At 39.1% G+C, this 57671-nt stretch carries 50 protein-coding genes (2 of these 50 cut by a window edge); 29 read left to right on the top strand and 21 right to left on the bottom strand.

From position 1 onward, the window contains the following. The 3 genes from coaBC to slmA all read left to right on the top strand — a co-directional run. Window positions 1-1112, top strand: the 3' portion of a protein-coding gene (gene coaBC / locus AACQ49_RS13780; RefSeq protein WP_049210431.1) for a bifunctional phosphopantothenoylcysteine decarboxylase/phosphopantothenate--cysteine ligase CoaBC. The gene continues 97 nt to the left of window position 1, outside the view; 1112 of the gene's 1209 nt are visible here — the last part of the coding sequence; its start codon lies beyond the left edge, outside the window; the stop codon is at window positions 1110-1112. Beyond that, on the top strand, window positions 1096-1554 hold the full coding sequence (gene dut / locus AACQ49_RS13775; protein WP_004246490.1) for a dUTP diphosphatase: 459 nt from the start codon (window positions 1096-1098) through the stop codon (window positions 1552-1554). Before coaBC ends, dut begins: the two co-directional genes overlap by 17 nt. A gap of 119 nt (window positions 1555-1673) precedes the next feature. Continuing rightward, entirely contained in the window at window positions 1674-2279 is a 606-nt protein-coding gene (gene slmA, locus AACQ49_RS13770; protein WP_004246491.1) for a nucleoid occlusion factor SlmA, read from the top strand. Window positions 2280-2597: 318 nt separating this feature from the next. On the opposite strand, the gene pyrE is transcribed toward slmA, so the two are convergent. Together pyrE and rph are read right to left on the bottom strand one after the other, a co-directional pair. Then, window positions 2598-3242, bottom strand: coding sequence for an orotate phosphoribosyltransferase (gene pyrE, locus AACQ49_RS13765; RefSeq protein ID WP_161779106.1), 645 nt, complete (start codon window positions 3240-3242; stop codon window positions 2598-2600). Window positions 3243-3323: 81 nt separating this feature from the next. Further along, the gene (gene rph / locus AACQ49_RS13760; protein ID WP_004249760.1) at window positions 3324-4040 is read right to left on the bottom strand and encodes a ribonuclease PH; all 717 of its coding nucleotides are present in this window, start codon (window positions 4038-4040) and stop codon (window positions 3324-3326) included. 126 nt (window positions 4041-4166) lie between these two features. Here rph and AACQ49_RS13755 point away from each other — a divergent pair, with 126 nt between their 5' ends. From AACQ49_RS13755 to AACQ49_RS13740, 4 genes are all read left to right on the top strand, one after another. Beyond that, window positions 4167-5030 (top strand): YicC/YloC family endoribonuclease, encoded by an 864-nt coding sequence (locus AACQ49_RS13755; protein ID WP_004249947.1) that lies wholly within the window; start codon window positions 4167-4169, stop codon window positions 5028-5030. Window positions 5031-5274: 244 nt separating this feature from the next. Then, on the top strand, window positions 5275-5496 hold the full coding sequence (locus AACQ49_RS13750; RefSeq protein WP_004246496.1) for a type II toxin-antitoxin system Phd/YefM family antitoxin: 222 nt from the start codon (window positions 5275-5277) through the stop codon (window positions 5494-5496). Next, entirely contained in the window at window positions 5493-5876 is a 384-nt protein-coding gene (locus tag AACQ49_RS13745) for a type II toxin-antitoxin system death-on-curing family toxin (RefSeq protein ID WP_004246497.1), read from the top strand. Before AACQ49_RS13750 ends, AACQ49_RS13745 begins: the two co-directional genes overlap by 4 nt. 407 nt (window positions 5877-6283) lie before the next feature. Next, window positions 6284-6598: a helix-turn-helix domain-containing protein gene (locus AACQ49_RS13740; protein WP_161779105.1), complete on the top strand. Its 315-nt coding sequence runs from the start codon at window positions 6284-6286 to the stop codon at window positions 6596-6598. A 299-nt stretch (window positions 6599-6897) separates the two neighbouring features. Here AACQ49_RS13740 and murQ read toward each other — a convergent pair whose 3' ends face one another. Then, entirely contained in the window at window positions 6898-7797 is a 900-nt protein-coding gene (murQ, locus tag AACQ49_RS13735) for an N-acetylmuramic acid 6-phosphate etherase (RefSeq protein ID WP_161779104.1), read from the bottom strand. A gap of 108 nt (window positions 7798-7905) precedes the next feature. Between murQ and AACQ49_RS13730 the strand changes: the two genes are divergently transcribed. Next, a complete protein-coding gene (locus tag AACQ49_RS13730; protein ID WP_004249950.1) occupies window positions 7906-8643 on the top strand; it encodes a tetratricopeptide repeat protein in 738 nt (245 codons plus the stop codon). A 95-nt stretch (window positions 8644-8738) separates the two neighbouring features. Here AACQ49_RS13730 and AACQ49_RS13725 read toward each other — a convergent pair whose 3' ends face one another. After that, on the bottom strand, window positions 8739-9197 hold the full coding sequence (locus AACQ49_RS13725) for a GNAT family N-acetyltransferase (RefSeq protein WP_124740807.1): 459 nt from the start codon (window positions 9195-9197) through the stop codon (window positions 8739-8741). A 128-nt stretch (window positions 9198-9325) separates the two neighbouring features. Between AACQ49_RS13725 and pdxR the strand changes: the two genes are divergently transcribed. Beyond that, entirely contained in the window at window positions 9326-10813 is a 1488-nt protein-coding gene (gene pdxR / locus AACQ49_RS13720) for a MocR-like pyridoxine biosynthesis transcription factor PdxR (RefSeq protein WP_161779103.1), read from the top strand. Between the two features lie 55 nt (window positions 10814-10868). Here pdxR and AACQ49_RS13715 read toward each other — a convergent pair whose 3' ends face one another. Next, window positions 10869-11438, bottom strand: coding sequence for a class I SAM-dependent methyltransferase (locus AACQ49_RS13715; RefSeq protein WP_004249768.1), 570 nt, complete (start codon window positions 11436-11438; stop codon window positions 10869-10871). A gap of 499 nt (window positions 11439-11937) precedes the next feature. Here AACQ49_RS13715 and asd point away from each other — a divergent pair, with 499 nt between their 5' ends. Further along, a complete protein-coding gene (gene asd, locus AACQ49_RS13710) occupies window positions 11938-13044 on the top strand; it encodes an aspartate-semialdehyde dehydrogenase (protein WP_060555875.1) in 1107 nt (368 codons plus the stop codon). 79 nt (window positions 13045-13123) lie between these two features. Here asd and gyrB read toward each other — a convergent pair whose 3' ends face one another. The 4 genes from gyrB to dnaA are packed head-to-tail and all read right to left on the bottom strand — an operon-like array spanning window position 13124 to window position 19167. Next, on the bottom strand, window positions 13124-15538 hold the full coding sequence (gene gyrB, locus AACQ49_RS13705) for a DNA topoisomerase (ATP-hydrolyzing) subunit B (protein ID WP_004246504.1): 2415 nt from the start codon (window positions 15536-15538) through the stop codon (window positions 13124-13126). Between the two features lie 20 nt (window positions 15539-15558). After that, window positions 15559-16647, bottom strand: a complete 1089-nt coding sequence (gene recF, locus AACQ49_RS13700) for a DNA replication/repair protein RecF (RefSeq protein ID WP_004246505.1) — start codon at window positions 16645-16647, stop codon at window positions 15559-15561. 11 nt (window positions 16648-16658) lie between these two features. Beyond that, window positions 16659-17762 (bottom strand): DNA polymerase III subunit beta, encoded by a 1104-nt coding sequence (gene dnaN, locus AACQ49_RS13695; protein WP_004246506.1) that lies wholly within the window; start codon window positions 17760-17762, stop codon window positions 16659-16661. Between the two features lie 4 nt (window positions 17763-17766). After that, the gene (gene dnaA / locus AACQ49_RS13690) at window positions 17767-19167 is read right to left on the bottom strand and encodes a chromosomal replication initiator protein DnaA (RefSeq protein ID WP_004246507.1); all 1401 of its coding nucleotides are present in this window, start codon (window positions 19165-19167) and stop codon (window positions 17767-17769) included. A gap of 722 nt (window positions 19168-19889) precedes the next feature. Here dnaA and rpmH point away from each other — a divergent pair. The 10 genes from rpmH to AACQ49_RS13640 all read left to right on the top strand — a co-directional run bounded on the left by rpmH (window position 19890) and on the right by AACQ49_RS13640 (window position 29473). Further along, window positions 19890-20033, top strand: a complete 144-nt coding sequence (gene rpmH / locus AACQ49_RS13685; RefSeq protein WP_004246509.1) for a 50S ribosomal protein L34 — start codon at window positions 19890-19892, stop codon at window positions 20031-20033. A 17-nt stretch (window positions 20034-20050) separates the two neighbouring features. Then, window positions 20051-20410 carry a ribonuclease P protein component gene (gene rnpA, locus AACQ49_RS13680; protein WP_004246510.1) on the top strand — a complete coding sequence of 120 codons (360 nt, stop codon included), beginning with the start codon at window positions 20051-20053 and terminating at the stop codon, window positions 20408-20410. After that, a complete protein-coding gene (gene yidD / locus AACQ49_RS13675) occupies window positions 20374-20634 on the top strand; it encodes a membrane protein insertion efficiency factor YidD (RefSeq protein WP_012368639.1) in 261 nt (86 codons plus the stop codon). Before rnpA ends, yidD begins: the two co-directional genes overlap by 37 nt. A 2-nt stretch (window positions 20635-20636) precedes the next feature. Beyond that, the gene (gene yidC / locus AACQ49_RS13670) at window positions 20637-22277 is read left to right on the top strand and encodes a membrane protein insertase YidC (protein ID WP_004246512.1); all 1641 of its coding nucleotides are present in this window, start codon (window positions 20637-20639) and stop codon (window positions 22275-22277) included. Between the two features lie 137 nt (window positions 22278-22414). Further along, window positions 22415-23779, top strand: coding sequence for a tRNA uridine-5-carboxymethylaminomethyl(34) synthesis GTPase MnmE (mnmE, locus tag AACQ49_RS13665; RefSeq protein WP_004246513.1), 1365 nt, complete (start codon window positions 22415-22417; stop codon window positions 23777-23779). A 148-nt stretch (window positions 23780-23927) separates the two neighbouring features. Continuing rightward, on the top strand, window positions 23928-24185 hold the full coding sequence (locus tag AACQ49_RS13660) for a helix-turn-helix domain-containing protein (RefSeq protein WP_004249771.1): 258 nt from the start codon (window positions 23928-23930) through the stop codon (window positions 24183-24185). After that, window positions 24186-25499 carry a type II toxin-antitoxin system HipA family toxin gene (locus tag AACQ49_RS13655; protein ID WP_012368637.1) on the top strand — a complete coding sequence of 438 codons (1314 nt, stop codon included), beginning with the start codon at window positions 24186-24188 and terminating at the stop codon, window positions 25497-25499. It abuts the gene before it with no gap. A 402-nt stretch (window positions 25500-25901) separates the two neighbouring features. Then, a complete protein-coding gene (locus AACQ49_RS13650; protein WP_004249773.1) occupies window positions 25902-26366 on the top strand; it encodes a DUF1097 domain-containing protein in 465 nt (154 codons plus the stop codon). A 184-nt stretch (window positions 26367-26550) separates the two neighbouring features. Further along, window positions 26551-27480, top strand: a complete 930-nt coding sequence (locus AACQ49_RS13645) for a metallophosphoesterase (protein WP_004246518.1) — start codon at window positions 26551-26553, stop codon at window positions 27478-27480. 31 nt (window positions 27481-27511) lie between these two features. Next, the gene (locus AACQ49_RS13640) at window positions 27512-29473 is read left to right on the top strand and encodes an insecticidal delta-endotoxin Cry8Ea1 family protein (protein ID WP_161779102.1); all 1962 of its coding nucleotides are present in this window, start codon (window positions 27512-27514) and stop codon (window positions 29471-29473) included. A 53-nt stretch (window positions 29474-29526) separates the two neighbouring features. Here AACQ49_RS13640 and AACQ49_RS13635 read toward each other — a convergent pair whose 3' ends face one another. The 6 genes from AACQ49_RS13635 to AACQ49_RS13610 all read right to left on the bottom strand — a co-directional run bounded on the left by AACQ49_RS13635 (window position 29527) and on the right by AACQ49_RS13610 (window position 38193). Further along, a complete protein-coding gene (locus AACQ49_RS13635) occupies window positions 29527-30330 on the bottom strand; it encodes an energy transducer TonB family protein (protein WP_161779101.1) in 804 nt (267 codons plus the stop codon). A 27-nt stretch (window positions 30331-30357) separates the two neighbouring features. After that, on the bottom strand, window positions 30358-33411 hold the full coding sequence (locus AACQ49_RS13630; protein ID WP_161779100.1) for a TonB-dependent receptor domain-containing protein: 3054 nt from the start codon (window positions 33409-33411) through the stop codon (window positions 30358-30360). A 44-nt stretch (window positions 33412-33455) separates the two neighbouring features. Then, a complete protein-coding gene (locus AACQ49_RS13625) occupies window positions 33456-34808 on the bottom strand; it encodes a surface lipoprotein assembly modifier (RefSeq protein WP_161779099.1) in 1353 nt (450 codons plus the stop codon). Window positions 34809-34982: 174 nt separating this feature from the next. Next, window positions 34983-35795: a Slam-dependent surface lipoprotein gene (locus AACQ49_RS13620; protein ID WP_049213394.1), complete on the bottom strand. Its 813-nt coding sequence runs from the start codon at window positions 35793-35795 to the stop codon at window positions 34983-34985. A 414-nt stretch (window positions 35796-36209) separates the two neighbouring features. Continuing rightward, complete coding sequence (locus tag AACQ49_RS13615) at window positions 36210-37097, bottom strand: LysR family transcriptional regulator (protein WP_004246524.1); 888 nt, start codon at window positions 37095-37097, stop codon at window positions 36210-36212. A 124-nt stretch (window positions 37098-37221) separates the two neighbouring features. Then, a complete protein-coding gene (locus AACQ49_RS13610) occupies window positions 37222-38193 on the bottom strand; it encodes a nitrilase family protein (protein ID WP_004246525.1) in 972 nt (323 codons plus the stop codon). A 214-nt stretch (window positions 38194-38407) separates the two neighbouring features. Here AACQ49_RS13610 and umoA point away from each other — a divergent pair, with 214 nt between their 5' ends. Both umoA and AACQ49_RS13600 read left to right on the top strand, forming a co-directional pair. Further along, window positions 38408-38950 (top strand): flagellar biogenesis regulator UmoA, encoded by a 543-nt coding sequence (umoA, locus tag AACQ49_RS13605; protein WP_004246526.1) that lies wholly within the window; start codon window positions 38408-38410, stop codon window positions 38948-38950. Between the two features lie 291 nt (window positions 38951-39241). Next, on the top strand, window positions 39242-40117 hold the full coding sequence (locus AACQ49_RS13600) for an ATP-grasp fold amidoligase family protein (protein WP_004246527.1): 876 nt from the start codon (window positions 39242-39244) through the stop codon (window positions 40115-40117). Between the two features lie 159 nt (window positions 40118-40276). On the opposite strand, the gene fdhD is transcribed toward AACQ49_RS13600, so the two are convergent. Further along, window positions 40277-41107, bottom strand: a complete 831-nt coding sequence (gene fdhD, locus AACQ49_RS13595) for a formate dehydrogenase accessory sulfurtransferase FdhD (protein ID WP_004246534.1) — start codon at window positions 41105-41107, stop codon at window positions 40277-40279. Between the two features lie 179 nt (window positions 41108-41286). On the opposite strand from fdhD, the gene fdnG reads away from it, so the two are divergent. From fdnG to AACQ49_RS13560, 7 genes are all read left to right on the top strand, one after another. Further along, a complete protein-coding gene (gene fdnG / locus AACQ49_RS13590; protein WP_080633831.1) occupies window positions 41287-44334 on the top strand; it encodes a formate dehydrogenase-N subunit alpha in 3048 nt (1015 codons plus the stop codon). A gap of 11 nt (window positions 44335-44345) precedes the next feature. After that, window positions 44346-45284 (top strand): formate dehydrogenase subunit beta, encoded by a 939-nt coding sequence (gene fdxH, locus AACQ49_RS13585; RefSeq protein ID WP_004246537.1) that lies wholly within the window; start codon window positions 44346-44348, stop codon window positions 45282-45284. After that, window positions 45281-45937, top strand: a complete 657-nt coding sequence (fdoI, locus tag AACQ49_RS13580) for a formate dehydrogenase cytochrome b556 subunit (RefSeq protein ID WP_161779098.1) — start codon at window positions 45281-45283, stop codon at window positions 45935-45937. Before fdxH ends, fdoI begins: the two co-directional genes overlap by 4 nt. Window positions 45938-46135: 198 nt before the next feature. Next, window positions 46136-47056 (top strand): formate dehydrogenase accessory protein FdhE, encoded by a 921-nt coding sequence (gene fdhE, locus AACQ49_RS13575; RefSeq protein WP_004246539.1) that lies wholly within the window; start codon window positions 46136-46138, stop codon window positions 47054-47056. 15 nt (window positions 47057-47071) lie between these two features. Beyond that, window positions 47072-48463, top strand: a complete 1392-nt coding sequence (gene selA / locus AACQ49_RS13570) for an L-seryl-tRNA(Sec) selenium transferase (protein WP_004249787.1) — start codon at window positions 47072-47074, stop codon at window positions 48461-48463. Next, complete coding sequence (gene selB / locus AACQ49_RS13565) at window positions 48460-50322, top strand: selenocysteine-specific translation elongation factor (RefSeq protein ID WP_161779097.1); 1863 nt, start codon at window positions 48460-48462, stop codon at window positions 50320-50322. The genes selA and selB overlap by 4 nt, the downstream gene beginning before the upstream one ends. A 108-nt stretch (window positions 50323-50430) precedes the next feature. Next, on the top strand, window positions 50431-52080 hold the full coding sequence (locus AACQ49_RS13560; protein WP_004249965.1) for an LTA synthase family protein: 1650 nt from the start codon (window positions 50431-50433) through the stop codon (window positions 52078-52080). A 138-nt stretch (window positions 52081-52218) separates the two neighbouring features. Here AACQ49_RS13560 and AACQ49_RS13555 read toward each other — a convergent pair whose 3' ends face one another. From AACQ49_RS13555 to AACQ49_RS13535, 5 genes are all read right to left on the bottom strand, one after another. Further along, the gene (locus AACQ49_RS13555; RefSeq protein ID WP_063215393.1) at window positions 52219-53256 is read right to left on the bottom strand and encodes a glycosyl hydrolase family 8; all 1038 of its coding nucleotides are present in this window, start codon (window positions 53254-53256) and stop codon (window positions 52219-52221) included. 73 nt (window positions 53257-53329) lie between these two features. Then, window positions 53330-54292, bottom strand: a complete 963-nt coding sequence (galU, locus tag AACQ49_RS13550) for a UTP--glucose-1-phosphate uridylyltransferase GalU (RefSeq protein ID WP_020946490.1) — start codon at window positions 54290-54292, stop codon at window positions 53330-53332. A gap of 173 nt (window positions 54293-54465) precedes the next feature. After that, the gene (locus tag AACQ49_RS13545; protein ID WP_161779096.1) at window positions 54466-55371 is read right to left on the bottom strand and encodes a sensor domain-containing diguanylate cyclase; all 906 of its coding nucleotides are present in this window, start codon (window positions 55369-55371) and stop codon (window positions 54466-54468) included. Window positions 55372-55409: 38 nt separating this feature from the next. After that, window positions 55410-55880: a cellulose biosynthesis protein BcsD gene (bcsD, locus tag AACQ49_RS13540; RefSeq protein WP_017628733.1), complete on the bottom strand. Its 471-nt coding sequence runs from the start codon at window positions 55878-55880 to the stop codon at window positions 55410-55412. Window positions 55881-55895: 15 nt separating this feature from the next. Next, window positions 55896-57671, bottom strand: the 3' end of a protein-coding gene (locus AACQ49_RS13535) for a cellulose biosynthesis protein BcsC (protein WP_161779095.1). Its footprint extends 1911 nt past the window's final position; only the last 1776 of its 3687 coding nucleotides appear in the window; the start codon falls outside the window, past its right edge; it ends in the stop codon at window positions 55896-55898.

The following is a 57671-nucleotide window of genomic DNA, read 5'->3' as shown; positions in this document are numbered from 1 at the left end:
GCGCTATTGTGCGCGTCGTTATGACGCCTGCAGCACATGCCTTTGTCACCCCGTTATCGCTACAAGCGGTATCAGGCTTCCCTGTTGCGGATGATTTGCTTGATCCTGCCGCAGAAGCCGCAATGGGACATATCGAACTAGGAAAATGGGCTGATCTGATTTTATTAGCCCCTGCTACCGCAGATTTAATTGCTCGTTTACGCATGGGGATGGCAAACGATCTGTTAGCCACACTCTGTTTAGCCAGTGCAGCACCTATTGCGATTGCCCCAGCGATGAATCAACAAATGTATCGTGCGGCGATTACACAAGAAAATTTAACGGCTTTGGCACAACGAGGTTGTCTTATCTGGGGGCCTGACTCTGGTAGCCAAGCCTGTGGTGATGTAGGACCCGGTAGAATGTTAGATCCTCTTGAATTGGTGGCATTAGCAGAGCAACAATTTGCGATTCAACACGATTTTAAAGGTAAAAAAATCACCATTACTGCTGGCCCAACACGTGAAGCCTTAGATCCAGTACGCTTTATCAGCAACCATAGCTCAGGAAAAATGGGCTTTGCTATTGCGCAAGCGGCCGCTCAACGGGGGGCAGAAGTGACACTCATTGCCGGCCCTGTCACATTGCCGACACCTGCTTGTGTTAAACGTATCGACGTCGAAAGTGCCCAAGAGATGTATCAACAAGTGATGAATATTGCGCCATCCCAAGATATTTTTATTGGTTGTGCTGCCGTTGCCGATTATCGAGCCAAACAGGTTGCCCCTGAAAAAATTAAAAAACAAGGTGATGAAGTAACGATAACTATGATAAAAAACCCCGATATTGTTGCCAGTGTCGGAAAAATGGTTGAGCATCGCCCATTTGTTGTCGGATTTGCAGCCGAAACCCAGAATGTGGAAGAATATGCCCGCCGTAAACGAGAACAAAAACAACTCGATTTAATCTGTGCTAATGATGTATCACTAAAAGATGCTGGTTTTAATAGTGATAACAACGCATTACACCTTATCTGGGCAAATGGAGAAACGCGTTTACCACATAGTAGTAAAACGCAACTGAGTCATCGCCTACTTGACGAGATAGCCAAACATTATGATGAAAAAAATTGACGTTAAAATCCTTGATCCACGAATTGGACAAGAGTATCCACTCCCTGCGTATGCAACAACAGGCTCTGCTGGTTTAGATTTACGTGCTTGCCTTGATGCTCCACTGGTATTAGCACCAGGACAAACTGAGCTGTTACCTACAGGTCTTGCTGTACATATTGCTGATGAAGGGTTAGCGGCAATGGTGCTTCCTCGCTCAGGCCTCGGTCATAAACATGGGGTGGTACTCGGTAACTTAGTGGGATTAATTGACTCTGATTATCAAGGTCAACTGATGGTATCGGTATGGAATCGTGGTCAACAAGCATTCACTATTGAACCCGGCGAACGTATTGCCCAGATGGTTATCGTACCTGTTGTTCAAGCAGAATTTAATATTGTAGAAGATTTTACGGCAACAGAGCGTGGTACAGGCGGTTTTGGACACTCTGGTCGCCAATAAGCACGACGTCTTGCATTTATTTTAATATCAATGACGATATCACTCCCTTTGCACTAACACTTTTATTTAGTGCAAAGGTTTACTGATTTGTTTTGCTTTTAGCAGGGGCCTTATCAGTCATGGCAGAAGAAAAAGAAACCAAAAAGAAACGCAGAAATAGACGGGATGAAATACTACAATCGCTCGCTCAAATGTTGGAGTCTAGTGATGGTAGTCAACGTATTACTACAGCCAAATTAGCGGCTACCGTTGGGGTATCTGAAGCAGCACTTTATCGACATTTCCCCAGTAAAACAAAGATGTTTGATAGCCTAATTGAGTTTATCGAAGATAGCTTAGTTTCGCGTATCAACCTGATTTTAAAAGATGAGAAAGAAACTATCGCACGCATTCGCCTTATTCTTATCTTGATCCTTGGCTTTGCAGAGAAAAACCCTGGGCTATCTCGCATTCTTACCGGACACGCATTAATGTTTGAGCAAGATAGATTACAAGGGCGCATTAACCAATTGTATGAGCGAATTGAAGTACAACTTCGCCAAGTGATTAAAGAGCGTAAAATTCGCGAAGGAAGTGCCTTTTTACATGATGAAGCACTACTCGCTTCACAACTGCTTGCGTTTTGTGAAGGTATGCTAGCACGTTTTGTACGTACGGAATTTCGTTATCATCCTACACAGGAATTTGAAGCACGTTGGCCATTAATTCAGGCACAATTACAGTGAGTAAGTAACAATGAAAGAGTGGACTCGTGACTTAACTCAATAATTTGAAAATGACATATATGCCGTTTTTTTCTTATTTGTGTTAACATGCGCTCTATTGATATCAGAGTATCTAAATAGATTTACTGGGAATGGCACTAAGCGATCCCCAATCTGTGGCAGTGGCAACGCGCCTTGTCCCTACTGTAAAAGTCCTTTTTATCTTTCAATATCTGTGATAATTATCGCAGAAAATTCATTGTACTACTCACCCCGCCCATTATTGGGCGAGGGCTTTTTTTTACAGCTATTGAGCGATTTTATTGTATTTTTGCTTTTTTAATTAATGCCATAACGTTCACGATAGGCTTTTACTGCTGGCAAATGTGCCGATAATGTCTCACTTTCAGTTAAGTAGCTAATTAAATCATCCAAAGTAATAATTGAATAAACTTGGCATTGATAATCGCGCTCTAATTCTTGTATTGCAGAAAGCGAACCACGCCCTTTTTCTTGTCTATCTAAACTAAGCAATACCCCTGACAGCGTCGCATCATGTTGTTTGATTATTTCCATCGATTCACGAATAGCCGTTCCAGCGGTAATAACATCATCAACAATCACCACATTCCCTGTTAATGGACTGCCGACTAATGTCCCTTCTTCACCATGATCTTTAGCTTCTTTACGATTAAAGCAGTAAGGAACATCCATATCATGATGTTCAACTAAGGCCACTGCGGTCGTTGTCGCGATGGGAATACCTTTATAAGCCGGTCCAAACAGCACATCACAAGGCACATGATTATCTATTAATGTTTGTGCATAAAACTGTCCCAATAAAGCCAAGTCACGCCCAGTATTAAATAAACCTGCATTAAAAAAGTAAGGACTAACACGACCTGATTTCAGCGTAAACTCACCAAATTTTAATACATTTTTTGCTAATGCAAGTTCGATAAAGTGGCGCTGGTAGGCTTTCATTTTTTTCTCCTATTAAGATTGCTTAATGACAGATTTTAGACATAAAAAAAGCGACTTTTCAGTCGCCTTAAAAAATAGAATTTATTGCTTCAGCGCCTCTTTTTGCGCTTCAAATATCTTTTCTAATCCCCCTTTCGCAAGGGCGAGTAAAGCAAGTAACTCTTCATGACTAAATGGTGCACCTTCTGCCGTACCCTGTACTTCAATCATACGGCCATCATCGATCATCACCACATTCATATCCGTTTCGGCTGCGGAATCTTCGACATATTCCAAATCGCATAATGGTTGACCATCAACAATACCCACAGAAACAGCGGCTACCATTGATTTAAGAGGGCTCTTTTTCAGCTTACCTTCTGTAACCATTTTATTTAAAGCATCCACTAACGCGACACAAGCACCAGAAATAGAGGCGGTGCGAGTACCACCATCGGCTTGAATAACATCACAATCAACCGTGATAGTAAATTCACCCAAGGCCTTTAAATCCACAGCGGCACGTAGTGAGCGAGCGATTAAACGTTGGATTTCCATTGTGCGACCAGTTTGTTTACCGCGAGCAGCTTCACGAGCATTACGGCTGTTTGTGGCGCGAGGAAGCATGCCATATTCTGCAGTCACCCAGCCTTGCCCTTGTCCTTTAAGAAAACGAGGTACACCCTCTTCTACAGTGGCATTACACAAGACTTTGGTATCACCAAATTCAACTAATACAGAACCTTCAGCATGTTTTGTATAGTGACGAGTAATGGTAATCGGACGTACTTGGTCTGCTTGTCTGTCTGCTGGACGCATGGTGTTATCTCCGCTTTCTCTGACATATTGGGGGCGCATTATACGACCTAAAACGGCTTATGCCTATCCTTGTGTTGATACCTAGGGTTATAATCGTTACATCATTTACAATATTGAGACCCTATTATGATCCGTAGTATGACCGCTTTCGCTCGTCGAGATATCAAAAAAGAGTGGGGTAGCGCCGCATGGGAACTGCGTTCCGTTAATCAACGTTACCTTGAAACATATATCCGTTTACCTGAGCAATTACGTAGTTTAGAGCCTGTTATTCGTGAACGTCTACGTAATCGCTTAACACGCGGTAAAATAGAATGTAACTTGCGTTTTGAACTCAATGCTCACTCACAAGGTGAACTGACTTTGGATGAAAATTTAGCAAGGCAACTGATTGTTTCTGCTAACTGGGTAAAAAGCCAAAGTCATGAAGGTACTATCAGCCCATTTGATATTTTACGTTGGCCTGGGGTTATCTCAGCCCAAGAGCAAGATTTAGATGCCATTGGTAGCGAACTATTAGCAGAGCTTGATGTAGCTATCGATGCCTTTATTGCAAGTCGAGAAGCTGAAGGTCAAGCACTCAAAACGCTGATTGAGCAACGTTTAGATGCCGTAAGTGCTGAGGTCGTAAAAGTAAGAGCACAGATGCCAGAAATTCTCCAATGGCAACGTGAGCGCTTAACCAGCAAATTAGAAGAAGCACAAGTTCAAGTTGATAATAATCGTTTAGAGCAAGAATTAGTGATGTTAGCGCAACGCTTAGATGTCGCTGAAGAGCTTGATAGATTAGATGCTCACGTTAAAGAAACACGCAAAATTCTCAGTAAAAAAGAGGCTGTCGGCCGTCGCCTTGATTTTATGATGCAGGAGTTTAACCGTGAATCCAATACACTAGCATCCAAATCAATTAATACGGATGTCACCAATTCCGCTATTGAATTAAAAGTATTAATTGAACAGATGCGTGAGCAGATCCAGAATATTGAGTAAATTATCGCTTATATTTATTCAGTCTCACGACATCACCCAACGCAGTAAGCCAGTGTAAATGCTGGCTTTTTAAGTTACTTAAGTCATATTTTGATATCACTAAATAAAAGCGCAAGAGAATTTGGACGAGTTTAAAAAGCTTGTATAAACTACATCAACAAATAGTTATCTCTGATCACTGAGTACAATTGCATATTTATTATTTAAAATGTACACTTAAGATGTACATTATAGGAGAAATATTATGCGTACATATACCTCGACACAAGCCCGAGCCAATATCTCAGAAGTATTAGATATTGCGACCCACGGTGAACCTGTTGAAATCACCCGCAGAGACGGTTGTTCAGCGGTTGTTATCAGTAAAACTGAATTTGAGTCATACCAGAATGCTAAGCTAGATGCAGAGTTTGATATGATGATGCAACGTCATGGACATACCGTAGAGGCACTGACAAATCGATGATATGGGTTAGCGCACAGGAAGTTATCGCTTTCCATGATCGTATATTACAACGTTTCCCAGGTGTGGCCGGTATGTCCGATCCTGGCAGAGCGGAAGCTCTTATTTACCGGGTGCAAAACCGTAAACATTATGAAGGCATTACAGATGTGTTTGAACTGGCAGCAACTTATTGGGTCGCTATCGCTCGAGGGCACATATTTAATGACGGTAATAAACGTACCGCATTTTTTGTGACCATGACATTTCTCTATCGTAATGGCATCAGGATCCGCGATACTGGCAATATGCTGGAAAACTTAACAGTAGAAGCAGCTACAGGTGAGAAAACCGTCGACCAGTTAGCAAAACATCTACAAAACTTGGTAGAGAAAACTAACTAAAATAGTTTTCATTAGCAAAATAAAGGCCCCTTTCAATATTTCATACCAAATATGACAAGGTGGCATAGCCCACTATCCCCTAAAATGAGATAGCTATAATTAGTTTTACCGCATTAAGGACAGCTAACAACTTTACCTCTCAATACCTCCCAATCCCAGTCCACTGAAAACTTAATTTTTACAATGTACACATTCAGCAAAAAAGCCTCTCCAGCACTGATTTCTGAAGTAACTTGATTTTACGACGCAACTGGGTAAAAGTGAAACTATAATTTCCTTATTCGATTAAAAATGAAAGTATTATTTCTCTTTAATCTGTTTGAGAATATCGAACAGTCACTTTACTCAAAGCCAAAAGTGAAGCTATACTTTCACTAACTGAAGATTTAAGAAAATATAGTTTCACTATGAATACCATCGAATCAACAACAAAGCGCACTGCTGTCGTTTTTCCAAAACATAAAAAGGTGTTAAGCATTTTGGGCGAGAACTTAACTCTAGCAATGAAGCGACGTGGTATTACCCAAGAAATGATGCATAATCGAACAGGATTGTCTAAACCAACGTTACGAAAAATCCTAAAAGGCGATCCTTCCGTTTCGCTTGGTCACTATGTCAACATATTAGCCTCCTTAGGCCTCTTAGAAGACTTAACCAAAGTTGCCTTTGATGACGAATTGGGAAGAAAGCTGCAAGACATCCAATTGCTGAAAAAAAAATAAGGGTATCGCATTATGGAAATCTACGTTTATGCTGATTGGACTGAATCAACTGACCCTGTATTAGTTGGTACATTACGATCATCAGAAATTAGAGGCAAAGAACATTTCAGCTTTAGTTTATTTATATTGCGCTTATTTCTATAAACATGGACATAAAATAAAGGCTCCTTTCAATATTTCATACCAAATATGACAAGGTAGTGACATATTGAATTTTCGCTTATTAACATTGCGACGGATCACTCACCAATGCGAAGATAGCATTTATCATTCCGTTTAAAAGCAAATCTGTAACGCTATCATTTCGCTAGAGCTTGTCTAATAAACCCTTTATTTTGCGCCAACAACTGTGTTGCTTGTTGTGCATCTACGCCGGCTAAAATCATCAAAATCGCTGTTTTACAATGACGTTGGCATTGTGCTAGTGCGTGTTCAGCAGTAGCTCGATCACACTCTGTTGCTTGCATCACAATACGAATTTGGCGCTCAATTAATTTGGCATTAGTGGCTTCAACATCCACCATTAAATTACCAAACACTTTACCCATCTTTATCATGGCACCTGTGGTTATCATATTTAATACCAGTTTTTGTGCTGTGCCTGCTTTCATACGTGATGAGCCAGTTACCACTTCAGGCCCCACAATCGGCGTAATGGCAATATCGGCACGTTGCGCTATGGAACTATCAGGATTACAACTAATTGCCCCGGTCACCGCACCTAGTGAGCGTGCATATTCTAATGCGCCAATCACATAAGGCGTTCGACCACTGGCTGCAATCCCAACTAGTACATCCTTAGCATTAAAATTAAGCTGGCGTAAATCCTCTGCCCCCAATTGGACATTATCTTCTGCATTTTCAACCGCTTGTAAAATGGCTTTGTGTCCCCCGGCAATTAAGCCAATCACCATATCATGGGGGGTTCCATAGGTTGGAGGACATTCACTGGCATCTAAAATTCCCAAACGACCAGAAGTACCTGCACCGCAATAAATTAATCGACCACCTTGAGAAAATGCTGTTACGACCTTATCCACCAGCCGTGCAATATGGGGTAATGTGGCTTCAACCGCAAAAGGCACTTTTTTATCTTCATTATTAATGACTTTTAGCATTTCAAGTGTTGAAAGTGTATCAATATGTTCACTGTGATGATTGCGACTTTCCGTGACAAGATTGCTAAGGTCAATAGCCATTATTACTCTCCAAATATTATTAATTATTTGATTAAGACAAAGAAATTAACTGCTTTTATACCACTATTATTGGTAATATTTTCAAAATCATTATAAACGGTACTCTACATGACATTTATTAAATCTATTTCGACCTTTATCAGTCTAATAACACTTTTTTGCTCATTTTCTTTACACGCTAATTTCGAAGAGCAAGATAAAAAATTATTTGAAGATACCCGCAAAGAAGCACTAAACCATAATGCACTCGCTCAATATCAGTTAGCCGAAATGTATTTACTGGGGGATGGCGTAGAAAAAAACCTGCTAAATGCACAGCTGTGGGCAAATGAAGCAATAAAAAGTGGCTATGCCGATGCCTATGCGCTCCTTGCTGACATTTACCTCTTTAATGCCGACCCTTATTTTAAAAGCTATTATGTCGAAGCAAAAGAGTTAGCCACCACTGCCGTTAATAAAGGAAGCATGAGAGGAAAAATCAGCTTAGCAACCGCGCTTATTGCTCCTTTATCTGGTGAAGTAGATTATCAGCAAGCGATGGTATTACTTGAAGAAGCCACACAAGCGCATCAACAAGAACTTGTTTATGCCCCCATTTGGTTAGGTATTTTATATAGTGGTATAGGTAATATTCCTGTCGATATGGAAAAAACCAATAAATTATTTGCACAAGCCAATGAAATGACATTTGAAGGATTTGCTCAAGCAATGGCCTCTTTTATGTTCTCAGGTCAATATCATATTATCGAGCCCAACAAACAAAAAGCAGATGCATTTATGAAACAAGCCTGTGAAGAAGCGAGAAAAGTTGGCAATGAATTTTATTGCCAACCAGAATTAAATTAACCGAAATTAAAGCTAATAAATGCCCCTAGCTCAGAAAAGGGATGGTTATGCTTATATCATCTCTTTTCTATTCATCTCGACGTGACACCTATTTTTTACAACGCCATACGGTATTCAATTACACCTGGTTTTTCAGCCACCCAATCATACAGACGTTGACCCCGTAAATTGGTTTCCTGTGTATGCCAGTACAAACGAGCACAATTACGTTGTTTAGCCTGTTGATTTACAAAATCGATTAATTTTTTCCCCACATGACAACCACGAGCTTCAGGTGAAACAAACAAATCTTCGAGGTAACAAAAATCACTTTCAGCCCAAGTTGAACGATGAAAAAGATAATGAACAAAACCCAGTATTTTTTTGCCATCTGTTGCAACAGCACAGTAAATCAGCTCTTTCTCATCAAAAAAGCGCGCCCATGTTTTTAATGTTATCTCTTCTGATAATTCAACGTTATAAAATTCCTGATAACTTAACCAATATGGTAACCATTGAGCATAATGCTCTTGCTCAATAAGTTGAACGGAAACTGCCATCGATATTGTGCTCATTTATTTACTTCCTTCTACTCTCATCAACGCGATAAAAAGATATCACTCGGCCTGTTATTGCTGTCATAGTACGTTTAATTCTGGCTCTTAATAAGGTACACTTTTTGTGTTTTTATAGGATCCACTTTATGAAACAGAAACCAACAGCTTATTTCCCTAACCTTGTATTAGAAGAAGGGTCTATTAGCTCACAAGTCTATTACGCCGTTAGAAAGGCTATTTTAGAAGGCGTTCTATCTCCGGGTAGCCGTCTACCGTCAAGTCGCACATTGGCTGAAATGATGTCGATTTCTCGCAATTCTGTTATTGCCGGATTTGAACGTTTAATTGATGAAGGCTATTTATTTACTCGTCGCGGGTCGGGCACTTTTGTTACGAATACCATTCCTGATAGCATTCATTCCAATCAGTGGGTTAAAACGCCCCTGCCGACGTCTTCATTGCATATCGATAATGAATTAGGAACACTTAATCCTAATTTGCAAAAGATGCATGCTTTTTGGCAACAATCACAACTAAATACCAATAGTCGCTTTATGTTTCATGTGGGTGTTGGGTGTATTGATCTTTTCCCCCATGAGCTTTGGGGAAGATTATTAGGACGAGTTTGGCGACACTCCAAAAAAGAACTCGCAACCTTTAACTCGCCAACAGGCTATACACCATTAAAAAAGATGATATGCCAATATGCCCAATCAACGCGTGGACTTAACTGTCAACCTGAGCAAGTCATCATTGTCAATGGCACACAGCAAGCGATTAATCTTGCTACTCGAGTGCTATTACAAGAGGGAGATACTGCTTGGTTAGATGATCCTGGTTATGACAGCGCTCGAGCTATCTTTACATCGTATGGTATAAAAATACACCCCGTTCGTTCAGATAGTGACGGTATGGATATTTCTCAAGCTATAGACCAATGCCCGCAAGCAAAACTAGTTTTCACCACACCTTCACATCAATTCCCTTTGGGTAATACTCTTTCACTTTCACGTCGTATTGCCTTATTAGAGTGGGCATCGTCCAATAACATGTGGATCTTTGAAGATGATTACAATAGCGAATTTCGCTATCACACTAAACCCATTCAAGCTCTACAAGGATTAGACAAACATCAGCGGGTTATTTATGCCGGAACCTTTTCAAAAATGATGTACCCAGGATTTCGTTTAGGCTTTTTAGTGGTACCTCCATCTTTAATTGACAGCTTTAAAGTCGCTAAATACTACACCGACTCTCATTCTGGTTTTTTAGAACAAGCAACATTAGCGCTATTTATATCTCAAGGACATTATGCTCGCCATGTTAGACGGATCAGAAAAGCCTGTTATGAACGTTATCTAACGTTAACCAATACGATAAAAAAGTATCTCTCTCACATTTTTCGTATTGAACCGACTGATTCTGGCATCCATATTGTCTGCTGGTTACAGTCTGGTTATACAGAAGAATATATTGTGAAAGAGGGACGGAAAATTGGGTTAGCCATACAGCCTTTATCGCGTTATTGTATTCAATCTTATCCTAAACAGGGTATATTATTAGGGTATGCCGCACACCATCCCTCTGAAATTGAAAAAAATATTATTTTGCTTGCTCAAGCTTTATCTAAATAAATAACATTTATTCTTATTTATCATTTTCACTATAAAAATCGAATAAGATTTCTATTTACCCTATTTTATTTTTGGGCGTGCAATAATAAACCCAAGCTGGCGGTACATTTAACATCACACGTTTTTTCTCTAAATGAAAATAACGAGATAATGTTTTTTCATATCGAGTGGTATATTGAAACAACACAAAACAACCTTGGGTTTTTAATAATTCGCTATGTACTCGCTTTAAGATTTTTAACCCTAACCTTCTGTTAATAGACAAGAAAGGCAACCCAGAAATAATCATATTATAATGACTATCTAACTTTTCAGCCGACGCTGTATAGATGGTTAAACGGGGATCATTAATCTTATTCAGCTCATTAGCGAATGCTGGCTCTATCTCAAAAACATCTAATACCGAGTTTGATGACATACGTTTTAAGATCTGTTGCGTAATCACCCCAGTACCCGCACCTAATTCGGCGATTTGGATATCTTGTTGCCAATTTAATTTATTGAGCATTTCATAACATAACCAACGTGATGAAGGCGCAATAGTTCCCATTGTAGTAGGAGACAGTACAAACCGCTTTAAATATGAATAATAGGTTGATAATGGAAAGTAGGTTGATAAATCCATCTTGCGCCCCCTAAAGCTTTTATCTAGATAAAATAAAAATCAGATAAAATGAAGTACATTCATCGTTATTTTTTATTTATGAATTTATGTCATCTCACTAATGACGGATTTCAGTATAAAGCTTGGAGCTATCTCTAAGTAAATACGTTTTTCTTATATATTACACTATTTTACATTTTTCTATTTTTATCATTGTTTATTAGACAAGAATATAAATTTATTTATCAAAAAAATGAAATAAGTCATAACGGAATCATCTTAATCTTTTTTATAAATGATTTGTGCTTAATGTTCACTTAATTAATGGCGCATTATTTTTAACAAATTCGTGATATTTGTTCGTTCTGTGGTTTCCTTTTGTTAACTCTATGCAGACTATTAGAAACACTTCTAATTCTTTGGTAAATAATCAATAAATTCACTTGCACCTCTCTCTATATTTTGTCAGGTTAGTGTGAAGTCTCTCACTATTCCTACAGACAAAGACAGGGTAATTACAATGAAAAATGTTGGTTTTGTGGGCTGGCGTGGTATGGTCGGCTCCGTTTTAATGCAAAGAATGGTTGAAGAACGTGATTTTGATGGGATAAACCCTGTTTTCTTCACCACTTCTCAATTAGGTGAAGCAGCACCTGCTTATGGCAATCATCGTAGTACACTGCAAGATGCTTATGATATTGATACGCTCGCCTCACTCGATATCATTATCAGTTGCCAAGGGGGTGATTACACCCATGATATTTATCCCAAACTACGTCAAGCGGGTTGGCAAGGTTATTGGATTGATGCGGCATCTGCACTACGCATGAATGATGATGCACTGATTATTCTTGATCCCGTTAATGGTCAACATATCCAAGATAGCCTCAATAAAGGCATTAAAACCTTTGTGGGGGGAAACTGCACCGTAAGCTTAATGTTGATGTCTTTGGGCGGACTTTTTGCTAACGATTTAGTTGAGTGGGCTAGTGTCTCCACTTACCAAGCCGCATCCGGCGCAGGTGCGCGTCATATGCGTGAACTATTGTCACAAATGGGTGCATTACATAACCAAGTGGTTAAAGAGCTAGAAAATCCAGCTTCGGCAATTTTAGATATTGAACGCAAAGTCACTAACTTTACTCGCAGTGGTACTATGCCGACAGAGCAATTTGGTGTTCCACTGGCTGGTAGCTTAATTCCTTGGATTGATAAACAATTGGAAAATGGCCAGAGCCGTGAAGAGTGGAAAGGCCAAGCTGAAACCAACAAGATCTTAAACACCGGTTCAAATATCATTCCTGTGGATGGTCTTTGTGTTCGTATAGGTGCATTACGTTGTCATAGCCAAGCATTCACCTTAAAACTGAAAAAAGATTTACCGGTTAACGAAATTGAGCAATTGCTTGCCCAACATAATGATTGGGTAAAAGTAGTGCCAAACGATCGTGAATTAACAATGCGCGAATTAACCCCAGCAGCCGTAACAGGCACATTAAGTACCCCTGTAGGACGTATTCGCAAACTGAATATGGGACCTGAATTTATTTCTGCCTTTACAGTGGGTGATCAGTTGTTATGGGGTGCCGCAGAGCCACTTCGTCGTATGCTGAAGATCTTAGCTTAAAACACAACGAATATTATAGATATAATAAACCCGCTAACCTATTGAATTAGCGGGTTTTGTTTGACTCAAGAAAACGTTATTAGATATCGATATTTTCTGCTTTTAGTGCATTCTCTTCGATAAAAGCACGACGAGGTTCAACAGCATCACCCATTAAGGTTGTGAATAACTCATCGGTCGCAATCGCATCTTTCACAGTGACTTGCATCATACGACGTGTATCTGGGTTCATGGTGGTTTCCCATAATTGTTCTGGGTTCATTTCACCAAGACCTTTATAACGCTGTACAGCAAGACCACGACGTGATTCTTTGGTTAACCATTCTAGGGCTTCTTCAAAGCTTGAAATCGCCTGACGACGTTCTCCACGCTCAATATAGGCCCCTTCTTCAATCAGGTTACCAATAATATCGCCCAAATTAGTAATACGTTGATATTCACTACTATGAATAAAATCGTAATCCAATTTATAGTCTGTATCGATACCGTAAGTACGAATGCGTAATACTGGCTCAAATAAACGATTTTCTTCGTTTTGTGTGATGGTATAGCTGTAAGTACTGCTTTGCTCTTCCGCGTTATTTAAACGGTTCACCAAGCCACTCATCCACTCTTCCACTTTCGCTTTATCAGAGAGATCATCTTCTGTCAGCGTTGAGTGATAGACCAAGCTATTTAACATACTCAGTGGATAGAGACGCTCCATACGACGAATAATTTTATGCGCAGCATGATAGTCGACAACCAGTTTTTCTAATTGTGCACCATGCATAGCTGGGGCATGTTCACTGACGTAAAGCGCTGCACCATCAAGTGCAATAGACATCAGATATTCATCCATCGCATCATCATCTTTAATGTATTGCTCTTGTTTCCCTTTTTTCACTTTATAGAGAGGTGGCTGAGCAATAAAGATATGACCACGTTCGATAATTTCTGGCATTTGGCGATAGAAGAACGTCAGTAATAATGTACGAATGTGAGAACCATCGACGTCCGCATCCGTCATGATAATAATGCTGTGATAACGCAGTTTATCTGGGTTATATTCATCACGGCCAATACCACAACCCAATGCCGTGATAAGCGTTGCCACTTCTTGAGATGCCAGCATCTTATCAAAACGCGCTTTCTCAACGTTTAAGATCTTACCTTTTAACGGTAAAATGGCTTGCGTTTTACGGTTACGCCCTTGTTTTGCCGAGCCACCCGCAGAGTCCCCTTCCACTAAGTAGAGTTCAGAAAAAGCAGGATCACGTTCAGAGCAGTCCGCCAATTTACCCGGTAAACCGCCTAAATCGAGTGCGCCTTTACGACGCGTCATCTCACGTGCTTTACGCGCAGCTTCACGGGCACGAGCGGCATCAATAATTTTACCAACAACAATTTTTGCGTCAGTCGGATTTTCTAATAGATATTCCACCAGCTTCTCATTCATCAGCGTTTCTACCGCTGTTTTAACTTCAGAAGAAACCAGTTTATCTTTCGTTTGTGATGAGAATTTCGGATCAGGTACTTTAACAGAAATAACCGCAATCAGGCCTTCACGAGCATCATCACCCGTTGCACTGATTTTCGATTTCTTATTAAAGCCTTCTTTATCCATATAGTTGTTTAGCGTACGGGTCATTGCGGTACGGAAACCAACTAAGTGAGTACCACCATCACGTTGTGGAATATTATTGGTAAAGCAATAAACGTTTTCTTGGAAACCATCATTCCACAGCATCGCCACTTCAACACCAATGCCATCTTTCTCTGTAGAAAAATAGAATACGTTTTGGTGAATAGGGGTTTTATTACGGCTTAAGTATTCAACGAATGCTTTGATACCACCTTCATAGTGGAAATGATCTTCGCGGTTATCACGTTTATCAATTAAACGAATAGAGACTCCTGAGTTTAAAAAGGAGAGCTCACGCAGACGTTTCGCTAAAATATCATATTGGAATTCAGTCTCACCTTTAAAGGTATCAAGACTTGGCCAGAAACGAACAAAGGTCCCTGACTTATCTGTTTCACCAATCACTTTTAAGCGATCGTCAGGTACACCTGAACGGTAAATTTGTTGATGAATTTTACCATCACGATGGATAGTCAGTTCAAGTTTTTCAGACAACGCATTAACAACGGAAACCCCTACACCATGCAGCCCACCAGAGACTTTATAGGAGTTATCATCGAATTTACCACCCGCATGCAGAACCGTCATAATCACTTCTGCTGCAGAAACGCCCTCTTCTTCATGAATACCCGTTGGAATACCACGGCCATCATCGCGAACAGAGACTGAGTTATCTGAATGGATAGTGACAATAATCTCATCACAGTAACCCGCGAGGGCTTCGTCGATAGCGTTGTCGACCACCTCGAAGACCATGTGATGCAGACCGGTTCCATCATCTGTATCCCCGATATACATCCCCGGGCGCTTACGCACCGCATCCAGCCCTTTTAATACTTTGATACTTGAGGAGTCATATGTATTCGACATCAACGTTTCTCGCTTTATTCCTATGGTTTAACCTCTATTTTGCCATGTTCTACGCTAAATAGCCTGCTATTTACATCTAGCATATCTTTAACTTGCCCAGAAGTGATTGCACTGACAAACACTTGAGCTTGCGTAGACTTTAAACGCTCGGCTAACAACTGGCGCCGATTTGCGTCTAATTCAGAAGCAAAATCATCGAGCAGATACAGGCATCTTTGCCCATTCTTACGAGTGAAATATTCACCTTGTGCCAGCCTTAATGCACACATTAACAACTTAAGCTGACCCCGTGACAACATATCTTCTACCGGAGTGCCGTTAGCACGAATACGTAAATCCGCTTTATGAGCACCTAACGAGGTATATGATAACACTTTGTCACGTTCAAATTGACGTTCTAGCAACTGTGCATAATCGGTTTCTTTATCCCATCCTCGTTGAAAACTGACTTTCAAGGTAAATTCAGGGAGAAATAATTGGCACGTTTCTTCAATATCTTTGGCGATATCTTCTGTATATTCAGCTCGCCATTGGCTTATCTGTTCTGTCAGTAAGATAAGCTCTTTATCCCAAGGTAAGAGTTGTCGATAAGACGACGCTTGCCTGAGTGCTGCATTACGCTGTTTTAAGACGCGTTTTAAATCTGACCATGCAGCAAAAAATCGAGGCTCATTATGAAAACAACCCCAATCGATAAAAGCACGACGATATTTAGGCCCACCATTAAGTAATGTGAACCCCTCAGGGGTGATTAATTGCATCGGTAATAACTTCGCTAACTCTGCAATTTTATGCCCATCGCTACCATCAATACGTACCGTACTGTTACCCTCGCGATCTTTACTTAAACCAATCGAGTAACCGCGACTTTCTTCATCAAGGCCACTTAAACGCCCATGTAAAATAAACGCATTTTCATCATGCTGGATCACTCGATTCGCTTGGGCACTACGAAATGCCCGTCCATGGCCTAATGTGTAAATCGCTTCAAGTATACTGGTTTTCCCACTCCCGTTTGGTCCTACAAGAAAATTAAAACCATCCGCTAATGGCAAATCAGCCTGTTCAATATTTCTAAAATGGCGGATCAATAAACGGGATAAAATCATATTAATCGTGATTACAAGCGCATCGGCATAACAACATAAGCTGCAGCTGCACTTGCCACATTCTCAACCTGTACACTTGAAACAGCATCAGTCAGTAATAATTTTACCTCTTCACACTTGAGTGTATTTAACACATCAAGAAGGTAGCTCACATTAAAACCGATCTCCATCTCTTCCCCCTGATACTGAACATCGACAATTTCTTCTGCTTCTTCTTGTTCAGGGTTGTTAGCGGTAATTTTTAATTGTCCATTAGTGAGGTTAATACGCACCCCACGGAATTTTTCATTCGATAAAATCGCCGCACGAGAGAACGCTTGTTTGAGGATATCACAACCTGCGATAACTGTTTTAGTCGGATTTTTCGGTAATACGCGGCGATAGTCAGGGAAACGACCATCAACCAGTTTCGAGGTAAAAATAAAGTCGCCTACATGAGCGCGTAAATTATTACTGCCAATTTGTAACTGTAATAAACTCTCACCACTGCCATCAAGTAAACGCATCAGTTCAATAACACCTTTACGTGGCACAATAACAGAATGTCCGGGTAAAGATTGTCCAATATCCATGGCACAGACCGCTAAACGGTGACCATCAGTAGCAACCGTGCGCAATTCCGTGTTTTCCGTTTCAAATAACATACCGTTGAGGTAGTAACGCACATCTTGATGCGCCATTGAAAACTGTGTGGATTCAATCAAACGTTTTAGAGTGGCTTGTGGCAAAGTAAATTCAACCTCACTTTGCCAATCGTCTAAATTCGGGAAATCAGACGCAGGGAGTGTCGATAAAGAAAAACGACTTCTTCCTGAACGAACGAGTAAGCGATCACCGTCTAATTCTACGCTGATTTCTGCTCCCTCAGGTAATCCGCGCCAAATATCAAAAAACTTACGCGCAGGAACAGTCGTTGCACCGATTTCATGAGATTGGCTAAGACTCACTCTTGCCATCATCTCCATCTCAAGGTCTGTACCTGTTAGCGATAAGGTATTCTCCGTCACCTTAAGCAACAGGTTGCCTAAAATAGGTAAAGTTGGGCGACCGCCTAAAGGGCCGCTGACTTGTTGCAGCGGCTTTAGCAGCTGTTCTCGTTCAATGATAAATTTCATAGCGCTAGGATGATAATGTTCTGATTAAGTTAGAAAAATCTTCTTTGATATCGTGACTTTCTTCACGCAGTTGCTCTATTTTTCGGCAAGCATGCAGTACCGTAGTATGGTCACGACCACCAAAGGCATCCCCGATTTCAGGCAAGCTGTGGTTTGTTAATTCCTTTGCCAGCGCCATTGCCATTTGCCTCGGACGGGCAACCGATCGGGATCGTCGCTTCGACAACAAATCCGCTACCTTAATTTTATAATATTCTGCTACAGTTTTCTGAATATTATCGATAGTAACGAGTTTCTCTTGTAATGCGAGTAAATCACGTAATGCTTCACGCACAAAGTCGATGGTAATGGCTCGACCGGTAAAATTTGCGTTAGCTATTACTCGGTTTAATGCACCTTCTAGTTCACGGACGTTAGAGCGGAGTCGTTTAGCAATAAAAAACGCCACTTCATCAGGTAACTGGATTTGATTTTCGTCCGCTTTTTTCATCAAAATCGCCACACGCGTTTCTAATTCTGGTGGTTCAATGGCTACGGTCAATCCCCAACCAAAGCGCGATTTTAATCGATCCTCTACCCCGTTAATCTCTTTAGGATAACGGTCTGAGGTTAAAATAATTTGCTGATTTCCCTCTAACAAAGCGTTAAAGGTATGAAAAAACTCTTCTTGTGAACGCTCTTTATTGGCAAAAAATTGAATATCATCAATTAATAGCGCATCTACAGAGCGATAGTAGCGTTTAAAATCTTCAATAGCATTATTTTGTAACGCTTTTACCATATCTTGCACGAAACGTTCCGAATGCATATAAACAACTTTAGCATTGGCTTTACGTTCCATAATACTGTTGCCCACCGCATGCAATAGATGCGTTTTACCCAGACCCGTTCCCCCATATAAAAACAGTGGGTTATAAGCTCCTCCAGGATTATCAGCAACTTGTCTTGCGGCAGCTCTAGCAAGTTGGTTCGATTTACCTTCAACGAAATTATCAAATTTATGCTTAGGATTCACATTAGAACGATAATTAAGTTCAGGTAACTGGGATTGCGGTTGATTATCCCAGCTTGGACGCACAGGCTGGCTGTTAGTCGGTGTGGAATTAACCGCGGGATGTGTCACGGTTTTGGGAACACTCTCGGTGGTACGTGCTGATACAGGTTTATTCCCCACTTCAAAACGCAACGAAGGGACATCAGAACCACAAAAGTCGACTAATAACGCATTAATATTATTAATGTACTTTTCTCTTACCCAATCTAACACAAAACGATTAGGTGCATACAGTGCCAGCGTGTTATCGCTTAGTTCTGCCTGCAAGGGACGTATCCACATACTAAATTCAGTGGCAGGTAACTCATCCTGCAATCGGGCAAGACAATGCTGCCAAAGCGAAAGTGACACGGCGGACTCCCCTCAAAAACAAGACTAAAAAATAAACAGGAAAAATGTGATTAAACACTTAGGTACACAACACCGTTCCTCTTCAATTCTTAATAAGGAACAACTTTGATGACCACGATTTTTACATCGTGCTTCACGATCGCAGACTGGTTGTTCTGATCGTGACGGGGGATCATATCGCAAAATGAAACGAAGATCCTCTTTCTTTTACACAGTTTTTATGGTTTTTATCCACAGGCTTACCTATTTGTGATAATTCTCCGAAATAAATAGGTAAGGGAGTTCTAGTGTACTTGAGTCACCCTATAAATAGCAATTGGGGATAACTTTCTGTAAGTAAATTTCTGCTCTTCTTATAAAGGATGATCAATTATCTGCATGATGATCCACCAAAGATCCTTGCGCTTTCACCCTGAGTCCGTATAATCTTGCACCCTGCGTGCTTGTACCAACAATTCGCCCTTTATCTTCCCTTTTTAGGGTGTCGATAAGAGCGAGCGTTGCGCATAAGTAAGGATTGATAATCGGGTTTGCTAAAAAAGACGACAAAAATCGGTACTTAAAACGTCATCTTCATTGACGCATTTGAGTGATTTTATTACAATCCCGCATCTTTCCATCATTGATGCTGCGATTGAAGTACTGGTTTGTTTATTTATTGCACTCCTGTCTGTCAACGCATTTGCTGAATCAGTAATAATATAAAGTAGGTAGAAATCGCTATGAAACGCACTTTTCAACCGTCTGTACTGAAGCGCAACCGTAACCACGGCTTCCGCGCTCGTATGGCCACTAAAAATGGTCGTCAGGTTCTGGCTCGCCGTCGTGCGAAAGGCCGCGCTCGTCTGACCGTTTCTTCGAAATAATAAAAGCTAACCATTCCGTGGTTAAGCTCGCTTTTCCAAGGGAGTTACGTTTGTTAACTCCCAAGCATTTCAATTTTGTTTTCCAGCAGCCACAGCGTGCGAGTTCACCAGAAGTTACAATTTTGGGTCGCCAGAATGAGCTGGGGCATCCCCGCATCGGTCTAACTATCGCAAAGAAAAACGTTAAACGTGCTCATGAGCGTAATCGGATTAAACGATTAGCCCGTGAATACTTTCGTTTACATCAGCATCAATTACCTGCTATGGATTTTGTGGTATTAGTAAGGAAGGGGGTAGCTGAACTTGATAACCACCAATTGACGGAAGTGTTGGGTAAATTATGGCGTCGTCATTGTCGCTTGGCTCAAAAATCCTGATCTTGCTGATTAGGGGCTATCAACTGGGGATTAGTCCTCTGTTGGGGCCTCGTTGTCGTTTCAATCCTACGTGCTCTCATTATGGTATTGAGGCATTGCGCAGGTTTGGAATGATAAAAGGTAGTTGGTTAACAGTGAAACGCATATTAAAATGCCACCCTTTACACGAAGGTGGTGATGATCCTGTCCCACCTAGAAAAAACGACGATAACAGAGAAAATTAACGATGGATTCGCAACGCAATCTTCTATTCATCGCTTTACTGTTCGTTTCTTTCCTGATCTGGCAGCAGTGGGAGGGTGATAAAGTATCACAAAACACCACCACTACTACTCAGGTCTCGCAACAAGCGGACATGCCAAGCAGTGATAGTCTTGCTGTGACTGGTAACAGCAATGAGCAGGCAAAATTGATTACCGTAAAAACTGACGTACTTGATCTTCGTATCAATACTCAGGGCGGTACTATCGATGAGGCTGATTTGTTAGCCTATCCCGCCGAGCTTAATTCAAAAACCCCTTTCCGTTTACTGGAAACTACACCTCAATTCCTGTATCAGGCTCAAAGTGGCTTAATTGGCCCTGATGGTCCAGATCAGAAATCTCGCCCTGTCTACAGTGCCACACAACAAGAATTTATCTTAGGTGAAAACCAAGATGAATTACGTGTACCTATGACTTTTGTGAATGAAGAAGGCGTGAAATTCGTCAAAACCTTTATTCTGAAAAAAGGTCAGTATGACATTGGTATTGAATACAAAGTTGAGAACCCAACAGATAAAACACTGACAATGAACTTTTATGGTCAGTTAAAACAGTCTGTTAAGTTACCAGAACACCGTGATACTGGAAGTAGCAACTTTGCGCTACATACCTATCGTGGTGCGGCTTATTCATCAGATGAAACCAACTATAAAAAATATAGCTTTGGTGATATCGAAGATAAAAACCTTTCTATCACAACCAACAATGGTTGGATTGCGATGTTACAACAATACTTCGCAACCGCGTGGATCCCAGCTAAAGATAGTCAGAATAACAACTTCTACTCTATCACTTTAGATAATAAATCTATCGCACTGATTGGTTATAAATCAGCACCTATTACTGTTGCACCCAATAGCACACAGGATATCACTTCAACATTATGGGTCGGGCCTGAGATCCAGTCTGAAATGTCTGCAATCGCACCACATTTAGACCTATCTGTTGACTATGGTTGGTTATGGTTTATCTCTCAGCCACTGTTTAAGCTGCTGAAATTCCTGCACAGCTTTATCGGTAACTGGGGTTTCTCCATCATCATGATCACCTTTATCGTTCGTGGTATTATGTATCCACTCACGAAAGCGCAATACACCTCTATGGCGAAAATGCGTTTACTGCAACCAAAACTGGCGGCACTTCGTGAGCGTATTGGTGATGATAAACAACGTATGAGCCAAGAAATGATGGCGTTATACAAACAAGAGAAAGTTAATCCTCTTGGTGGTTGTTTACCGCTGATTATCCAGATGCCAATCTTCCTTGCCTTATACTATATGTTAATGGGCTCGGTTGAATTACGTCATGCACCATTTATATTATGGATCCAAGACTTATCAGCACAAGATCCGTACTATATCCTGCCATTATTAATGGGTGTGACGATGTTCATCATTCAGAAACTGTCACCAACAGCAGTCACTGATCCGATGCAACAAAAAATTATGACCTTTATGCCGGTTGTATTTACTGTATTCTTCCTGTGGTTCCCATCAGGTCTGGTTCTGTACTATATCGTCAGTAACCTAGTAACCATTATCCAGCAGCAGTTAATCTACCGCGGTCTGGAAAAACGTGGGCTACATAGTAGAGACAAAAAATAAGGTCACATCAGGAAAAACCTCTTCTTTGGTTACATTCAAAGAAAAGTGACATAAAATAGTGAAGGCGGTCTAATAGGCCGCCTTCTGTTTTTTTATTTTTATACGATTAATGATTATTCTGATTAAGCGAGTTCACCATGCATAGCACTGATACTATCGTCGCTCAGGCCACACCTCCTGGAAGAGGCGGTGTTGGTATCCTACGCGTTTCTGGCCCTAAAGCGGCTGTTGTGGCACAAACTATTTTAGGCAAAGTACCTAAGCCACGTTATGCCGACTATCTTCCTTTTCGCAATGAAGATAACTCAGTGCTTGATCAGGGTATCGCCCTTTTCTTCCCTAATCCTAACTCTTTTACGGGGGAAGATGTTTTAGAACTACAAGGCCATGGTGGGCCAATTATTCTCGACTTACTCTTAAAGCGTATTCTACAAATTCCCGGTATCCGTATTGCTAAGCCCGGTGAGTTCTCAGAGCGAGCCTTCTTAAACGATAAACTCGATTTAGCGCAAGCTGAAGCGATTGCCGATTTAATTGATGCCAGTTCAGAGCAAGCGGCACGCTCTGCGATTAACTCTTTACAAGGTGCTTTCTCCTCTCATATTAATGAGATGGTCGAGTCCTTAACCAATTTACGTATCTATGTTGAAGCGGCTATTGATTTCCCTGATGAAGAGATAGACTTTCTTTCTGACGGGGTGATCGAGGGCAAACTCAATACGGTTATCAGTCAATTAGACGATGTTCGTGCGCAAGCGCGCCAAGGCAGCCTATTGCGTGAAGGGATGAAAGTCGTCATTGCCGGGCGCCCTAATGCTGGTAAATCAAGCTTATTAAATGCATTAGCGGGAAGAGAAGCGGCCATTGTCACCGATATAGCGGGTACGACACGAGATGTATTACGCGAGCATATCCATATTGATGGTATGCCATTACATATTATCGATACAGCAGGTTTACGTGAAGCCAGTGACGAAGTAGAACGTATTGGTATCGAGCGTGCATGGCAAGAGATTGAGCAAGCAGATAGAGTCCTCTTTATGGTTGATAGTACCACCACCGAGGCGACGACACCGGAAGAGATCTGGCCTGAGTTTATGGCTCGTTTACCTAGCACACTGCCGGTCACCGTTATTCGCAACAAATCAGATTTAACGGGTGAACCTGCCGAGATCACCTCGCAAGGTGACTATCCGATGATCCGTTTATCTGCCCGTGATGGAATGGGCATTGAATTACTACGCTCACACCTTAAAGAAGCCATGGGCTTTAACAGCAATACTGAAGGGGGCTTCTTAGCGCGCCGTCGTCATTTACAAGCATTAAACACAGCCGCTGAACACCTACAACAAGGCTATCAGCAATTGGTTTATGCCAAGTCAGGTGAGCTATTAGCAGAAGAGTTAAGACTTGCTCAACAAGCATTAAGCGAAATTACCGGTGAATTTACATCAGATGATTTATTAGGGCGAATTTTCTCTAGTTTCTGTATTGGGAAGTAACGACCAAACTTTACCTGCTATAGCGTGTAAATATTACTTTACCGGTTATAGCAGGTAATTATAACTCTACACGCTATAACCATTAAATCTTGATCTACACGCTATAACCGGTATATTAGATATTAACGCCTATAACCGGTAGAAGATGATGATCATAATTAATGCCTATCAACTCAGTGTGCATCTAAAAGATGTCCGATTAACAAAAAAACTGTCTCAAAGTAAAGTCGCCCAAAAAGTAGGGATCCGACAAGATACCGTGTCCAATTTTGAACTTAATCCTAATTCCACCAAACTAGAAACCTTTTTCAAACTGCTCTCCGCACTAAATTTAGAGATGGAAATTCATCCTAAAGATGCTAAAAATAATTTAGCACACAAAAGTGAATGGAAAGAGGAGTGGTAAATGGCGAGTCTTGATGTATATATGAATGAATACTATGTGGGCATCTTTACTAAAAAAAGCTCAGGTGCGCATTCATTCCAATATACTGAAGATTGGGTTAATCAACCAGGAAGTCGTCCCATCTCTCTTTCGATGCCATTACAGCTTCAAGAATATCAAGGAGACTGTGTCTATAATTTCTTTGATAATCTGTTACCTGATAATACTGAAATTAGAAATCGTATTGTGAGTCGCTATAATGCGAACTCAAATCAACCCTTTGACCTATTAGCGGCTATCGGTGCAGATACTGTTGGTGCATTAAGGTTACTTCCTAGTGGCAGTACGCCTGCGGATATCAAAAAAATAGAATATCAAAAACTCAATGATATTGAGCTTGAAAAAATTCTACTAGGATATAAATCCAATACTCCACTCGGTATGCTTAAAGAATATACTGATTTCAGAATTTCCATCGCTGGAGCACAAGAAAAAACAGCATTACTTTTAAAAGATAATCATTGGTGTGTGCCACATAATAACACACCAACTACCCATATTATTAAACTGCCAATTGGTGTTATTGAAAGTCATTCTTATACAATGGATTTATCCAATAGTGTAGAAAATGAGTATCTTTGTACCTTAATTGCCAAAGAATTTGATCTTCCCGTCCCCCACTGCTCTATTATTAAAACAAAAAATGTTAAAGCGCTTGCTGTAGAACGTTTTGATAGAAAATATTCATCTGATAAATCGTGGATAATACGTTTACCTCAAGAAGATTTTTGCCAAATTTTAAATATACCTTCTGCGCTAAAATATGAAAATGAAGGAGGGCCTGGCATTATCGATATTATGAAATATTTACTTGGCTCATCAAATGCCGATCAAGATCGTTTTCATTTTATGAAGGCACAAGTGCTATTTTGGCTTTTGGCTGCAACGGATGGACACGCAAAGAATTTTTCTGTTTTTATCAACCAAGAAGGACGTTTCCATCTCACTCCCCTTTATGACATTATGTCCATCTATCCCAATTTCGGAGGACGAGGACTTAATCCACGAGATGCAAAACTTGCTATGGGATTAAAAGCAAGCCGAGGCAAAAAATACGCAATAGAACAAATTTTTCCTCGTCATTTCTACCAAACAGCTGAAGCTGTCGGTTTCGATCCTTCATTAATGAGCGATATTCTTCGTTATTTTTATCAAGAAATGGACGATGTCATACAACGCGTAAAACAGCAATTACCCGAGGATTTCCCTTCTGAGATTAGCAATACAATATTAGATGGAATGAAAGCACGCGCTGTTAGATTAGCTAACATTTAGCCATTTACCTGCTATAGCGTGTAAATATCACTTTACCGGTTATAGCAGGTAAAAATTGCATATATACGATATAAAGTTAGGTAATGCTTTTTTCAAAAAGAGTGTCATAAATTAATTATTTTTATTTCTTATATTATTTATATACTCGATTTTAATTAACCTATTAATAATATATATCAAACAACATACTTGGTTATTTTTTATTTAACGATAAATCTAATAAAGCAATCGTTTACTTTATCTTTTTATTTTTCAATAGATAAATAGATTTCAGATAGCAAAAAAATTGTTATTTAAATGATGATGTTTAATGATCTAAATATAGTAAATCAACTAATGACAATGCTAAACTTCACCTTTAGTTAACAGGGTAAATATCCCCACTACTTTTAAGAGTCTATCGTGAGAACGCTTTATTTTACTGCGCTGACAACAGGCATTCTTTCTGCCATTTGGGCATTTGTTGCTAGCCAATTTGACTTATTAAGTTGGGCTGGTTTTTTAGGTTGCACGGCTTATTTCGCCTACCCTAAAGAAGGTTTTAAAGGCTTAGTCGTGACGATTGCGACTATTATGAGTGGTGTTATTTGGGCATTAGCGATTATTTATGGTAGCCAACTGTTTAATGATAGTGCGATTTTTGGCTACGCCGTCACCGGTGTAATTGCCTTTGTAATGTGCGTACAAGCTAAAAGCACATTACTGGCTTATATTCCGGGTACTTTTATTGGCGCATGTACTATTTTTGCCGCACAAGGTCATTTAACACAAACTATCCCTTCACTCATTCTCGGTATTTTATTTGGTTACTCGATGAAAATGAGCGGACTGTGGATCGCGAATAAATCACAGAAGAAAGCCATTTAATCAATTTACCTCACCATAAAAAAGCGGTAACTCTATAGGTTTTATTTCTAGAGCGCCGCTTTCTCTTTTTCACTACTTTCTCCAATGTTTCTCACAGTCCACTAATAAACTTTGCAATTGTAGTTTATGGCTATTTAGGTCAAAAAGGAGGCTAACCCATAAAAATGTAACGAGGAGTATCGCGATGACAACAACACAATCTACTGATTACAATATTATTGTCATGTCAGATCCACAACCTTGGCGTCTAGATCTAGATAATAATGACCCCAATAATGATCAATCCCGTTGGGAAACCACCGTAAAAAGCGTTAGAGACAGTATTCAAGCATTACACCGTGAAAAATCTTTTGCTTTTGGCATTATAAATGGTGACTTAACAGAATTTGGCCGTCGCTCCCAACGTGAGAGTTTTCGTGCACTGTTTGCCCCTTCACCTTTAGGATTTAATACCTATGTTGGACTTGGTAATCACGATTATCAAAACAATGTGGGTGACTGTGCAGAGCCGAGTAATGCCGATTACAGTATGAATGCCTGTGCAAGAGGCATGGTTTTTGATATGCACTACCGTATTGAAGAGTATCGTAATTATGCAACTTCAGGTAATTTTAGATACGATAGTAGCGAATATTCAGGTAGTAAGGCTTACTCTTGGGAATATGGTGATATTCATTTTGTACAATTACAAAATTATCCCACTTATCATGTGGTGCTCGATCACTGGTCAGCTTCAACCATTAATGTCACAGATTCTATTGATTGGTTAGAAAAAGATTTAATTCAGGCGCGAAATAGCAATAAAACCATCATATTAAACTTCCATGATGGAAACCAACACTTCCCAGAAAAATCATCTCAAGAAGAGCTGACCTTCTTTAAATATATGCTAGAACATTACGGGGTAAAGGCGGTATTTGTTGGGCATACCCATTATGTTGGTCAAGATAACCGTTATGGTGGCAGTGAGATCTTCGGCGATGTCCCAGTTTATAATAGTGGTGCGCTATTTAAAGGAGATTATTTAGCCGTAGAAATCCGTGGTACAGAATTATCTATCACTGTTTATAACGGCTTATCAGGTACACCTCAATTAATAGAAAAATGGAATTAAATAATTCTACGTCAGAGAAGGAGTCTCTTTTATGCATTTAAATCCGTTAAAAATATCAATAAGCCCTTCTTCACTCCCCTGCACTCAACCTTTAACCTGCATTGAATATGAGGACTTAAAGGATGGGATGTTAGATATGATTAATCGCAACAGTAATATATTACCCACTGTTGTGGATGAATTTAATCAACAAGATCCGCTTAATGCGCCTATTATGGTGGGTGAAGTGGTCGTGGGTCATATCATTGGTCTAATACCTGTTGTTGGGGGGGTACTTTCAAAAATTACTTCCGCACTTTTTGGCCTCATGAATAAAAATATGAAAGATAGCTCGTTAGCTGAGCAAATTATTGCCCATGTCTCTCGTATTATTGATGCTAAAATCACTGATAACAATATAAAAATCATTAAACTCACCACAGAAGGTATTAGCGACGTTTATCAATTATTTTCAGATTCTCTCGCTCGTTACCTTGACCCCAATGTGCATTATTCAGAAGAACAATTACGAGATTTACGGGAACAAGTTCTTAACCGTTTTGATGATGTGATTTCGACAATTATTGCTCAACAACCATTAGTATTAAATTTAGCACAATCAGCAGGATTGCCCTTTTATTGCCACTGTTGCGCACTTTTTGTCGCCGCCCATTGCGATATATTAACCAATAAAGAAAAACTTGCTCTGGAAGAGGATTATTTCAAAAATAATCTAAAAACATTAAGAAATAGCATTGATAAATTTAACGCCAATATTCATAAAGCGATTTATCAGCAGACCTCCCAAGTTTTTAAAGATGATTATAATAAATGTAATACTTTTTTAGTGGGTATCTATACTTCTGGTTTATCTTTCTATCAAACTTGGGTTAAACGTAGTTTTGAAATTGAATTTACAACCCCCTTTGCTCGTTGGAATAGCTTAGAGCTTTATGGAAATGACTATAGCCATGATCCAAAAATCAGTTATTACAAGACTTACGTTGAGATGGGAAAAGATATATTACATAGAACATCCATGCTACAAAGTATTGAATCCTACTCTCATATTGATGCAGTGATCCGTTTAAAACAGAACTACTTAACACCTGAAAAAGAGGTAGATAGTTTTCAATATGAAGGCTGTAATGGCGTGGCAGGAGATAGCCATGATGTTATAAAAAGCGACACATTTTTTACCCCAGACAGTCAGAAAGCCTATCTGTCACCAATGCAAATTTTACCCTCCGTTCGCTATATTTCTGACACACCTTGGGGAGGGTTAAAATATATGGTACTTGATGATGTTAACAATAATAGTTTTACTATCGGTCAAGGTAATCGAGATAATAAATCGTATCTTAATATTCCTGGCTACTGCTTTAATGGCGTAAATCTTTATTTAAGTCGTCACAATGGAAAAAGCTGTCAAGCTGACTCAGGAGCTTGGTTAACTGAATCTGCACCTATATTTCGTTTTTATGATGGTTATGCATCCTTACCTCTTGACACTAAAAATCATTTACCCACAGCAAAAAAGAGCTATGAACTCGATTTAAATCATGGATTTATGACTCAACTAAGCAAAGCTCAATATGGCTATAGTGATATGTTAGTGGGGAAAAATTGTATTTTGTTAAATCACGATGCCTATTTTTGCTTACCATCCGAAGAGCCGATTGGCAAAGTGGGTTTATCACAAAAAATCACCTTGTTATTACAGTGTGCAATTACGCAGGAACAATCGTTAGCCATAGTGGCAAGAACGGGCGATGCGACCCAAGGCACTATTATTGGTTCTGCTGAATTTAAGCTCACCACAGATCAAGATAATATTATTTATAAAATAACCCCATTACTTAATCATCCTATTTCCGATAATAAAAGTTATTTTTATACTTATCAAATTGATTTATCTTGTATTTTTAGTCAAGAAGATCAAAAAAATCTCTATTTTCATCTCTATTTCTTTGAGCCTAATACCTTGTTGGCTGATATGACTGTTTTATTCTAATGTTTTATTTCCATAAAATACCTAAGTGTAATATTGACTTAGGTATTTTTTATTCAATTTAATTGAAATTTTAACGAGATAGTTAAAGGATCAGATAAGTTATTAGGTTTCGGGCCAATTGGTTTTACCCGTTTTACCGCGGCAAGTGCAGCATTATCAAGAGATGCCACCCCTGAGGTCTGCTCAAGTACAACGGATGAAATATAGCCTTCATCGGTTAATGAAAAACGCACAACAACCAGCCCTTCATCTTGCATACGACGAGCTTGCGCAGGATAGCGCTTATGACGCTCAATTTCTCGGCGCAATAAACTGATATAGTGATTTTCAGACTCTCCCTGCCCAATACCATTTTCACTTAATGCACGACTGCTCCCTGCCAATGAACTCGCGGTATGCTGTGTTAAGTTTTCTGCTGATGGTTGTGATGTACTTTGAACTATGTTGTGATTTGTTAAATCAGGTAGTTTTATAGGTACTGTTTTGTCTACTACTGGCTGTTTTTTTACCTGTTTTATCGCTTTAGGTGTTATTGGGGCCGGTTGTTGTTGACTCTTTTTTGCGGGTTGTTTGGACGCTTCAATAAATTCACCGTTCTCACTTCTTGGTAGTGCAATAGGTGGTTGTTGTGACTCGATCTTTATTCTCGGTTCAATCATGGTAGTAGATTGTTTAGGTGGCGAAAACATCACCTGATAGACCGATAATGTATTTTGCTGTTGCTGATCAATATGGTGCGCACTTTCTGTCATAGACCATGAATTAAGTACCCAACTCAATAAACTGATATAAACTAATGATATCGCAATGAGCCAATAATAAATATTAAGTGGCTGTCTGACAGAAAGTGCCAACATAAATAAAACTCCTATTTTATCCTTGTATTAAAATTGGGCTGTTACACCTAATCGCAAACTTCTTCCTGGTGCCGGCATACCAGAACGGGTCAGCGGATCAATGTAATATTCATTTAATAAATTACTTCCTGTTATTTCAAAAGATAAGTTGGGGCTATATTGATAAGTTGCATAAGCATCAATAGTAAATACTTTTGCCCAACGCATCGGATTATTATTTATGCCAAAATAGCTATTAGGTAAATTTTCTTTAAGCCATTTCTCATCTTTATTTTCAACTTCTGATGAATAGAGCCAGCGACTACCTAATTCTAATTTATCATTTAGCCAGCGCGTGCCTAAATGTAGGTTAACTGAGTATTTAGGCTGCATTGAGGTGCGCAAAAATCCGCCAGGGTATCCCCCTGTCATACAGTTTTTAATACCCGATAATCCTGATGCATCAAGCTCATAAAAAGCATTTTCATCACAGACTTTATTTTTATGGCTATACACTAATGCGGTATCAAAGAAAATAAATCCATTATCAAACCGGGCTTGTAACTCTACACCTTCTAATATTTGTTTTTCTAACTGTCTAATTTGCCAATTAGCATCTCTATCAAATACATTTTCAATGTTCGTTTTAAAGTAATTAATTTTAATATCAGCGTGGCGCTCTATATTCAACCAATGCGTAAAATCAACAACCACACCAAACTCACTGCTTTTGGCACGCTCTGGCTTTAACTTAAAGCCATAATAGCGAGCTTTAGAGCCTGAAAAACCACTGGTATCTTCAAATAAGTTAGGTAAACGCAATTGCTCAGTATAACGGCCATAAAAACGCACCATATCGTTGGCATAAAGGGTGGCAGAGATTAAAGGGGAAAATGCGCCATGCTGATAGCTAGGCTCCAGTGCGTAGGGATCTTGAATATCTTCTGATAGAGAAAATGCCTGAGGATTAATAACATCTTTTTCAAAGCGATAGACTAACTCCCCCGTCACTGGATGAGGGACTTTTTCCTCCATATCAAGAAAACCATTAAGTAAAATATTCTTACTCTTAAGTAGTACGCCATTTTCATCAAATAACCAAAGGCTAAACTCTCTTTTCATCGGGATGGCTTTAGCGTTTTTTATTTGCATCTTTCCATGGTTATTACGAAGAAAATCTTCATGCTCCATATCATGCTGTATTCTCTGAAGATATGGCCTAGCAACCTGCTCCTTGATTTCCTCTAGCAAAGCGCCACCTTCAGGGTAAACTAAAACCGCTTGTTGAAAGTCTCTAATTTTTTTACTCAGCTCAGCAGAACTTCGGTAATTTTTTAACTCGTCAGGTAAAGTATCGACATCAATTTTGTTAACCGCGCGATAGAGTAAATACTCTTCTGGCGTTAATACTCGTCGATAAGAGATCAGATAACCGCGGATAGGGGCTGTTTTCTCGTAATTTTTAACCCTATTCTTCCGTTTATTATTTAAAAAGGTATCCGTCAGATGATAGTAATGATATTTACCGCCAATATTCATCGCAAACCAAGGTAATGGTTTCCAATCTGTGGCTAACGCTAAATTGACTTCATGACGTTGCCCTGCTCGCCCCTCGGTCACGAAATCAAAACCCATGGGAAGTTCAAGCTCATGACTATCTAATTTTTCCAATTGATATTGACCGGAAAAAGAAATAGAAAACTGAGGTGATAATTTAAATAACGATGAAAAATCAACACCATAACGATTATTATCTTGATATAGAGAAGCTGTATCTAAAAAGCCTGTATCAATAGAGGGATCCCACCTTGTATTTCTGCTAGCTCTAAAATCAACCATTTTAGGCTCTCTTGGTTTTCCTCCCCGAGTATTAGTATGTCCTAACGTTAAATTGCCCCATAAACGCAGTAATAAATCTGTTTTTTTATCTTCTGGTTTATATTGATAGGTTAATGTGCCTGCTTGTTGTGTAATATTTGCCAAAGGCCATTGATTAACTAAATTTTCTTGATAACGAACCCAACTTAATCGTGATGGCATAATATCGCCAAATAATAAATCGGTGTATCGATAATTAATGGAGAAACGATGCGTTTGTTGTGGAAATAGAATTCCTTTTACTAAAAAAGAGCGGTTACGATTAGATGTATTTGGTACTTCATTACCAGGTCGATAAATATGAGCAATAAAAGGTAAATAAGGCTCAAAATGTCTTTTCCCGTCCATTATATAAACAGAATTAAGCAATTGCTCATCTACTTTACTATACTCTTCTACATTTCTCTTTCCTGCAAAATAATTACCTTTTTCACGTATTGCATATGCAAAAAGTAAATTAAATTTTTCTTTCTCAAATCCTACACCTAAGCGAAATGAATAATCTTGAAAGTTTTCTATTTTACTTTTTTTAGGTGTTATTTCTAATGCAGGATCGATAATATAAGCATTTTGTTGATAGAATTTTGGATAATAACGGTACTCTTCAATCATATTAGTATAAATATCTTTATAGCCTGTGGCATTATTACTAATATCACCTTTAAAATTAATACCAAAAGACTCACCAATGGGCACAATATCACGTATATCTAATGTTTTAATGGCAACCCCTCCGCCAATTCCTGTTTTTATATTAGGATTAAGTGAAGGGCCTTTTTCTATATAGATACTGCTTATCAAATTTGAATCAATATAGTTACGATTAGATGCACCGCTATAACCACGATAAACCGTAATCGCCTGCTCAGTACCATCCACAGTAACGGGGATACGCCCTTGGCCTTGAATACCACGAATATTCGGATCCAATGCTCCTCCATTACGGGCTTCACCACTATAAACACCTATCGCGCTTTTAAATAAATCTGCAGGCGATACCCCTTGATAACGTTCAATAAGGGCTTTACCTAAATAAATATTAGCCACATCCTTTTCATAGACTTGAGCATAACCTTGTTGATCTTTTTCTAAATTATCTGCAACCTGAATTTGTCCAAGATCGGTTGTATTATCCTTCGTCTTGGAATAACTATTGAGAGAAAATAAGGAGAGTGAAACCATCATGGAGACTAACGTACGTTTGTGAAAAAGCACTACATGCATTGTGTTACCTACTTAATTAATAAAGAAGTCATGCATTAAATTAATTAAAATTGTTTTTCTAATTTAAATAAGACTTCATGCTGCTGATATTGATATAACCAATCCACATTGCTTAATCTACGGGTATAACTTAATTCTATTGCTGGATAAAAACCCCAGATAATAGGTGCTTTATTTTTAATAGTTGTTGTAAAAACAAAGCCATTATCTTTTCTTTTCTTATTTAATAATGGATTATAATTATTAAAACTTTTAAATTGATATTGTAAAAAAAGAGAAACATGCCAATTTTTTGGTAATAAGTAATAAACACCCGTTTTTATATCATATTGCTGATAATTTAATAAAGTATTTTTTTTACGACTACTATAATAGTTTAATTGATTAACTAATTGAACATTCTCTGCTAATGTATAGTAATAGCTAATAGCATATATCTGCTTATGATTATTTAAGTTTATTAATTCTTTATTATATTTCTTTATATAATAATTTATAGATAAATTAATAGAATGATATTTATTAATGGAGAAAAATAGCCCGGTATATACCCCAATAGATTGATACTCAAACGCCTTTTTAGGTGATTTTATTTCATAATAGGGGGATAAAGTCCACCGATAATCCTTTTTTTGGTACTGATAACTTAATTGAGTATATAAATGTGTAAAATTAGCTTGTTTATATGCAAAATAATCACGATAGCGTGCTGAAAAATAGCCTGATAGGGTATTATTAGCGTAAATAAAAGTGGGCTGATAGAAAGAAAAAAGATGACTAACCCCCATCGATGCTATAGGTTGAGCGCCTTTTCTGGTCATGATGACTTGCGTTGATTGCGAAACAATTTGCTCATCAAGATAAGGTGCATGATTAATATTATCATCATAAAAAAAACTGATTTGATAAAAACGCCTAGCTTTAAAATAATCGTTAAGCTGTTTCTGATAATAGATAATTGCTTGATTAATGGCAGGTGATAATCCCGATAAACGACTTAATTGATTTAGCTGGTATTGTGCTTTTTTATATTCTCCTTGAGAAAAGTAGAGCTGAATTAGGCCTGTTTGTGCCGGAATAAAATCTGCTTGCTGCTTAAGTTGCTGCTGATAATAAAATTCAGCTTGTAAGAAATTACCATTCTTCTGTGCTAATAGTGCTTGAGCATAATAGACTAATAAAGTTTCGTGTAATGGTAATTGCTGATAATTAACTAATAGTTTTTCCGCTTGATACCACTGCTGTTGCTGTAAATGATGATACAGTTGTTGACCTAATTGAGCGACCTTCTCTTTATTAAGTGACTCTTGATTAGGTTGTGTTGCCGCCCCCTGTGACGAATGAAATAAGATATTAATAATAAATAATGACTTTATTAGCCTTTGATAATAACGCATGGTTTATCCTTATAATAACAATAGATCTATTCCTTACAATCCGTTTTTTAAGGCAAAAAAAAACAGATAACCGTATATTTGATTATCTGTTGCTAAAAACTAGCTTAATGACCACTAATACCACGTATGTAAAAGGACTAAATTGTTTTTAAGCTCCGAACTTAAAACCTAACGTTAAGAGGCTTCTGCACTATCTGTTACGCTATCTGTTGCAGTATCTACTTCAGCACTATTTTTGCTTCCCCCAAAACCAATATCTTTAGTATGATCGGTGTGGAAGACGACAATACCAGCCAATGTTTCAGCATTTTCACCAAAGAAAGCCCCTTCAACAATACCGGATGTGGTATCTTCTTTTGCATCTGCAGAGAAGGTTACTTGGTTATTTGCGGTATAAATATTGCCACGTTCTAACTCGACAGTACGTAGGTTATTAGCCAGTGAACCACCAATTGTCTTTTGTGAAAAATCAACATCAAAAGTACCAGACAGTAAATTATCACCACTATATTGACTGATACCTGTTACGGTATAAGTTGCACTGTCTGTCGGTAGCGTACTAGTAACCTCTTTACCTACATAATAAGACTGATGAGTGATATCTGTAACAGAGGTTGTTTTTGCCCAAGTACCAAAATAGACATTGGCATCAGTCACCTGTGAAAAATGAAATACCCCCATATTACTATGGCTAGCTGGTGTATTTTCATTGGGTTGTATTGTATAAACACCATGGCTATCCGCCCCACCACTCATATTATTTGGTGTTAATGACGCAAAACCAATTTTTTTCCCTCCATATAGATTAGAAATACCGACACCCGGCTCCCCACCTGCTGATTGATGAGGGCCACGAGTCACGGGATCACTCGCCCCCACACTCATGGTGGTTAAAGGGCCACTTTGATTAGAATGGATTTCTGCTTGTGCCATACTCATGCTAGATAAAACAAATAGAGTACCCGTAAAAATGTTTATTTTTTTCATAATAACTTCCTTATTATTTATTACATAAGATCATAATTTATTATCACTAATAAATTATCCATGAGAGAGATATTTTAATTCTCTCTTTCTTACTCAATATTAAAACAAGGCAAGTACCTTTCTTGAGTTGACTGCCCTTTAATATTAAACATTCTTATTTTATTGTAAATAGATCTTTTAAAGCACGCTAATTCCCATTAAATACATTTAACAAAACAAAAATCATTTAACTTAATGTTTTAAATTATTTTTTATCATAAAGTTTAAATAAAACCTTTATAAACTTATGTTTATTTTTTGTGAGAGTGATCTCAGTTGATTATTCCTATTTATTTTAAAACTAATTAATATTTAATAGAGACTAAAAATTGAAATAGAATATTTATATTAAAAGAAATAAAGAAAGCTAATTGTTTATTTAATATCAATTTTTTCAGTAATTATTTTAATAAAAAGATCACGTTCTTTATTTTTAATATTACTATTCCAAATTACACCAATTTTCCATTGTGTGTATAACCCAGATAGAGGTAACAATGTGACTCTTTGTTTATCACAAATTAATTGCGCGCTTTTAGGCACTAATGCTATCCCTAATCCAGCTGCAACTAGCGCTAATTGGGTTTGAATATCTTGAGATTGCTGTAATAAACGCGGTGCTAGTTTATGCTGTTGTAAAAAAGCATGTATCTGCTGATACAGTTTTTTCCCTTTTTCTGGAGCAAGTAGAATAAGCCCTAATGAGTCGAAATAATGTAATGGGTTATAATCTGCCTCCAACACAGTAATATGTTGTGTTGCAATAGCTAACATCAGTTGCTCTTGTGTCAACGCTATCCCTTGTAAAGGGGGCATAACGGGTAAACGAGAAAAAGCCACATCAAGTTCACCCATTAATAATTTTTCTTCCATTTTATGAGAAGACATATCATCAATATTGACGCTAATATTTGGCTCAATTTGATTAAATCTCGCCAATAGTGAAGTAATAAAACTTAATGATGACAGACCGAATCCCGCATAAAGTGAGACTTTTTGTGGCTCAACTAATTGACGAGCTTGTTTTTCTAAAATATGGGATTCCCGTAATACCACTTGAGCTTGATTGAGTAAATATTGTCCTTCTTGCGTGAGCTTTGCACCATGGCGACCACGCTCAAACAACACGATATCCAGTTGTGATTCCAACGTTTTAATTTGTTTAGTTAATGCGGGCTGGCTAATACAAAGCTGTTTGGAGGCTTCACCAAAGTGCCCTGTATCAGCTAACACCACAAAAGCATTTAATAAACGTGTATCCATTATTTATCATCAAACCTATATTAGTTTCTTTTATTATTCTAACATAAAATAAATTAGTAAAATTAATATTAGGTGTTAATCTTTTGTCTGATAAATAATTATGCTCTTTTTATAATTATCTCTATTAGTCCTTGTTACCAAAACGAACGGAAATCGGATCTTGTTCATTACCTTGTCGAGTGGTGAGGATCTGATATAGCTCTGGTCTTCTGCCCGTTAACCAGCGTCTCCCTGTTGATTCAGGCAAAAGCGTTAAATCAATATCCGTGACGACCATATCGTCTTCTATCGCACAGCTTTCTTTTACAATACGTCCATAAGGATCGATAACCATCGCATTACCCGTTCTCACCTCTTCTTCATCACGCCCAACCCCATTACTGAAGATGATAAACATACCATTATCGTGAGCTCTAGCAGGTAACCAGCGCATTAGCCATCCTTTGCCATGTTCACCTTGAAAAGCAGCTTGTAACGCTTGTGGATCTTGCTGACGATTTTCCCACAACGCCATTGGAATAGGTTTCATGCTGTGTGGACTACGAGAGTGGGTTCCGCCAGTTTGATGAGGAGCCAATAAAATATCTGCCCCTAATAACGCCGTCGCCCGTGCGTTCTCAACTAAATTATTATCCCAGCAAATTAAAATACCCATTTTAATCCCCCATGGGGTATCAAATACGGTGTATTGATCTCCGCTACAAATAACCGGATGTTCAAATGCATGCAATTTACGATGTTTTTGTAATGAACCATCAGGCATACAAACAACCCAAGTATTATACAAATTATTATTGTTATCCCGTTCAATTAATCCAACACCAATAGCCATTGCATACTGTTGTGCTTTTTGTTTAATGGATTTTAATGATGCGCTATCAGCCAGTTTTTCACTTAATGCATAAACCTGTTGCGCCGGTAATTTAGGGACATGCCAGTATCCCGTGATACACATTTCAGGAAATACTAGAAGATTCACTTTTTCACTGGCAGCCATCTCAATAAACTGATGTATTTTGGCTAAATTATAATCTTTATCATTAGCCTTATGTTGTAGTTGTACGCTTGCAACACGTAATGTCGTTAATGGGTTCATAAACGGTTACCTCTACACTGTCTTATTTATCACCTTTTCACCTTTATTATCTAAACGTTTTTTTTGTCCAAAATATAATCAATTATTTTCTGTTTTTAATAACCTTTTGGAATGGAAAGGGATAAGCATCAGAAATGGCACGCTGTTATAGCGTTATTTTACGGAATAACACCCTAGTTTTCTGGCATCATAATAGTAATAAAAAGGAGTATTTATGTTGGCTAGAGCCTTGTTTATCCCTCTTTCATTCCCTTTACTCGCCTTATCTTGCTATTGTTGGGCAGGAAATGGTCTGGTGGATAGAACATGGACAGCTTCAGGAATGGATAGCTATAGTTATCGCCAAGCGCTAAGGCAACCAACGGTTGGCTCACGTTATACTCTTTTTAATATTACACCCGATATGCCAACGCCAGGTGGCACGAGTCCTGTTGGTACTAAAGGAATTCGCTATATTGCGATGAAATATGGCCCTTATGGGCAACCTGAACACTATAAAACCTACCAAGTGATGTTCTCTCACTATTCCACCACCACCACACGTAAAGTTCGTTATTTAGGTGAGTTATATACCGTTGTCGGTGATATTTATTTAATCGATCCTGCTGCTACCACCAATGAATGGCAACGCGGTCGTAGCCAAATAGTTGAAGAGTATTATGAGATTTTAGATACACATGGAAATAGGACAGGCAAAGGATTGCGTTTTAACCGCTGGGATAGACCTATAAATATAACAAATTGGTCTACATATTAATATATATTTAATTTCTCATCTTTTTATTAATTCTCTCTTAATGTCAATATTGCTTTCTCTTCTATAATAGTTTTTTTATTCTATAAAGCTTATCTAGAAAGCCATTGATTCTATATAAAAAAATGATAATACAACAAAGAATATATCTGTATTCTTTTGTATTTTTGTTTTCTATAAATACATAAAAACATTAAGGCTAAATTAATAAAAAATTAATTTCTCCTAAGGCAAAATTATATAAATAAAAATTTATATTTATCTTACTTAAATATTTAAAATAAACAGTTGCATATGAAAATTTTAGAATATTATTTCAAACAATTACGCACGCTCGCACAGCCAGATCGTGTTTATCTAAAAAATAAATTTATTCGTAACTTAGGTTATCAACCTAATTTTCGCCACCCCATGTCATTGAATGAAAAAATCAATGCACGTATGTTATTTGATAGAGATCCTATCTATACACGCTTAGCAGATAAAATCAGTGTCAGGGAGTATGTAAAAGAAAAGATAGGCGAAAAATATCTGGTCAAAATCCTTAATACTTATCGCCATCCAAATGAAATCGAACTTAATACACTACCTAACCGTTTCGTATTAAAATGTAATCATGACAGTGGCAGTACTATTATTTGCCTTGATAAATCTCAATTTGATTTGGAGATGGCAAAAAAGAAACTTAATTTTCATTTAAAGAGAAATCTCTACCACGTTACTCGTGAATGGCATTATAAAAATATCAGTGCGCAAATTATCTGTGAAGAGTATATCGACCTTTTTGATACTCAATGTCCGATGATCCCAACCACATGCCGTATCCACTGTTTTCATGGTCAGCCTCATTATGCGGAAATTGATATTTCGGATACAAAGGGATGCGAGTATATCAATGTTTATGATACACAATGGCAATTACAGCCTTTTACTTTAGAAGATCCCAATACCCCAGAATATATTGAAAAACCGCTACAATTTGACAATATGCTCACATTAGCCAACAAATTAGCTAACGGTTTTGCCTATTGTCGGGTCGATTTTTTAATGTCAGAAACCACACTACTGTTTAGTGAAATGACCTTTACCCCCAATGCGGGGCGCATTCCCATTAAACCAAAAGAGTGGGACTATAAATTAGGTGAACTATGGACACCTATTGCTTCATAGCAACTCCCTGAACTAACGAACGTCCCCTTTAAATTAGACTAGAAACGTCCAACTTTTAGGGGCTGTTCATTCAATAAATAAGGCTTAAAACACGCTTGATAAAGTGGAAACCCTAATAGTCAATTAGCGACTTACTTTTATGATGTTTCATCGCATACGTTAATCAGTGAGTCGTTGTGGATGAGTAAAAACAGTTGCTCTTCCACGGCGACAAAAACCCACCAGCGTCAAATTATATTGATTCGCCACTTCAACGGCGAGTGAGGTAGCAGCGGAAACCGCAAATAAAATTTCGGCACCACACATTGCTGATTTTTGCACCATTTCATAACTTGCACGACTTGATACTAATATTGCACCCTCTGTCCACTTTTGTTGTGTTTTTAAGCCAATCAACTTATCAAGAGCTACATGGCGCCCGACATCTTCGCAACCGCCTTGTAATTGCCCCTCAGGAGATAGCCAAGCTGCGGCATGAGTACATCCTGTTAGCTCGCCAATTTCCTGTACGGTTTTTAGTTGCTCAAGTGCGTTATCAAGCAAAGAGAGTGAAAATGTTTGTGTAAAAGGTAATGGCGCTATAGGGCGAAAAATTTCTGCTAATTGTTCTGTACCACAAATACCGCATCCGGTGCGCCCCGCCATACTACGACGTCGCTCTTTTAATTGCATAAAGCGCCGACTTGATAATTCTATTTGTACTTCTGTGCCACCATGGCAACTTTCAACGATTTCAATACTGCGAATTTCGTTAGAAGATCCTATAATGCCTTCAGATAAGGAAAATCCGACAGCAAATAACTCTAAATTTTTAGGGCTTGCCATCATAACAACGTGAGATATTCCGTTGTACACTAATGCAACTGGAACTTCGAGTGCAATATAGTCCTGCTCTGCTTGGTTAAGGGAGCCTTTGTGTTGCACAGTTGTTTGATCTATGCCAACAATTACACGTTTAGTTAACAAGTTTGTCGATTTTGTTTCATCCATAAGATGAATTCCTAATTTTATTAATACATAATAACAATACGGGTAAAACGATTTTACACTACCTATCAGGCAATGAACCTGATCCTATTAAGGATAATAGGAATAAAAAAACAATCAGCTCCTGTTTTCGTGAAGAAAATCAGAGTCAGTAAAAGCAATGTATGATGAGGAGAGACCCCATGCAGGTCAGCAGAAGACAGTTCTTTAAGATCTGTGCTGGCGGTATGGCAGGTACTACAGCGGCTGCCTTAGGTTTTGCACCCGCTGTTGCGTTAGCAGGCTCACGTCAGTATAAATTACTGCGTGCCCGTGAAACTCGCAATACCTGTACGTACTGTTCTGTCGGTTGTGGACTATTAATGTATAGTCTGGGCGATGGCGCGAAAAACGCAAAAGAAACCATATTCCATATTGAAGGTGATCCTGACCACCCAGTAAACCGTGGTGCACTTTGTCCTAAAGGTGCTGGTCTCGTTGATTTTATCCATAGTAAAGGCCGTTTACAATATCCTGAATATCGTGCTCCCGGCTCAGATAAATGGGTAAAACTTTCATGGGAAGAGACCTTTGATCGTATCGCACGCTTAATGAAAAAAGATCGCGATGCCAACTTCGAAAAATTCAATAAAGAAGGTGTTGAAGTAAACCGTTGGTTATCAACGGGGATGCTTTGTGCCTCCGCAGCAAGTAACGAAACAGGCTTTTTGACCCAGAAATTCTCAAGAGCACTTGGGATGCTGGCTGTCGACAACCAAGCGCGTGTCTGACACGGACCAACGGTAGCAAGTCTTGCTCCAACATTTGGTCGCGGTGCGATGACCAACCACTGGGTTGATATGAAAAATGCCAACCTTATCGTCGTTATGGGCGGTAATGCGGCTGAAGCACACCCTGTCGGTTTCCGATGGGCGATGGAAGCTAAAATCCATAATAAAGCCAAGTTAATTGTGATTGATCCTCGCTTCACACGTACTGCGTCTGTTGCGGATTTCTATACGCCTATTCGTTCAGGTACAGATATCACCTTCTTATCGGGGGTTATCTTATATCTGCTCGAAAATAAAAAATATCAAAAAGAGTACGTTGAGGCTTATACCAATGCCAGCTTGATTGTGCGCGAAGATTACCATTTTGATGATGGTCTCTTTAGTGGTTACGATCCTGAAAAACGTCAATATGATAAAACCACTTGGAATTACGAGATGGATGAAAATGGTTTCGCTAAACGCGACACCACGCTTCAACATCCTCGTTGTGTCTGGAATCTATTAAAAGAACACGTTAGTCGCTACACACCTGATGTGGTCACTCAGATTTGCGGTACACCAAAAGAAGATTTCTTAAAAGTCTGTGAATATATTGCTGAAACAGCAGCGAAAGATAAAACAGCCTCTTTCCTGTATGCATTAGGCTGGACTCAACACACTGTTGGTGCACAAAACATTCGTACTATGGCGATGATCCAATTACTGTTAGGTAATATGGGTATGGCAGGTGGCGGTGTTAATGCTCTACGTGGTCACTCTAATATTCAAGGCTTAACAGATCTTGGTCTGTTATCACAAAGCTTACCAGGTTACCTAACCTTGCCTTCTGAAAAGCAAACATCGTTAGAAACCTATTTAGCAGCTAATACGCCAAAACCGACCGTCCAAGGGCAGGTTAACTACTGGGGTAACTATCCTAAATTCTTCGTCAGTATGATGAAGACATTTTATGGTGATCATGCTCAACGTGATAACGATTGGGGATTCTCACTATTACCTAAATGGGATAAACCATACGACGTTCTGCAATATTTCGAAATGATGGATAAAGGTGAAGTCAATGGCTATATCTGCCAAGGCTTTAACCCTGTAGCTTCATTCCCGAATAAGAACAAAGTGATCCGTTCATTATCAAAACTGAAATTCCTTATCACCATGGATCCGCTAAATACAGAAACATCTTGTTTCTGGCAAAACCACGGTGAAGAGAATGATGTGAAAACAGCAGATATCCAAACTGAAGTTTTCCGTCTACCTACTACCTGTTTTGCTGAAGAGAACGGCTCTATTGTTAACTCAGGACGCTGGTTACAATGGCACTGGAAAGGTGCTGATGCCCCAGGAATTGCACTGCCTGATGGTGAAATTCTCTCAGGTATTTTCCATCGTTTACGCCAACTTTATAAAGAAGAAGGTGGCGCAATGCCTGAGCAGGTGTTGAATATGACTTGGGATTACTTTGATCCTAATAATCCAACATCTGAAGAAGTGGCTCAAGAGAGCAATGGTAAAGCCCTTGTCGACTTAAAAGACGCTGATGGCAATATCATTTTGAAAAAAGGTCAGCAACTAAGCTCATTTGCTCAGTTACGTGATGATGGTACAACGGCAAGTGGCTGTTGGATCTTCGCGGGTAGCTGGACAGAAAAAGGCAACCAAATGGCTAACCGTGATAACTCAGACCCATCAGGTTTGGGTAACACATTAGGTTGGGCGTGGGCATGGCCTTTAAACCGTCGCATTATTTACAACCGTGCATCAGCAGATCCACAAGGTCAACCATGGGATCCAAAACGCAAGTTAATCGAATGGGATGGCAGCAAATGGACAGGTATTGATGTACCTGACTATAGCAATGCCGCACCTGGCTCTGATGTTGGTCCATTTATTATGCAACCTGAAGGTATGGGGCGTTTATTCGCTATCGACAAGATGGCAGAAGGTCCATTCCCTGAACACTATGAGCCAATTGAAACCCCATTAGGTACCAACCCACTGCATCCAAATGTTGTTTCAAACCCAGCAGCACGTGTGTTTAAAGATGACTGGGAAGAGATGGGTAAAGCAGAAGAGTTCCCATATGTAGGTACGACTTACCGTCTGACTGAGCATTTCCACTTCTGGACAAAACATGCGCTGTTAAATGCCATTATTCAGCCTCAACAATTTATCGAAATCGGTGAACGGTTAGCGGCAGAAAAAGGTATTTCTCAAGGTGATACCGTTAAAGTCAGTTCCAAACGTGGTTACATTAAAGCAAAAGCTGTAGTGACCAAACGTATTAGAACACTTGATGTTGATGGTCGCAAAGTGGATACCATTGGTATTCCGATCCACTGGGGTTTTGAAGGGGTTGCGGTTAAAGGCTTTATTGCTAATACCCTAACGCCATTCGTCGGTGATGCAAATACACAAACGCCAGAATTTAAAGCGTTCCTTGTTAATGTGGAAAAGGTGTAAGGAGATAAATTATGTCACTGCAATCACAAGACATTATTCGTCGCTCTGCCACCAATTCCCTTACTCCCGCACCACAAGTGCGGGATTACAAGGAAGAAGTGGCAAAACTTATCGACGTCACCACCTGTATTGGTTGTAAAGCCTGTCAGGTTGCTTGTTCTGAATGGAACGATATCCGCGATAAAATTGGTACTAACGTCGGTGTTTATGACAACCCAACGGACTTAACGGCTAAATCATGGACAGTGATGCGTTTCTCTGAAGTTGAAGAGAATGGCAAATTGGAATGGTTGATCCGTAAAGATGGTTGTATGCATTGTGCTGATCCGGGCTGTTTAAAAGCATGTCCTGCGGAAGGCGCTATCATTCAATATGCTAATGGTATTGTGGACTTCCAATCTGAGCACTGTATCGGATGTGGTTACTGTATTGCTGGTTGTCCTTTTAACGTACCGCGTATTAATGAAGAAGATAACCGTGCTTATAAATGCACCTTGTGTGTAGACCGTGTTGAAGTGGGTCAAGAGCCGGCTTGTGTTAAAACCTGTCCGACTGGTGCTATCCATTTTGGCTCAAAAGAGTCGATGATTAATCTTGCCAATGAACGTGTTACAGAGTTACAAACTCGTGGCTATGACAACGCTGGACTCTACGATCCACAAGGCGTTGGTGGCACACACGTTATGTACGTGCTTCATCACGCGGATAAACCCAACCTGTACCATGGTTTACCAGAAAACCCAGAAATTAGCTCTACGGTTAAATTCTGGAAAGGTATTTGGAAACCATTAGCGGCGGTTGGTTTTGCTGCTACATTTGCAGGTGCTATCTTCCACTACTTAGGTGTTGGCCCTAACCGCACCACCGAAGAAGATGAAGAAGCGGCACAAAAAGAGATGGAAGCATCTTCTAAAACACAGACCTCTGTGAATAAGGAGGAGCAAAAATGATGAAGAAGAAAGGTGATAAAATTCTTCGCCATACCGCATCAGAGCGAATTAATCACTGGGTTGTTGTGATTGTATTTCTATTCACAGCCATCAGTGGTTTGGGTTTCTTCTTCCCATCTCTGAACTGGTTTATGAACATTTTAGGTACGCCTCAACTGTCACGTTTACTTCACCCATTTGTGGGGAGTGCGATGGCGATTTTGTTTATCTTTATGTTCTTCAGATACCTGAAGTACAACTGTATTGATAAAGATGACTTAGTTTGGGCTAAAAATATTCATAAAGTGCTAAAAAATGAAGAAGCGGGTGATATTGGTCACTATAACTTAGGTCAGAAAGGCATTTACTGGGCATTATCTATCAGTTTGATCCTGCTGACGGTCAGTGGCATCATCATCTGGCGTCCTTATTTTGCTGAATATTTCTCCATTCCGGTGATTCGTATTGCATTGCTGGTGCACTCATTTGCCGCAATCTTACTGATTATTACCGTTATCGTTCACGCTTATGCAGCGTTTTGGGTGAAAGGCTCAATTCGTAGCATGGTTGAAGGTTGGGTGACTCGCGGTTGGGCGAAAAAACACCATCCTCGCTGGTATCGTGAAGTACTGGAAGAAGAGAAAAAAGAAGCCGAAAAGCAGTCACAGAAATAATGCACTAACGCTAATTTGCTGAACAAACGGAGGCTGACTGTTGCCTCCGTTTTTATTTTATTTACCCGATCATCTTCAAGCGTAAATAAACAAGAAATTGACTATATCCTTACCTGCTGTCATGGCTTCAAGTAAAATTTTGCATTATTCTGATGCCAATATTTGTAGGTAATACACTATGAAGGAAGATAGAACGTTATGAGTATTCGCATCGTTCCTAAAGAGCAATTAGGTAAAGAGCCATCAGAAAAAAGCATCAGCTTTATTCCACCGGTGTTATTCCCGAATTTAAAAAACCTCTACCAACGTCGTGCTGAACGTTTTCAAGCATTAGCCAAAGACAATCCTTTCGCTGATTATCTTGAATTTGCTGCCGAAATTGCCTTAGCACAAGAAAAAGCATTACATGATAACCCGCTTGAATTAGATTTAACCCCGTTACTTTCTCAACAAACGGGTATAGCGCCGTTAGATAAAAAGACCTTTAAGCGTAGTAAGCATTGGCATGCATTACTCGCCTCAATCATTGCGGAATTACAATCCGTTGTACCTGAAAGTGCTAAAATTGCCTTAGAAAATCTCTCTAAAGCCTCTGAAACCGAATTAGAAGAGATGGCAACAGCACTATTAAACGATGAATACTCAAAAGTTTCCGCTGATAAATCAGTATTTATTTGGGCGGCATTATCACTTTACTGGGCGCAACTGGCGGCAAACATTCCCGGTAAAGCGAAAACAGAATATGGCGAAAATCGCCAATTTTGCCCCGTTTGTAACAGTATGCCTGTATCGAGTATGGTACAAATTGGCACCACTCAAGGACTGCGTTATTTACACTGTAATTTATGTGAAACCGAATGGCACGTGGTACGTATAAAATGTACTAATTGTGAACTAACGGGCAAATTAAATTACTGGTCTCTTGATAGTGAAAATGCGCCAGTCAAAGCAGAAAGCTGTGGCGATTGTGGTAGTTATTTAAAAATTTTATACCAAGAAAAAGATGCTAACGTCGATGCTGTAGCTGACGATTTAGCCTCCCTTATTCTTGATGCAAAAATGGAAGAAGAAGGTTTTGCACGCAGTAGTATTAACCCCCTTCTATTCCCCAATGAATAATAATTAGGTATTAACATGACACATGATACGCGTTCACTTTACAGTCAACTGTCATCGATAGACAGTTTGCTCCATCAGGTTGACATTCAAACTTTAGTTGATGGTTATGGGCAGACCTTTATCGTTGAACATTTACGCAAACTACAAGAAGAAGCGCGTATCATTATTCGACAAAATAATCAGTTACCGCAATGGCATGATAATTGGGCGGAAGAATTAAAAAATCGTATTGCATTACAACGAAAAGCCGCCATAAAACCGGTTTTTAATTTAACAGGGACGGTATTACACACCAATTTAGGTCGTGCGTTAATGGCAGAGTCAGCGATTGAAGCGGTAAGCCAAGTCATGCGCTCTCCGGCAACATTAGAATACTCCCTTGATGGTGCTTCTCGAGGACATCGTGATCGAGCCATTGCCGATCTGTTATGTGAATTAACTGGCGCCGAAGATGCTTGTATTGTTAATAATAATGCAGCTGCTGTTTTATTAATGCTGGCCACCGTCGCACCAGATAAAGAAGTGGTTGTTTCTCGTGGCGAATTAGTTGAAATCGGCGGTGCTTTTCGTATTCCTGATGTGATGTGCCAAGCGGGATGTCGTTTAAAAGAGGTGGGAACCACTAACCGTACCCATCTAAAAGATTACCGTAACGCGATTAACGAAAATACTGGGTTGCTAATGAAAGTTCATACCAGCAACTACAGCATTCAAGGCTTTACCGCTGAAGTTGAAGGTGCACAACTTGCTGCGCTGGGTAAAGAGATGAATTTACCCACCGCCATAGACTTAGGCAGTGGCTCTATGACCAATTTGGCTGCACTGGGTTTACCTAGCGAGCCGATGCCACAGGACTATTTGCAACAGGGTATAGATTTAGTCACTTTTTCAGGAGATAAACTATTAGGTGGCCCACAAGCAGGAATTATTCTAGGTAAAAAAGCGTGGATAGAAGCCATCCAACATCACCCTCTAAAACGAGCGTTACGTGTCGATAAAATGACATTGGCAGCATTAGATGCCACCTTAAGACTTTATCAACAACCTGAAAAAATGATCAAGGATATCCCGACATTACGTTTACTCACTCGTACACAAACCGAAATTCATGATATGGCGCAACGGTTACTTCCTCATTTTCAGGCATATTATGGCGATAACTACCATATCACAATATCCTCATGTGCTTCGCAAATAGGAAGTGGCTCGTTACCGATTGAAAGCTTACCCAGTGCAGCCCTTACCTTTGCTGCCAAAGATGGGAAAGGAAGTCAATTAGATGCCCTTGCGGCACATTGGCGTAACCTAGAAAAACCTATTATCGGCCGTATTACGGATGGTCGCTTATGGCTCGACCTACGTTGTCTTGAGGATGAAAATGCATTAATACAGGCTCTATCACTATGATTTTTGCGACAGCCGGTCACGTAGACCACGGAAAAACAACATTAATACAAGCGATCACCGGTGTAGATACGACTCACTTACCTGAAGAGAAAAAACGCGGTATGACCATCGATTTAGGTTATGCCTATTGGCCACAAACCGATGGATCAGTCATTGGTTTTGTCGATGTCCCCGGTCATGAAAAGTTTCTTTCTAATATGTTGGCCGGTATTGGGGGAATTTCTCACGCCTTATTAATTGTCGCTTGTGATGACGGTGTGATGGCACAAACTATTGAACATACAGCTATCTTACGTCTTGCCGGTTGTCCTAACATCACAGTGATCCTCACCAAAGCAGATCGTGTAGAGCCACCACGTATTGATGAAGTTAAACAGCAGATAACCACACACTTACTTAATCTAGGTTGGTCAGCACCACAAATCTTTGTTACTTCTGCCTCAACGGGTGCGGGTATCGCGCCATTACGAGACTATTTAGTTACCCTACATCAGCAAGAGCAACAACACCCTCAATGGCATAAGCGTTTTCGCTTAGCAATTGATCGTGTATTTAGTATTAAAGGTGCGGGTTTGGTGGTCACAGGTACTGCACTTGCCGGGCAAATTGCGCTAGGTGATACTTTTTGGCTAACCGGTGCAGATAAACCGGTAAGAATTAGGGCATTACATGCGCAAAATCAGCCAGTAGAACAAGCTGGTGCGGGTATGCGCATTGCGATAAATATTAGTGGTGATGTCAGTAAAGAAACGGTTTCTCGTGGTGATTGGTTACTATCACAAGCACCACTTTATCCTTCACACAAAATATTAGTCAGCCTAACAGCTGATGAACCTATTAAACATTGGCAACCGGTTCATATTCATCATGGTACACGCCATATTACAGGACGTATTGCACTATTAAATAATACCGATGAAACACCGCTATTAGCAGAGCTTATTCTTGATGAACCCTTGTGGCTGGTGGATAACGATAGACTGATTTTACGTGATATCAGTGCACAACGAACTTTAGCGGCGGCCAAAGTGCTCTGCTTACACTCTCCTCGTCGGGGTAAACGACAAGCTGAGTTTTTATCTTGGCTAAAAGCACTTGATAAAGCCAACACGGTGAGTGATAACCTCGCACTCTATTTACCCAAAGGTGAATTGTTATTGACACAATTTGCTTGGGCACAGCAATTGACGGAAACTGCACTTGATACGCTATTAACCACCTTTGATGTTATTTCTATTTCCGGCGTCGTCATTTCGAAAGCCAATGCTGAACAGGCCAAAGCAAAACTATTACGCACACTAGAAGAATATCACCAGCAACATAACGATCAAATGGGTGTGGGTCGTTCCCGTTTAAAACGTATGGCTCTTCCCACTTATCACGATGAGCTGGTTTATCACTTAATTGATCAGTTACGCCAAGAAGGCGCTATTAAGCAAACTCGAGGCTGGCTACATCTACCAACACATGGGTTAGCCTTCTCAGCAGAGCAAGAGGCACTATGGCAGATTGCCAAAAACTATTTTCAACAATCAGAACCTTGGTGGGTTCGTGATCTCGCCCATGAAATGAAAAATGATGAAAAAGTCATACGAAGCTTATTACGCAAAGCCGCTCAACTAGGTCTTATTATCCCCATTATTGCCGATCGCTATTATACTCATGATTCGATAGAAAAATTTGCCGCTATCATCGTAAAATATAACGAAACTAACGGCAGTGTAACCGCAGCCGATTTTCGTGATGAACTGGCCGTAGGTCGCAAACTTGCCGTACAAATTCTTGAGTATTTTGACCGAACAGGGTTCACTCGACGTAAAAAAGATCTTCATATCTTACGAGATAAAGGGTTATTCTAACTTAACAGGTTACTCTTTATGATTGGCTGAATGTAAGCATTCAGCCAATTAAGGTATTCTTCGCTTGTCTTTATCAATAAACTTTTAATCACTATGCTCGGAAGAGATATGAAAAAATTATCAGGGCGTATATATCTTGCGCTTGTTCTTATTGCTTCATTATTTATTGTCTTTGAGAAAGCTTCTCTAATTTATACCGCACTACTGTCTGTCAGTGTTTATTTTATTATTTTTACGCTGTGTTTTGTTTTATCGTCCCGCGCGCTATTCTCAGCAATCACAACAGGGACACTCTTTATCATTATCAAGTTTATCAATCAGCTTAAAGTCCACTATTATAAAGAGTCACTGCTATTTTCAGATTTTAACCTTGCTTTTGATAGCTCAAATTTAGGCACCTTAACGCAGTATTGGGAAGCCGGTGTCGCGATTATTGCCATGGCTATTTGGCTAATCATTAATATGGTTACCGCGTGGCGTTTCTCCCGTAAATCACCTATTGCTACACGCCTAAGTAGCTTATTACTCATTATTATTGGCCTTACAACTATTCATTTTACAGTGAATAAATGGCAATCGGAGTGGGAAGGTACGCTTCCCGGTGGTCGAGGAACTGTGACTAATTTAATTATGTCGGGTTATCAAACAGCTTATCATCCCCCTTACTATGCACAAAGTGCAGACTACTTTATCGAGCAAGCCAACCGTGTGGTCTTACCGGAAACACAAACCGAGGTAAAACCCGATATTGTTGTATTACTACAAGAATCTACCGTAAACCCAACCATTTACCAATTTGATAAAAACGTGGATTTGCCCGATCTTTTTATGTTTAAAAAAGATGAAGGTGTCAGTGCCCAAAGCCCATTACGAGTACAAACCTTTGGTGGAGGAACTTGGCTTTCTGAGTTCTCAGTATTAACCGGTCTAAATACCGATGATTTTGGTGCGCGTAAAAACTCTGTGTTCTATTTTGTGGTTGATAAACTCAATGAAAGTTTATTCCGCCAACTCAAATCTCAAGGGTATTACACCGTACTGCTCACTCCCTTTAATCGTAACGCCTATCACGCGGGATATGCTTATGAAAAATTAGGGGTAGATGAGATTATCCAGCCACAAGAATTGGGTTATCCGGGGAGTTTAGAAGAGAATTTATGGACTATCCCTACCCAAGATATGATTAATTATCTAAAAGAAATCTTAAAAACACATACAGATAAGCCATTATTTATCTTTTCTTTAACTATGTATGAGCATGGCCCTTATAAAGGCTCACATAGTGATGATTATCAATTAGCTGGCCAAACAGAAAGCCCTGATGCACCGGGTAAATTTAGCCACTATATGGAAAAAATTATTGCCAGTGATCCGGCTATTGAAGATTTTTCTCACTTTGTCGCAAATAGAGAGCGCCCCACCCTGTTTCTTTATTTTGGTGATCATCAACCTAATATTGACCTAAAAAATTATCAATCACCTTTTAGTGATCCAGCACATATTACTCAATTCACCTTAAGGGATAATTTAACGCAAGGTGCAACCCTTTCTACTGGAGAATTAACGGATATTAATTTTTTAGGGGGAATGTTGTTAGAGCGCGCTCGTTTACCTTTATCACCTTACTATAAAGCCAATATTCAAATGCGTCATTTATGCCAAGGCAAATTAAATGATTGTGAGGATGAAAAATTAGTTAATAGCTATAAGAACTATATTTATGACAAATTAAACGTTGCCGGTGGCAAAGATAATTAATTTTCAAATTTACTGATAAAAGGTGATCGGGATTAGTAATCTGTAACAACACGATTATTGACTCGTCCTGATATTGAACAAAAAAGAGGCTGATAACTGGCCTCTTTTTATTTTAATGGTTATATCCACCGGGGCTAACTAATAGTCATTGTGATTATTCTGCGCAAAGGCGGCTAATAAATGTAAGGCTGAAGAGTAATAATCCGTATCCTTAGTTAAATCGACATTTTCAATTGCTGTTTTCATTGTCAGATCTCTTACCGCCATCATACCTGGCGTTAAGTTATAATCGGCGCGCTCTTTACCATCAATACTGATCCACGCAGGCGTCTTATCACGATCAAATTGTTGCCAATAATTCACAAAAGGTTGTAATGCGAGTTTATCTTGTGCCCATGCCAAATAAAGAGGAATGCGAATAGCATCAAAACTAAATCGTGCTGGCCATTTTTCACTCGGGGCAAGATGACCATCAGGGTATAAACTTACCCAATCACTTGGTAATTTATATTTACCAAAACGCATTTTTCTTAATAAGGATTGGCTATCGTTAATTAAATTTTTCCAGCGACTATCATGACTAACTCGATAGAAATCTTTCCATGCCGGAAAGATAAAATAGGAGGGGTTAATGATAATTTCTTCGGGGGTTTTAAAACCATTAATTCCCGGTAAGAGTACACTGTAGTTTTCTGTCTTCACTAAAGTGTGTTCAAGGATCGCATGCTGAATAGAATCTGACGCTGAAAGATAGCTTTCATCATGCCATTTTTCCCCAGCCTTTAATAATGCCCAAGCAATTAAAATATCACCATCTGTTGCATTATTAGGATCGGGTGTATGTTGATTATTTTCGGGTTCATAACGCCATTTAAATAAGCCAAGATCACCACGATACAGCGACATTGCCGTCCAGTGCCATAATTGAGCAAAGGTTTGGCGATCGTCACTCATAACCGCCATTAACATGCCATATCCTTGACCTTCTGAGTGTGAAATATTTTGATTAGCACTGTCAATGACACGCCCCTCGGGAGTAATGTAACGCGCTTTAAATTGTTGCCATCCTGCTTGGGTTTCTGTCGCTTGTGTCATTGGGGATATCATTAACATCACACTTAGTGTTAGCAAAAGACCAAGTCGATGAGTCAATCGAGATAACTGTCTTATGGACATTGTCTCTTTCTCCTTCTTTTGCCGACCGCTAAATGAACTCGGTCGGCATACTACTGATTATTGCAAAATAGCCTCAAAAAATTGTCATCACACTGTTATCGACTTCTTTTAGTGTTGGGCGATTATTGGCCATAGTTTGGGATAATACATCTTTTGCATATAACTCTTGTATCCAATGAGCGAACTCTTCTTTCAGTTCGCTATTATGTAAACCATACTCAACAAAGGCTTTCATATAACCGAGTTTATTACCACAATCATGAGATTTACCAACTAAGGTGTAAGCTTCGGCAACCTCTTTTCTCAATAAGAGATCAATAGCATCCGTTAATTGGATTTCGCCACCAACACCCGCAGGCAACCCATCGAGTAACGGCCAAATTTCTGCAGAGAAAACATAGCGCCCCACCACAGAAAGATTAGAAGGTGCTTGTTCTGGATTAGGTTTTTCCACAATACGACGAATAGGCGCCCAGTTACCTTGTGGGCAAAAAACACCTTGGCAATCAACAATTCCATATTGATGTACTTGAGTGAGTGCGACAGGTTCAACCATAATTTGGCTACGCTCTGTTTTTTGGAAGCGTTTGATCATGGCAGATAAGTTATCATGGCAAGGATCACAGTAGTGAGAATTTAATAGCACATCGGGGAGTAATACAATAAAAGGATTATCACCAATGACAGGGTGAGCACAACAAATGGCATGCCCTAATCCTAATGCTTGCCCTTGGCGAATTTGGATAATTTTTACATTTTCAGGACAAATAGAGCGAACTTCTTTTAATAATTTATTTTTTATTCGTTGCTCTAACATATTCTCTAATTCAAAGCTGGTATCAAAATGATCAGCAATTGAATTTTTAGATGAATGTGTCACTAAAATAATTTCTTCAACGCCCGCTTGTGCACACTCTTCAACAATATATTGAATTAAAGGACGATCAACTATCGGTAACATTTCTTTTGGAATGGATTTAGTTGCAGGTAACATACGTGTGCCTAATCCAGCGACAGGAATAACAGCTTTCATCATAATATACTCCTCAAATAATTATTTATATAAAAACAATACATTGTTATTAATTGAAAATGATTTTCTTTTATTTTCTTTTCTAAAAAACTCTCTATTTAAAATATAAGTATCCCTCTCCAGATAAGGAGATTTTTATTTATTAATAATGATTTTTATTTGAAATATAGTGTTATTTAATACTCTGAATAAAAACCGTATTTATTTCCTCCTTTCTCTTTTATTGCATAAAGCTTTTTATCTGCTGACTTTAATAGTTCAGATAATGTCTTGCCATCCTTAGGGTATTCAGCAATACCTAAGCTAATAGAAGGAACGATTGTTTTTTCTTTATTGATTTTTATCGGTTTTTCCATCCCTCGCCATAGCGATTCGATGATCTCCAATAACAATAAAGAGCAAGAACGTAATCCAGCAGGGAAAAGTACCGCAAATTCATCGCCACCAAGTCGCCCACAGTAAACCTGCTGGCGTTCTAAGGCTAATAAACGCTGCGCTATCTCACATAAAACATGATCACCAATAGCATGGCCATATTGATCATTAATCGTTTTGAATTTATCACAATCAATAATCCCAAGACAAAAAGATGAAGGTGTCGCAATATTTAATCGCTCCTGTTCAATTTTCTCAATAATACTTAGACGGTTAGCCATTCCAGTTAAAGAGTCAATATAGCTTTTATTTAATAAATCATTTCTTAACTTTACTTTATCCGTGATATCTAAACTTAAAAATGCATAATGAGAAATTAGATTATTTTTATCAAAAATTGGAACGATATTAATATCTTCCCATACTTCTTGTTTATTTTTATTTGGGTGTTTTGCCTCTAATCTTATTACCTCTTTATTATCACTAATGTTAGAAAACACATCTTGATTTTCATCAACTAAATAAAACAAGTTATATCTTTTATTTTTTATACTTTCAAAATTAATATGATTAAATTGGCAGTATTTTTTATTAGCGTAGATAATATTACCTTTTATATCTGTTACTATCATCATAAATACATAATTAGTAAATTGCTTTATTAATAAGTCATTAACAATATTATTATTAATTACTAATTCACTCATTTTTTCCTCCTATGCTTATCAATAAAGCATAGTTTTTATTATTTATTTGATGAACTATTCGCATAACGAAAAATAAAGGCATCTTTTGCATCTGTAGCTTGACGGTGCACATGCATTTTATCATTTCCCCCTTGATGAGTAAGCCAGCCTTCATATAGCCCTTCTAATACACTGGCACTCGCTGCACGCCAATTAGCTTCCTCTTCATTTGCTGAAAAATGTGGCCATGCACAGTGAACTAATAGCAACTCACTCATTGCTGGAGAGATAGTCACAAAGCCCCACTTAAACAGTGTTAAAACTTGATTAATATGTGATTCTAATGACTGGATATTTTCGCTATCAGGTAATGGGTAACGTTGAGCGATATCTTTCCCGATATCTCTTAATTTATTTTCGGCCTGCGTAATATCGTTATCACTAACTATTTGAAAAAATAATAGTTGTGTCAGATCTTGCCAACCGCTTTCAAAAGGTAACTGTAATATATCGCTATCATGTTGGTTCATTACTTATCTCCTTAATTATTTAGATAAAAAGTCTGGGGTGTATTTTAGATATAACCACATATTATCTTCAGCATAATCACCCGATGTATCATGAGATAAGCTGAGTCCTAATTCTGACTCTTTATTTAAATAATATTTAGCATCGAGCCCTAAACGATAGGTAATATTGGTTTCATCTTGCTCTTCATAACGAGATTTAATACGTGAGTCACTCGTATGACGTTTGTTTAACGCATTTTGCATATAAGCATGGGTTGGAAAATAATCACTCCCCTTTTGCTTGTAACTCTGTACCCCTATCGCACCATTTAGCGATACCTCTCCTTTTTCAAAACGACGGGTATAAGCAACAGGCAAAGAGACAGCGACATAATCTTGTGGGCTGAAGTACCCCCCATGCCCTAATGAGAAGTAATTTTGGTTGTTTTTAAAGTTCATATAGTCCACATGAACACCTGCTTTGACTTCTTGTTGCTCATCTTTGTAGAAGTTTGCATAAGAGCCAAGCCAAACTTTTACCTCTTCATTACTTTCAACACTTTTCCCTTGGTAGTTATAGTATCCCCCACCAATATAAGCACCGACTTTGCCATCATCCCATGCATATTGCGCTTTAGCACCATTACGCGTGACCTGTCCCCAGGTTTCTCCCGTTATAGGATCGGTACGTCCCATATAGGAAAGTAAGCTATCTTTAATCGCTCTACGCTCTGCGGTTAATGTTAACTGTCCATTTTGGCCAATTTTTGGTGAGTAAGTCAGTCCACCAACAATAGTGGAACTATCTTTATTCAAAGGTGTTGTTCCAACATCAAAACGTGTATTGTGATCAGATAAAACCAATCCTAATTCAACACCTGAAGCCCGCTGGCTTCCCGCATCATCTGCGTTTATTTTGTTCTTTTCATCATGATTCTCACTGTTTTTCGCAAAACGTTCAGCATGCTGCAATTGCCCCGAGCCAAAGCGATTAGCGCGCTCTCCAGAAGCCGTACCGCTGGTGATTGAAACGGGATTAATATTAAATTGCCAGCGCCAATCTTCACCAGGAACACTTGAGATAGAAATCGGTGCCGATATTTCAGTCAAATTTGATAATCCCTTATCACCATTACGATGACGAATAGCAATACCACCTTGTACCCAAGGAGATATCTGCTGCTCTAATTGACGAATGGAGCGTTGAACCGCAACCATCTGTTTATCTTCATTTATAGATCCAGTCATCACACTATTTTCACTCTCTAGTGCCATTAACTGCCCTGCTGCGGTATTCACCGTACCTGTTGTGTTATTTGTCGTTTGCCATTGTGCGCTACGCAATAACGCCAATGCCTGACGATTTTCACCGTTTAATTGCGCTACTTGTGCTGCTTGTAATAGATAAGCAGGTTGTGAAGATGTCGGTATTTGTTGTAACAGTGTTTTGGCTTTACGACCGTCTTTTTGCGCCAGAGCAACTTCAATTTGTGCTTGAAGTAATTTGCTATCTCTCCCTTGCTGTTTTTCAAGGTAAGAGAGAATTTTATTTGATTGCTCTGGCATAGATTGCGCTAAATACACACGACTTAAAGCCATTAATAAGTCTGGATCATCAGGACTTACCTTTAATGAGGTGACGAGAGTTTGATAAGCGGCTTTGATTTCACCTTTTTCCCGTAAACTATCCGCTTGCGCAACATTTGTCAGTATAGCTAAACGTTGTTTCTCGGCTGCTGGCGTTTGTTGCTGTAATGCGGGATCATTAATCAAGCTCGAGGCTTGTGCATAACGTCCTAACGCATTAAACAC

The sequence above is a fragment of the Proteus sp. G2675 genome, assembly GCF_963886535.1.
Taxonomy (GTDB): Bacteria; Pseudomonadota; Gammaproteobacteria; order Enterobacterales; family Enterobacteriaceae; genus Proteus; species Proteus mirabilis.
The sequence above is the reverse complement of the archived record's forward strand: the minus strand, read 5'-3'. Positions and strand labels throughout refer to the sequence as shown.

Bases quoted from the DNA above. Each gene is read 5' to 3' on its own strand.
- asd (WP_060555875.1), top strand. From the start codon at position 11,938: ATGAAAAATGTTGGTTTTGTGGGCTGGCGTGGTATGGTCGGCTCCGTT.
- pdxR (WP_161779103.1), top strand. From the start codon at position 9,326: ATGAAACAGAAACCAACAGCTTATTTCCCTAACCTTGTATTAGAAGAA.
- AACQ49_RS13715 (WP_004249768.1), bottom strand. From the start codon at position 11,438: ATGGATTTATCAACCTACTTTCCATTATCAACCTATTATTCATATTTA.
- AACQ49_RS13620 (WP_049213394.1), bottom strand. From the start codon at position 35,795: ATGAAAAAAATAAACATTTTTACGGGTACTCTATTTGTTTTATCTAGC.
- fdhE (WP_004246539.1), top strand. From the start codon at position 46,136: ATGAGTATTCGCATCGTTCCTAAAGAGCAATTAGGTAAAGAGCCATCA.
- AACQ49_RS13645 (WP_004246518.1), top strand. From the start codon at position 26,551: ATGACAACAACACAATCTACTGATTACAATATTATTGTCATGTCAGAT.
- AACQ49_RS13725 (WP_124740807.1), bottom strand. From the start codon at position 9,197: ATGAGCACAATATCGATGGCAGTTTCCGTTCAACTTATTGAGCAAGAG.
- dnaN (WP_004246506.1), bottom strand. From the start codon at position 17,762: ATGAAATTTATCATTGAACGAGAACAGCTGCTAAAGCCGCTGCAACAA.
- AACQ49_RS13660 (WP_004249771.1), top strand. From the start codon at position 23,928: ATGATCATAATTAATGCCTATCAACTCAGTGTGCATCTAAAAGATGTC.
- recF (WP_004246505.1), bottom strand. From the start codon at position 16,647: ATGATTTTATCCCGTTTATTGATCCGCCATTTTAGAAATATTGAACAG.
- AACQ49_RS13560 (WP_004249965.1), top strand. From the start codon at position 50,431: ATGAAAAAATTATCAGGGCGTATATATCTTGCGCTTGTTCTTATTGCT.
- AACQ49_RS13610 (WP_004246525.1), bottom strand. From the start codon at position 38,193: ATGAACCCATTAACGACATTACGTGTTGCAAGCGTACAACTACAACAT.
- AACQ49_RS13750 (WP_004246496.1), top strand. From the start codon at position 5,275: ATGCGTACATATACCTCGACACAAGCCCGAGCCAATATCTCAGAAGTA.
- rpmH (WP_004246509.1), top strand. From the start codon at position 19,890: ATGAAACGCACTTTTCAACCGTCTGTACTGAAGCGCAACCGTAACCAC.
- AACQ49_RS13555 (WP_063215393.1), bottom strand. From the start codon at position 53,256: ATGTCCATAAGACAGTTATCTCGATTGACTCATCGACTTGGTCTTTTG.
- bcsD (WP_017628733.1), bottom strand. From the start codon at position 55,880: ATGAACCAACATGATAGCGATATATTACAGTTACCTTTTGAAAGCGGT.
- gyrB (WP_004246504.1), bottom strand. From the start codon at position 15,538: ATGTCGAATACATATGACTCCTCAAGTATCAAAGTATTAAAAGGGCTG.
- murQ (WP_161779104.1), bottom strand. From the start codon at position 7,797: ATGGCTATTGACCTTAGCAATCTTGTCACGGAAAGTCGCAATCATCAC.
- slmA (WP_004246491.1), top strand. From the start codon at position 1,674: ATGGCAGAAGAAAAAGAAACCAAAAAGAAACGCAGAAATAGACGGGAT.
- AACQ49_RS13655 (WP_012368637.1), top strand. From the start codon at position 24,186: ATGGCGAGTCTTGATGTATATATGAATGAATACTATGTGGGCATCTTT.
- rph (WP_004249760.1), bottom strand. From the start codon at position 4,040: ATGCGTCCAGCAGACAGACAAGCAGACCAAGTACGTCCGATTACCATT.
- dut (WP_004246490.1), top strand. From the start codon at position 1,096: ATGATGAAAAAAATTGACGTTAAAATCCTTGATCCACGAATTGGACAA.
- AACQ49_RS13545 (WP_161779096.1), bottom strand. From the start codon at position 55,371: ATGAGTGAATTAGTAATTAATAATAATATTGTTAATGACTTATTAATA.
- AACQ49_RS13630 (WP_161779100.1), bottom strand. From the start codon at position 33,411: ATGCATGTAGTGCTTTTTCACAAACGTACGTTAGTCTCCATGATGGTT.
- AACQ49_RS13745 (WP_004246497.1), top strand. From the start codon at position 5,493: ATGATATGGGTTAGCGCACAGGAAGTTATCGCTTTCCATGATCGTATA.
- fdhD (WP_004246534.1), bottom strand. From the start codon at position 41,107: ATGGATGAAACAAAATCGACAAACTTGTTAACTAAACGTGTAATTGTT.
- fdoI (WP_161779098.1), top strand. From the start codon at position 45,281: ATGATGAAGAAGAAAGGTGATAAAATTCTTCGCCATACCGCATCAGAG.
- fdxH (WP_004246537.1), top strand. From the start codon at position 44,346: ATGTCACTGCAATCACAAGACATTATTCGTCGCTCTGCCACCAATTCC.
- yidC (WP_004246512.1), top strand. From the start codon at position 20,637: ATGGATTCGCAACGCAATCTTCTATTCATCGCTTTACTGTTCGTTTCT.
- yidD (WP_012368639.1), top strand. From the start codon at position 20,374: ATGGCGTCGTCATTGTCGCTTGGCTCAAAAATCCTGATCTTGCTGATT.
- AACQ49_RS13755 (WP_004249947.1), top strand. From the start codon at position 4,167: ATGATCCGTAGTATGACCGCTTTCGCTCGTCGAGATATCAAAAAAGAG.
- selB (WP_161779097.1), top strand. From the start codon at position 48,460: ATGATTTTTGCGACAGCCGGTCACGTAGACCACGGAAAAACAACATTA.
- AACQ49_RS13635 (WP_161779101.1), bottom strand. From the start codon at position 30,330: ATGTTGGCACTTTCTGTCAGACAGCCACTTAATATTTATTATTGGCTC.
- AACQ49_RS13600 (WP_004246527.1), top strand. From the start codon at position 39,242: ATGAAAATTTTAGAATATTATTTCAAACAATTACGCACGCTCGCACAG.
- AACQ49_RS13615 (WP_004246524.1), bottom strand. From the start codon at position 37,097: ATGGATACACGTTTATTAAATGCTTTTGTGGTGTTAGCTGATACAGGG.
- galU (WP_020946490.1), bottom strand. From the start codon at position 54,292: ATGATGAAAGCTGTTATTCCTGTCGCTGGATTAGGCACACGTATGTTA.
- umoA (WP_004246526.1), top strand. From the start codon at position 38,408: ATGTTGGCTAGAGCCTTGTTTATCCCTCTTTCATTCCCTTTACTCGCC.
- pyrE (WP_161779106.1), bottom strand. From the start codon at position 3,242: ATGAAAGCCTACCAGCGCCACTTTATCGAACTTGCATTAGCAAAAAAT.
- AACQ49_RS13730 (WP_004249950.1), top strand. From the start codon at position 7,906: ATGACATTTATTAAATCTATTTCGACCTTTATCAGTCTAATAACACTT.
- AACQ49_RS13640 (WP_161779102.1), top strand. From the start codon at position 27,512: ATGCATTTAAATCCGTTAAAAATATCAATAAGCCCTTCTTCACTCCCC.
- selA (WP_004249787.1), top strand. From the start codon at position 47,072: ATGACACATGATACGCGTTCACTTTACAGTCAACTGTCATCGATAGAC.
- AACQ49_RS13625 (WP_161779099.1), bottom strand. From the start codon at position 34,808: ATGCGTTATTATCAAAGGCTAATAAAGTCATTATTTATTATTAATATC.
- AACQ49_RS13740 (WP_161779105.1), top strand. From the start codon at position 6,284: ATGAATACCATCGAATCAACAACAAAGCGCACTGCTGTCGTTTTTCCA.
- mnmE (WP_004246513.1), top strand. From the start codon at position 22,415: ATGCATAGCACTGATACTATCGTCGCTCAGGCCACACCTCCTGGAAGA.